The 41,284-nt window shown below is 66.8% G+C and carries 35 protein-coding genes and 1 pseudogene; 18 read left to right on the top strand and 18 right to left on the bottom strand.

What is annotated here, in order from left to right:
• Window positions 1-266: 266 nt before the first annotated feature.
• Window positions 267-863, top strand: coding sequence for a DUF4232 domain-containing protein (locus J9611_RS22570; RefSeq protein ID WP_211881419.1), 597 nt, complete (start codon window positions 267-269; stop codon window positions 861-863).
• Between the two features lie 87 nt (window positions 864-950).
• Here J9611_RS22570 and J9611_RS15600 read toward each other — a convergent pair whose 3' ends face one another.
• On the bottom strand, window positions 951-2,051 hold the full coding sequence (locus J9611_RS15600) for a hypothetical protein (RefSeq protein ID WP_246527888.1): 1,101 nt from the start codon (window positions 2,049-2,051) through the stop codon (window positions 951-953).
• Window positions 2,052-2,172: 121 nt separating this feature from the next.
• Between J9611_RS15600 and J9611_RS15595 the strand changes: the two genes are divergently transcribed.
• The 3 genes from J9611_RS15595 to J9611_RS15585 all read left to right on the top strand — a co-directional run bounded on the left by J9611_RS15595 (window position 2,173) and on the right by J9611_RS15585 (window position 5,443).
• Window positions 2,173-4,047: a Na+/H+ antiporter gene (locus tag J9611_RS15595; RefSeq protein WP_211881418.1), complete on the top strand. Its 1,875-nt coding sequence runs from the start codon at window positions 2,173-2,175 to the stop codon at window positions 4,045-4,047.
• Between the two features lie 103 nt (window positions 4,048-4,150).
• A complete protein-coding gene (locus tag J9611_RS15590; RefSeq protein ID WP_211881417.1) occupies window positions 4,151-4,405 on the top strand; it encodes a DUF2630 family protein in 255 nt (84 codons plus the stop codon).
• Window positions 4,406-4,456: 51 nt separating this feature from the next.
• On the top strand, window positions 4,457-5,443 hold the full coding sequence (locus tag J9611_RS15585) for a CapA family protein (protein WP_211881416.1): 987 nt from the start codon (window positions 4,457-4,459) through the stop codon (window positions 5,441-5,443).
• 440 nt (window positions 5,444-5,883) lie between these two features.
• Here J9611_RS15585 and J9611_RS15580 read toward each other — a convergent pair whose 3' ends face one another.
• Window positions 5,884-6,948, bottom strand: a complete 1,065-nt coding sequence (locus tag J9611_RS15580; protein WP_211881415.1) for an LLM class flavin-dependent oxidoreductase — start codon at window positions 6,946-6,948, stop codon at window positions 5,884-5,886.
• Between the two features lie 123 nt (window positions 6,949-7,071).
• On the opposite strand from J9611_RS15580, the gene J9611_RS15575 reads away from it, so the two are divergent.
• Window positions 7,072-9,240, top strand: a complete 2,169-nt coding sequence (locus J9611_RS15575; protein WP_211881422.1) for a transglycosylase domain-containing protein — start codon at window positions 7,072-7,074, stop codon at window positions 9,238-9,240.
• Window positions 9,241-9,499: 259 nt separating this feature from the next.
• Here J9611_RS15575 and J9611_RS15570 read toward each other — a convergent pair whose 3' ends face one another.
• Window positions 9,500-10,129, bottom strand: a complete 630-nt coding sequence (locus J9611_RS15570; RefSeq protein WP_211881413.1) for a DnaJ family domain-containing protein — start codon at window positions 10,127-10,129, stop codon at window positions 9,500-9,502.
• A gap of 11 nt (window positions 10,130-10,140) precedes the next feature.
• Complete coding sequence (locus J9611_RS15565; RefSeq protein ID WP_211881410.1) at window positions 10,141-10,311, bottom strand: hypothetical protein; 171 nt, start codon at window positions 10,309-10,311, stop codon at window positions 10,141-10,143.
• 92 nt (window positions 10,312-10,403) lie between these two features.
• On the opposite strand from J9611_RS15565, the gene J9611_RS15560 reads away from it, so the two are divergent.
• Window positions 10,404-10,718: a DUF6221 family protein gene (locus tag J9611_RS15560; protein WP_211881408.1), complete on the top strand. Its 315-nt coding sequence runs from the start codon at window positions 10,404-10,406 to the stop codon at window positions 10,716-10,718.
• A gap of 39 nt (window positions 10,719-10,757) precedes the next feature.
• Here J9611_RS15560 and J9611_RS15555 read toward each other — a convergent pair whose 3' ends face one another.
• Window positions 10,758-11,108 (bottom strand): DUF3846 domain-containing protein, encoded by a 351-nt coding sequence (locus tag J9611_RS15555; RefSeq protein WP_211881406.1) that lies wholly within the window; start codon window positions 11,106-11,108, stop codon window positions 10,758-10,760.
• A gap of 151 nt (window positions 11,109-11,259) precedes the next feature.
• On the opposite strand from J9611_RS15555, the gene J9611_RS15550 reads away from it, so the two are divergent.
• The 3 genes from J9611_RS15550 (at window position 11,260) to J9611_RS15540 (ending at window position 14,608) form a co-directional block, all read left to right on the top strand.
• Window positions 11,260-11,901 (top strand): NADPH-dependent F420 reductase, encoded by a 642-nt coding sequence (locus tag J9611_RS15550; protein WP_211881404.1) that lies wholly within the window; start codon window positions 11,260-11,262, stop codon window positions 11,899-11,901.
• Window positions 11,902-11,982: 81 nt separating this feature from the next.
• Window positions 11,983-13,008 carry a matrixin family metalloprotease gene (locus J9611_RS15545; RefSeq protein WP_246527887.1) on the top strand — a complete coding sequence of 342 codons (1,026 nt, stop codon included), beginning with the start codon at window positions 11,983-11,985 and terminating at the stop codon, window positions 13,006-13,008.
• A 127-nt stretch (window positions 13,009-13,135) separates the two neighbouring features.
• Window positions 13,136-14,608: a S8 family peptidase gene (locus J9611_RS15540; RefSeq protein WP_211881402.1), complete on the top strand. Its 1,473-nt coding sequence runs from the start codon at window positions 13,136-13,138 to the stop codon at window positions 14,606-14,608.
• A gap of 210 nt (window positions 14,609-14,818) precedes the next feature.
• On the opposite strand, the gene J9611_RS15535 is transcribed toward J9611_RS15540, so the two are convergent.
• From J9611_RS15535 to J9611_RS15525, 3 genes are all read right to left on the bottom strand, one after another.
• Entirely contained in the window at window positions 14,819-15,034 is a 216-nt protein-coding gene (locus J9611_RS15535) for a hypothetical protein (protein ID WP_211881400.1), read from the bottom strand.
• A gap of 222 nt (window positions 15,035-15,256) precedes the next feature.
• Window positions 15,257-16,450 (bottom strand): aminotransferase class V-fold PLP-dependent enzyme, encoded by a 1,194-nt coding sequence (locus J9611_RS15530; protein WP_211881398.1) that lies wholly within the window; start codon window positions 16,448-16,450, stop codon window positions 15,257-15,259.
• A 159-nt stretch (window positions 16,451-16,609) separates the two neighbouring features.
• On the bottom strand, window positions 16,610-17,077 hold the full coding sequence (locus J9611_RS15525; protein WP_211881396.1) for a MarR family winged helix-turn-helix transcriptional regulator: 468 nt from the start codon (window positions 17,075-17,077) through the stop codon (window positions 16,610-16,612).
• Between the two features lie 91 nt (window positions 17,078-17,168).
• Between J9611_RS15525 and J9611_RS15520 the strand changes: the two genes are divergently transcribed.
• The 3 genes from J9611_RS15520 to J9611_RS15510 all read left to right on the top strand — a co-directional run bounded on the left by J9611_RS15520 (window position 17,169) and on the right by J9611_RS15510 (window position 21,882).
• Entirely contained in the window at window positions 17,169-18,443 is a 1,275-nt protein-coding gene (locus J9611_RS15520; protein ID WP_211881394.1) for a multidrug effflux MFS transporter, read from the top strand.
• A 296-nt stretch (window positions 18,444-18,739) separates the two neighbouring features.
• Window positions 18,740-20,500 (top strand): aa3-type cytochrome oxidase subunit I, encoded by a 1,761-nt coding sequence (ctaD, locus tag J9611_RS15515; RefSeq protein ID WP_246527886.1) that lies wholly within the window; start codon window positions 18,740-18,742, stop codon window positions 20,498-20,500.
• A gap of 257 nt (window positions 20,501-20,757) precedes the next feature.
• Entirely contained in the window at window positions 20,758-21,882 is a 1,125-nt protein-coding gene (locus J9611_RS15510) for an FUSC family protein (RefSeq protein WP_211881392.1), read from the top strand.
• A 39-nt stretch (window positions 21,883-21,921) separates the two neighbouring features.
• Here the strand turns inward: J9611_RS15510 and J9611_RS15505 are convergent, their stop codons facing one another.
• The 5 genes from J9611_RS15505 to J9611_RS15485 all read right to left on the bottom strand — a co-directional run bounded on the left by J9611_RS15505 (window position 21,922) and on the right by J9611_RS15485 (window position 27,994).
• Entirely contained in the window at window positions 21,922-22,824 is a 903-nt protein-coding gene (locus tag J9611_RS15505; RefSeq protein WP_211881390.1) for an aldose 1-epimerase family protein, read from the bottom strand.
• A complete protein-coding gene (araA, locus tag J9611_RS15500) occupies window positions 22,821-24,341 on the bottom strand; it encodes an L-arabinose isomerase (protein ID WP_211881388.1) in 1,521 nt (506 codons plus the stop codon). Before araA ends, J9611_RS15505 begins: the two co-directional genes overlap by 4 nt.
• A 39-nt stretch (window positions 24,342-24,380) precedes the next feature.
• Entirely contained in the window at window positions 24,381-25,091 is a 711-nt protein-coding gene (locus J9611_RS15495; RefSeq protein WP_211881386.1) for an L-ribulose-5-phosphate 4-epimerase, read from the bottom strand.
• Complete coding sequence (gene araB / locus J9611_RS15490; RefSeq protein ID WP_211881384.1) at window positions 25,088-26,845, bottom strand: ribulokinase; 1,758 nt, start codon at window positions 26,843-26,845, stop codon at window positions 25,088-25,090. Before araB ends, J9611_RS15495 begins: the two co-directional genes overlap by 4 nt.
• 135 nt (window positions 26,846-26,980) lie before the next feature.
• The gene (locus tag J9611_RS15485) at window positions 26,981-27,994 is read right to left on the bottom strand and encodes a LacI family DNA-binding transcriptional regulator (RefSeq protein WP_211881382.1); all 1,014 of its coding nucleotides are present in this window, start codon (window positions 27,992-27,994) and stop codon (window positions 26,981-26,983) included.
• 280 nt (window positions 27,995-28,274) lie between these two features.
• Here J9611_RS15485 and chvE point away from each other — a divergent pair, with 280 nt between their 5' ends.
• The 4 genes from chvE (at window position 28,275) to J9611_RS15465 (ending at window position 32,570) form a co-directional block, all read left to right on the top strand.
• Window positions 28,275-29,396 carry a multiple monosaccharide ABC transporter substrate-binding protein gene (chvE, locus tag J9611_RS15480; protein ID WP_211881380.1) on the top strand — a complete coding sequence of 374 codons (1,122 nt, stop codon included), beginning with the start codon at window positions 28,275-28,277 and terminating at the stop codon, window positions 29,394-29,396.
• Window positions 29,397-29,501: 105 nt separating this feature from the next.
• Complete coding sequence (mmsA, locus tag J9611_RS15475) at window positions 29,502-31,031, top strand: multiple monosaccharide ABC transporter ATP-binding protein (RefSeq protein ID WP_211881379.1); 1,530 nt, start codon at window positions 29,502-29,504, stop codon at window positions 31,029-31,031.
• A 5-nt stretch (window positions 31,032-31,036) separates the two neighbouring features.
• Complete coding sequence (gene mmsB, locus J9611_RS15470; protein WP_211881378.1) at window positions 31,037-32,344, top strand: multiple monosaccharide ABC transporter permease; 1,308 nt, start codon at window positions 31,037-31,039, stop codon at window positions 32,342-32,344.
• Between the two features lie 22 nt (window positions 32,345-32,366).
• Window positions 32,367-32,570 (top strand): hypothetical protein, encoded by a 204-nt coding sequence (locus J9611_RS15465; protein ID WP_211881377.1) that lies wholly within the window; start codon window positions 32,367-32,369, stop codon window positions 32,568-32,570.
• Window positions 32,571-32,704: 134 nt separating this feature from the next.
• Here J9611_RS15465 and J9611_RS15460 read toward each other — a convergent pair whose 3' ends face one another.
• From J9611_RS15460 to J9611_RS15445, 4 genes are all read right to left on the bottom strand, one after another.
• On the bottom strand, window positions 32,705-34,933 hold the full coding sequence (locus J9611_RS15460) for an alpha-galactosidase (RefSeq protein WP_211881376.1): 2,229 nt from the start codon (window positions 34,931-34,933) through the stop codon (window positions 32,705-32,707).
• 163 nt (window positions 34,934-35,096) lie between these two features.
• Window positions 35,097-36,437, bottom strand: coding sequence for an ABC transporter substrate-binding protein (locus J9611_RS15455; RefSeq protein ID WP_211881375.1), 1,341 nt, complete (start codon window positions 36,435-36,437; stop codon window positions 35,097-35,099).
• Between the two features lie 62 nt (window positions 36,438-36,499).
• A complete protein-coding gene (locus J9611_RS15450; RefSeq protein ID WP_211881374.1) occupies window positions 36,500-37,447 on the bottom strand; it encodes a carbohydrate ABC transporter permease in 948 nt (315 codons plus the stop codon).
• A gap of 12 nt (window positions 37,448-37,459) precedes the next feature.
• Window positions 37,460-38,425, bottom strand: a complete 966-nt coding sequence (locus tag J9611_RS15445) for a carbohydrate ABC transporter permease (RefSeq protein WP_211881372.1) — start codon at window positions 38,423-38,425, stop codon at window positions 37,460-37,462.
• 215 nt (window positions 38,426-38,640) lie between these two features.
• Between J9611_RS15445 and J9611_RS15440 the strand changes: the two genes are divergently transcribed.
• Window positions 38,641-39,843: a Gfo/Idh/MocA family protein gene (locus J9611_RS15440; protein WP_211881370.1), complete on the top strand. Its 1,203-nt coding sequence runs from the start codon at window positions 38,641-38,643 to the stop codon at window positions 39,841-39,843.
• A 5-nt stretch (window positions 39,844-39,848) separates the two neighbouring features.
• Entirely contained in the window at window positions 39,849-40,916 is a 1,068-nt protein-coding gene (locus tag J9611_RS15435; RefSeq protein ID WP_372447803.1) for a LacI family DNA-binding transcriptional regulator, read from the top strand.
• Window positions 40,917-41,017: 101 nt separating this feature from the next.
• Here J9611_RS15435 and J9611_RS15430 read toward each other — a convergent pair.
• Window positions 41,018-41,284, bottom strand: a pseudogene (locus J9611_RS15430) (UDP-glucose 4-epimerase GalE); the annotation flags it as partial.

The following is a 41,284-nucleotide window of genomic DNA, read 5'->3' as shown; positions in this document are numbered from 1 at the left end:
GGTTTCCGTATCAGGCGACGGGAGGACGGACCCCGCACCCGACAGAGGACGAGTGCGGGCCAGCCCAGTCCCAGGCCCGGTGCGGCACCGCCCGGCATGGCACCCTTCACAGGCCTGGCTCGCCCGACGGTCACGAACCGTCCCGGCCCGCCAGGAACCGGAAGGTGTGCGGCTCCCAGGACCGTTCGGGGAGCAAGTACGGGACCAATCCGTACTGATTAGGAACGGTACTGGGGAATCATCTGGGGCTGGATCCCGGCTTTGGTGTGGACGCTGATGGCCCGCCGCCGGCCCAGCATCCGCCAGCCCCGCGACGCACCGGAACGCACCGCCCGCCCGACGCTGGCGCGCACCCTGCTGCTGGGCGCGACGGCTGCCTGCGGCGTGCTGCTCGTGGCGGCCGCGCCGCCAAGGCCGGCCAGGTCCGCCCGGCCCCCTCACCGGTCCCGTCCCAGCCCCCGGTGGTCTACGGCTCGCCGATGGCGGGCCCCTCCCTGCAGGCTCCGGATCCGGCCTGGTGCCGCGGCGAACACGTCACCGTCTCCCTCGGGGAACCGGACGCCGCCACCGGGCACCGGGGCATGCCCGTCCGGCTCGTGAACACCGGCGGCAGTCCCTGCGTCCTCAACTCTTATCCGGATGTCGCCTTCAATGACACCGCCGGATGGGCCATGGAGGTCCTGCTGGTCCGCGGCGGTTCCTTCATGAACGCCATGGCCGGCGCCGGCGACACCCGGGTGGGCACCGTCCTGGTCGCGCTGTTCCCCGGTGCGGTCCGCAGCAGCCTGGCCATGGACCTGGACATGGTGAACGGCGGTTATGTGGCAGTCACAGCCTGGAGCCTGCCCAAGTCCTCCGGTTAGGCAGTCGCAAGAGGACGACGGCGAAACCTCCCGCCGTCGTCCTCTTGCGCGGCACCGCGGGCCCCGACCCCGGACCCGCGTTCGGCGTCAGGACGCCGGGCGGGTGAACGGAATCCGCTCAAAGCTCAGGGCTTCCCGGGTCCCCTCCGGAGTGCTCGTGACCTTGAGCCAGTCCTGGGCGTTGTTTGAGCCGTCCACCGTGACCCGGGTGAGGTTTTTCGCCGGGGCCTGCTGGGCGTAGAAGGCCAGCCACGGGGATCCGGCCGCCAGCGGGTGGTCCTGGTTGAACACGTGGCTGTCGCCGTTGATCAGGTACACCGGGCCGCCAAAGGCGTTCGACTCCTCGATCAGAGTCTGGACCAGCGGCTTGTAGGCGCCGAAGTCAGCCTGCGAAGGGTTCGGAACAGTCGGGTCAAACATGTCGGCCTGGGTCATCACGACGACGGCCCGGTTGCCGTCCCCGCGGGCCTTCCGGAAGGATTCCTTCAGTTCCTGGATGGCCGCCGCCGTCCGTGCACGGACTTCGCTGAGCTGCTCGGCGGTGGGCGCCGTCTTGCCCAGCCCGGACCAGGGCAGCATCGAGTTGTCGCTGCCCGGAATGTTCACGGCGGTGAAGGCGATGTCCTTCTTCTGGAAGCTGACGTTTTCCGGGAAGCCCTGGCGCGCTTGGGACTTGACCCTCATCGGGGCTCCCAGCGTGATTCCGGGCTGCGGGACGAAGATTTCGCGGACCTTCGCCAGGCGTTCGAGCGGGTTGTAGGCACCGTTGTTCGTCCTGTGGCAGTCCGTCCATTCGTTGTCCCCGGGGGTGTAGACCAGCGGCAGCGTGAACGTGTCGAAGTTCTTGCGGATTCCGGCAAAGTACTCGTCGGCGCACAGCGAGGAGCCGTTCTTGATGTCCCCGACATGCCCGACGAAGGACAGTTCCTTATGGGCGTTGATGTCCTGGATGTAGGACGGGAAGGCCTGGATTTCGGCGGCACCGTAGGGGACATCGCCGATCATGGCGAAGCTGAGCGGGCTCCGCGAGCCGTTGTCGCCGTCGTTGCGGCCCGCGGTGCTGTTGCTTTCCTGGCCCTGCCCGCCTGGCGCATTTCCTTCTGTCGCCTGCGCCGGGGCTGCCAGCAGCGATGCCGACATCATGGCGGCGGCGGCGGTGGCCATCAATACACGGTTCAGGGGGTGCATCTCGTTCTCCTCGTTCAGGGCATCCGATTCCTGGACAAGGCTAGGGCGGCGATCCGAACGGAGGGGGTCAGGGAGATGAACTCAGGGCTCCGGCGGTCCCCGCACCTGAAACAATGGTTCCATGGACGTCGCCCTGGGAGTGCTGGCCCTCGTTGCGGTCGTGTGCGCGGGAAGCGCCCTGGGCCGGAAGCTCAATGTCCCGGTACCGCTGCTGCTGGTGCTGGCCGGCGTCGGGTGTTCGTTCCTGCCGTTCGTCCCCAGGATCGAGCTGACTCCCGAGCTGGTCCTCATCGGGCTGCTGCCGCCGCTGCTCTACGCCGCGGCACTGCGGACCTCGCTGTTCGACTTCGGCTCCAACCGGCGCGCCATCGGGCTGCTGTCCGTCGGCTACGTCATCTTCGGCACGGTCGCCGTCGGCTTCGTTGTCAGCTGGCTGTTCCCCGAGATCCCGCTCGCCGCGGCCATGGCACTCGGGGCCGTCGTCGCACCGCCGGATGCCGTCGCGGCGACAGCCATCGCGCGCAAAGTGGGCATGCCCCGCCGGATCGTCAACATCCTGGAAGGCGAATCGCTGGTCAACGACGCCACCGCGCTGGTCTGCCTGCGCGCCGCCATCGCCGCGATCTCCGGAGCCGTCTCTGCCACGGAGATCGCTGCCGGATTCCTGCTTGCCGCCGGCGGCGGCCTGGCGGTCGGCATCGCCGCAGCCTACGTGCTCACGGAGCTCCGCCAGCGGATCCGCAATGTCGCCATCAACACCTCTATCTCCCTGATCGCGCCCCTCGTCGCCTACCTGCCGGCCGAGGCAATCCATGCCTCCGGCGTGCTGGCCGTGGTGGTGACAGGCCTGGTCATGGGCACCAAGGCTCCGTCGATGCCGAACGGGGCCGCGCGGCTGAGCCAGCGCAGCAACTGGAACACCGTCCAGTTCCTGCTGGAGAATGCCGTGTTCCTCCTGATCGGGCTGCAGGTCCGCACCATCATCGAGGGCGTCCGGGATGACTCGCTGGGCGCGGACCGGATCTGGCTCGGCTGCGCGGGGGTGCTGCTGGCCGTGCTGCTCCTGCGTCCGGTCTGGGTGTTTCCGGCAACCTATCTCCCCCGGCTCATCCCGGCCGTCCGCCGGAATGACCCGGCACCGTCCTGGCAGTTCCCGGCCATCGTGTCGTGGGCGGGCATGCGCGGTGTGGTGACGCTCGCGGCCGTCCTGGTCCTGCCGGCGGAGATCGAACACCGCTCCGTCCTGATCCTTGCCGCCCTCGTCGTGGTGGCCGGCACCCTGGCACTGCAAGGCTTCACGCTGCCTGCCCTGGTCCGGTTGCTGCGGGTGCAGGGCCCAGACCCGCGCGAGGACGCCCTGAACCAGGCCTCCCTCATGCAGCTGGCCACGGCCGCGGGGGTGCGGCGCCTGCACGAGCTGCGCACGGACAGCGACCCGCCGGAAGTCGTGGCGATGCTCAAACGCCGGACCCAGGAACGCGGCCTGGCGGCGTGGGAGCGGCTCGGCCGGCCGTCGGCGGAGGCCGCCACGCCCAGCCAGCGCTACGCGCAGCTGCGCCTGGCGATGCTGGAGGCCGAGCGTGCCAAGGTCCTGGAACTGCGGCGCGGCGGCGAGTATGCCCACGAGGTCCTCAGCGAGGTGCTCGACAGGCTCGACGTCGAGGAATCCATGCTCGACGCCAGCCTGGATGAACTGGACATGTCCCCCGGCGGCCGCGGCGAGGGGCTCGCCAGGCCGGGCGGAGTCTGCGAACATCTTGGGTCGGCTCCCGATCCGGCGGTCCCGTCGGACGCCGCCTGCAGGCAGTGCCTCCGGGAAGGCACGACGACGGTGCACCTGCGGATGTGCGTGGCGTGCGGAAACGTCGCCTGTTGCGACTCGTCCCCGGGGACCCATGCCCTCAGGCACTTCCAGGCCAGCGGCCACCCCGTCATGCGGAGCATCGAACCCGGCGAAGACTGGCGGTGGTGCTACGCGGACGAGCTGCTGGGCTGAGCTGCCGGGCTGAGCGCTGGAACGGCTGGAGCGCCCTCTGGTCAGGGCCGGTCAGCGTCCGTAGGCTGGGAAAGGGACCGCCGCCCGACGAGAAGAGGAAACAGTGGACAACCAAGACATCCTGGAACGCATCAAGGCGCTGGTGGAGGAAGAACGCAGCCTCCGCGAGACGGCGGAAGAGTCCAATGAGGTCCAGGCCGGCCGGATCCCCGATCCCCACCGGCTCCGGCAGCTGGAGGAGCAGCTGGACCAGTACTGGGACCTCCTCCGCCAGCGGCGGGCCATGAAAGACTACGGCGGGAACCCCGACGAGGCCCGGACCCGCCCGGCGAAGCAGGTGGAGGACTACACCAGCTGAGCGGCCGGGCCCTCGGACGGGCCGCCCACACCGCAGACGGGCAGGTGCGCCGTGCAGATTGCACTCCTGGGGGACGTCATGCTGGGCAGGCTGGTGAACCAGCGGCTGCGGACAACCGGCCCGGACTATCCCTGGGGAGACACGGGCCCCGTCCTGCGGCAGGCAGACGCCCGCTTCGCCAACCTCGAATGCGTCCTCGCCGACGGCGGCGCACCCGAGCCCGGCAAGGTCTTCCACTTCCGCTCCGACCTGAAGAACGTGGAGGCCCTCCGGCGCGGCGGGATGGATGTGGTGTCGCTGGCCAACAACCACGTACTGGACTTCGGCGCCGACGCGTTCCGGGAGATGCTGCCGGCGCTGGACGCTGCCGGCATCCTGCATGCGGGGGCCGGCCTGGACAGCGAAGCGGCCCGGCGCCCCACGTTGCGGCGGGTGGCGGGGACCGCCGTCGGCTTCATCGCCTTCACCGACAACCAGCCCGACTGGGAGGCTTCGCAGGCCTCGCCCGGCGTCCACTTTGTTCCCGTGGGCGACGGCGGGCGCCGGGTGGCGGAGCTGCTGGAACTGGTCCGCAGGACCAAGACGCACGTCCAGCTGCTGATAGTTTCCGCGCACTGGGGTCCCAACTGGGGTTCCGAGGCCCCGCCCGGGCACCAGGACCTGTCCCGGGCGCTGATAGATGCGGGGGCCAACGTTGTGTTCGGGCACTCGCCGCACATCTTCCGCGGCGTCGGGCTCTACCGGGACCGGCCGATCATCTACAGCGCCGGCGACTTTGTGGACGACTACGCCGTGGACCCGGTTGAACGCAACGACCAGTCTTTCATCTTCATGCTGGAAACCCGGGGAAACGCGCCCCACACGCTGCGGCTGCATCCGACGCTCATCACCGATTTCCAGTCCCGCCTGGCGCGCGGCAGCTCAGGGGAGATAGCCGGACGCATGCAGCGGCTTTGCCAGGACCTCGGCACCCGGAGCCGCTGGAACGCTGCCGGCGGTTTCCTGGAGATCCCGATCGGCCAGGAGCCCGCGCCCTAAACCTGCGGCGAAAAGCAGCCGGGCAGAAGAAATTTCAGAGCCGGCCCTCTTACGATCCGTGCTGTGAAGCCCGGTCACGTGGCCCATCACAGAATCTGCCCTCCCGCAAGCCTCTTTTCTTTAGGCGGCTGTGTGAGACTTGGGCATCGGGCTCAACAGAGACTGTTTATACTCCTGCTGCAAGGCAGGCACTCCAGGGAGTCATGCAGACGTGAACAGTCCGGAACGAGACGAATCCCGCGATCCCGGGGTGCAGGAACACCATGAAGATCGCCCCGATCTGAGCAGTCTTCACATCCGCGAGGACGTCGCAAAGGCAGGCTGCTGCGGCAATGTCCACCTTCCCACTGGCCGCATCTGCATCCAGCCTGAGCGCCACCGGGGCTCGTGCGCGTTCGTGGAGCCGCACGCCGCAGAGGGCATTGCCGTCCGGTAGCCCTTCAGTTTCCCGTGGACGTACCGGTTTCGGCCAGGCCAGCCGCGCCGATTTCCCGGTTCACGGCGGGCATGATTTCGGTGGCGAGCAGGTCGATGGACCGCGCCGTCTCCGCAAACGGCAGGCCGCCAAGCCCGATCTGGGCCATGTACCGGCTGTTGCCGAGGGTCCCGTGGATTTCCAGCAGCTTCTCGATGACCTGCTGGGGGCTTCCCACCAGCAGCCCGCCGCCGGGCTCGGTCCACTCGTCGAAGGTCGCGCGCGGGAAATGGTCCACCGGGCGGGGCATGTTCTGCTCGAAGTAGGCCCGGTAGTAGGGGTAGAACGTGTCGCGCGCCTGCTGCGAGGTGGGCGCGGCATAGAAGTGGCCGCCTGCCCCGACCTGCAGCCCGGCGGCGTCATGGCCGGCGTCGGCAGCGCTCTGGCGGTAGAGCTCCACGAGGCGGCGGAACCGGGCGGGGCCGGACAGCAGCGCAACGAACAAGGGCAGTCCCAGCCGCCCGGCGCGGGCAAAGCTCGCCGGCGTGCCGCCGACGCCGACCCAGACCGGAAGCTTGTCCTGCACCGGCCGCGGGGCGATGTCCAGCCCGGCGAGGCTCTGGGTCAGCTGTCCCTGCCAGTCCACGACGGCGTGGTCCCGGAGTTCCAGCAGCATGCGCAGCTTCTCGTCGAAGAGCGCGTCGTAGTCTTCCAGCTTGTGGCCGAACAGCGGATAGGACTCCACGAAGGCGCCCCGGCCGGCGATGATCTCGGCCCGCCCGTCGGAGATCAGGTCCAGGGTGGCGAACTGCTCGAAGAGCCGCACCGGGTCCTGGGTGGAGAGCACGGTGACGGCGGTGCTGAGCCGCAGGTTCTTGGTTTCCCGGGCGATCGCGGCCAGCACGATTTCGGGGGCGGAGAGGGCGAAGTCGCGCCGGTGGTGCTCCCCGAGCCCGAGGAAGCCCAGACCGGCCTGGTCGGCCAGCTTGGCCAGTTCGATGATCTCCTTCACGCGCTGCTGTGGGGACAGCGCGCTGCCGGTCCTGATGTTGCGGGAAAGCTCGCCAAAGGTAAAAATGCCAAAGTCCATATTGATTGAACATTCAAGTATTGAATTTCATTCCCCCGGAGAATCGGTTCCCGCGGTCTGGCACTTGAGTGGCCTTCCGGCGTATTCTGAATCCACGTTTCGAGCGTGATGGCTGGACAGAAAATGGCGCCGCAGAACCGAATAGGATCCCGTCTGGCCGCGGCCCTCTGGAGGGTCCTGGGATTCTCAATCATGAGCGCGATCTGCGGCGTGCTGGCCGCCAGCCTGGTGGTCCCCGGTGTCGCTGCTGCCGCCCTTGCCGTGAGAACTTCGATTACATTCTTCAATGACCTCCCCTCTGAGCTGACGGTTGATTCGCCGTCGCAGTCAACCAAGGTGCTGAGCGCGGACGGGAAGCCGATCGCCACCTTCTATGCGGAGAACCGGGTGAAGGTCGGGTTGGACAAGATGTCCCCGTACATCAAGGACGCGATTGTCGCGATCGAGGACAGCCGCTTCTACCAGCACGCCGGTGTGGACCCGCAGGGGATTCTCCGGGCGCTGGCGTCCAACCTGGCCGGCGGCGGCCGGCAGGGCGCATCCACGCTGACCCAGCAGTACGTCACCAATGTGGTCAATGAGTCCCTGCTGTCGGCGAACCGGGGCGATCAGGTCATCCTCAGCGGGCAGAAGAATGTCCTCGACAAGCTGCGCGAGATGAAGCTCGCCCTCGAACTGGAGAAGAAGTACACCAAGGACCAGATCCTCGAGGGCTACCTCAACATCGTGTTCTTCAACCGGGACGCCTACGGCATTGAGGCCGCAGCGCGGCATTTCTTCAGCACCACGGCCAAGGACCTCACCCTGCCTCAGGCCGCCCTTCTGGCCGGGCTGGTTAACAGCCCCACCTTCTATGATCCGTCGGTCCATCCGGAAAACTCCATCAAGCGGCGCAACCAGGTCCTGGAGGCGATGCTCCGCCAGGGCAAAATCACCCAGGCTGACCATGACGCCGCGGTCGCCAGCAGCGTCGAGCTGAAGATCGCTCCCGCGAAGCAGGGCTGCGCCGCCGCGGACATGGCGCCGTACTTCTGCGACTACGTTTCCCACCTCATCCTCAACAACCCGGCGTACGGCGTCGACGCCGCCGACCGCGAGAAAAGGCTGTACCGCGGCGGCCTGACCATCACCACCACACTGGACAGCAGGCTGCAGGCCCCCGCGCAGGCACAGGTCGATGCCACCGCCGGGGCCAACCCGGACAAGTGGGGGGCTTCCCTGGTATCGATCCAGCCCGGCACCGGCAAAATCCTGGCCATGGCGCAGAACACGGTGTTTCTTCCCGATCCCGGGAAATTCGACACGCAGCTGAACTTCAACGTCGATTCCAAGGACGCCAGCGGCAATGACCTGAACGGCGCCGGCGGGTTCCAGCCCGGGTCCACCATGAAACCGTTCACGTTCGCGGAATGGCTCAATGAGGGCAAGTCCCTGGTCGCCGAGGTGGATGCCTCCCGGCGGACCTATCCGCTGGACTTTCCCTGGAGGTCCAGCTGCGGAAAGGTCCTCGGCGCCTACGCTACGGCGCAGAAAGCCCTCGGCGCCGCGGACGACCTCCAGAACAACGATGCGGGCTATTACCGCATGATGCCCGTCAATTACGGGCTCTACAACTCCATCAACACCGCCACCTTCGCCGAGGCCGCCCAACTGGACTTCTGCGGCATCCAGAAAATAGTCGACACCGTAGGGCTCCACAGCGGCGTGGACAACGCCCCGGTGAACATGCTTCAGCTGGGCAACCTGCTGGGTGCCATTGGCGTGGCGCCGCTCCACCTGGCCAACGCGTTCGCCACGTTCGCCAATGACGGCAAGTACTGCACCCCGATCGCCATTGCGGACGTGACCGATGCGGCGGGCCGGAAGCTTCCGGCCGAGACCAGCAGCTGCCGTGACGCCGTCAAGCCCGAGGTTGCCCGCGGCGTGAACTCCGTGCTCCAGGACGTGCTGAAACGGGGGTCCGGCATCTACATCGCACCCAAGGTCCAGGACAAGGTTCCGGTGGCGGCAAAGACCGGCACCTCCAACAACAACGGCGCGACCTGGGTGGCCGGCTACACCACCGGCCTTGCCACCGCTTCCTTCTTCGGCGACACCCTGGAAGGCCAGAAACGGCCCGGCCAGAACATCACCATCAACGGCAAGTTCTACAAGAACATCGACGGTTACATGCTCGCCGGCCCGCAGTGGGCGAACTACATGCTGCAGGTCGCCGGACTCTACCCGGCCGCCGCCTTTCCCCCGCCGCCCGAATCCATGACCAAGCCGCCGACGCCGGCCCCGGCACCATGACGAAGAGGCCCCGTTAACGTTCCCGAAACAAACCTGACACGCCATCTTCACGCAACGGCCGTTCTTGAAACCTGGCGTGGACCGCTCCGAGCACGCCGAGAGCGCCTACTGCTTCGCAGAACTGGGCCTCAGCCGCTTCAGCCCCTTCCATCCTCATGTGCCTGCACCCGCGGAGCCGCAGCAGGTGAAAGAAGATGCGTACGCCTAAGGCGCGTCGCCTCCCGTCCGGGCGGCGCGCAGCCCGGAGCGTCCGGGCGGCCTAGCTCCAGATGCGCCGCCACCAGCGGCGTTCGGGTCCAGGCTCCGGCGGGTCCGGGGTGGCGTCCACGGCGGCCCGGCGCTCGTGCCAGCGTTGCACTTCAACGTCGACGTCGCGGGTTTTCGTGACCACGGGCGGGCCGCCCTGGAGCTGCCGACGGGCATCGATCACGCGTGCGTTGAAGTCCTCGACGATGTCGCGCACCTGCTTTTCCGAATACCGGGCGTCGAGCCGGGCATCCAGTCCTGCGTCCTCGGTGCGGAGGAGGATGGCTTTCGGGCCCAGCCCGCTGATGTTCTCGCGCTGGATCAGGCCCTTGACCCACCAGTCGGGGTCATAACCCTCCCCCAGTCCGGGAATCGGTTTGCCGGCGTATTCCAGGTTGTCGAATTTCCCCCGCGCCATGGCGTCCCGGATCAGGTATTCGGCCCTGGCGGCATCATCGACCTTATTTCGTTTCTGCCGGACTTCTTCCCCGGCGGCCGCCAGCTCCGGGTCCTCCTGCACTGTCCCGCCGGCGGCCGCCAGCTCCGGGTCCTCCTGCACTGTCCCGCCGGCGGCCCGGAAGGCCCGGAACTCCGCGGCACGCTCCACGCGGCGTTTGAACTCGCCCGCTGCCCCGCCCGTCATTGGTCCCACCGTCAGCTTCCCGTTTCCTCGGGTTTCCCGCGGGCGGTTTTTTCCTCGGGCGTTGAGTGATCGGTGTCCGGGATAAAGTCCGGATCCACCTCGGTGGACAGCGGCTCCGCCCGGAATCCGCTGGCACTTTCCGTCTCGTCCGGGACCGGGACCTCATCCGGGTTTTTGCTCATGTGACAACGGTAGGCCTGCCGGGAATAGGTGTCGAGAACGCGCCTGACGTCGGCATCGAGCAGCTGCCCCAGGGACCGCGTACGCTCGGTCTGTGGACATTGTTGAGTTCCTCTCCGCACGGATCAAGGAGGACGAGGCGGCGGCGCGAAGACTCCTGCTCGACAGGTCCGTCTCCGAGTCCGGCCAATGGTACGAGCGCCGCCTGCTGCTGGAGTGCGAGGCCAAGAAGAGGCTGATCCATATCGTGGAATCGGCCCGGCAGTCCGCCCTGGCTTCGATGGTCAGCGACCCGGACGGGGACGGACAGTGGATTCCGCAGTCCATCGGCTGGATGGCCGAGTCCCTCAATGCCCTCGCACTGCCCTACTACGACCATCCGGACTTCGAGCAGGGCTGGCTTCGGTGAGCAGTCCTGCGCCCGGCCGGTCCGGCCGGGCGGCCCACCCTAGGCTGCCAGGGGCGCGCCGAACAACGCGGTAGCCCGGCGGATGAGATAGTCCGGCACGTCGGCCTCGGCGCCGTGCAACGCGTGGCCGAGGAAAACTGCGGTGCCCCGGGCCGCATCGGCGAGGTCCAGGCCGCACTCGTGCATCAGCTGGGCGGCCCGCAGGTTGGGCGGCAGGTTACTGATCCTGCCGACCGAGTTGAAGTAGATATGCCAGTCGCCGCGGGCGACCCAGTCCACGTCTCCCCCGACCAGCCGCCGGAGGTTCGCCAGGCTTGGCTCGAACGACTCCACCCGGAGCGGCTGGTTGAGCTGGTCCGGAACTATCAGTGCAATACAAGTTGTGCTCATCGTACTTTCCTCTATATGGAGTAACCGAGCCGGGGCGGGATTCGTTCCCGGGGATGCTGAAAGCCGCCGCGGACGACGGCGGCACGCCTCCGCCGTCGTCCTCCCGCGTAACCGTGGAAATATCCGGGCCCGGCACGCTGTTGGCGCCGGTATGACAACAATCGGAATCATCGGTGCAGGACACATTGGCAGCCAGATCGCCCGCAAGGCGGTGCAGCTGGGCTATGAAGTCGTGATCAGCAATTCCCGGGGACCGGAAACGCTGGCGGACCTCGTCGCGGAACTGGGACGGCATGCCCGGGCCGCGACGGCCGCCGAAGCGGCGGCGGCCGGCGATTTCGCCGTCGTCACTGTCCCGTTCAAGAGCCTCGCGGACATCCCCGTGGAGCCGCTGGCGGGCAAGATTGTGATCGACACCAACAATTACTACTGGGAACGCGACGGCCACGTCCCCGCCCTCGACAACGGCGAGGCCACCAGCTCGGGGCTGCTGCAGGAACACCTTCCCACCTCCAAGGTAGCCAAGGGATTCAACCACATCATGTCCACCCAGATCACCACCGATGGCACCCCTGCTGACACGCCCAACCGCCGGGCGCTTGCCACGGCGAGCGACTACCCCGAGGCGGGCGAGCTGGTGGCGAGGCTCTACGACGAGTTCGGCTTCGACACGGTCACCATCGGCCCGCTGTCCGAGAGCTGGCGCGTGGAGCGGGACCGCCCGGCGTACGTCGTCCGGCAGAACGCTGTCGAACTCACCGAGAACCTGGCCAAGGCGCCGCGCACCATCTGAATCCAGGCACCTCGTCATCCCTTCCCCTAAGCTGGGGTCATCCATCCGGGGAGATGGGGTGTGCAGCGATGGGGGACACTGTTGCGTTCGAATTCCGGCAACCGGGACGATCCGTCCCCGGCACATTTCGGCGCGGCCGACGACGGCAGGCCAGGGACCGTGCGGCGTTCCGCCAGCGGACGCATCCCGCAGTGGGCGATCGATGAGGCCCTGGAACAGATGGACGTTCCTTCCCCGTGGCGTGGCGCCCCTGTCCCCGGCAAGAACGTGGAGAGGCCGGCTTCCCGCGCCCGCACGAAGCGTTCCGCCGGCGCGCGGCGCCGGGGCAGGAGATCCGGCACGGTCCTCGGCGTTGCCCTCGTCGTGGGCTTGTATTTCAGCCCTGCCCTGTTCGAGCGGTTCGTCCTGCCGGCAGTCCGGCCATACCTGCCGGGTGCCACCATGCCGCCACCAGGGGTCGAGGCCGCGCAGTCCCCGCTCGGCCGCCCGCCCGCGGGCACGGGGTCACGTGCCTACTCGCTTCAACCGTCCCCGGACCCGGGCCAGCCCTTCGTCGCCTACGATCCGTGCCGGCCGGTCCACTACGTCGTCCGGCCCGACAACGCGCCTCCCGGCTCAGACCAGCTGATCCGGCAGGCCATTGCCGAAGTCTCCGCCGCAACCGGATTGCGGTTCCAGGACGACGGAGCCACGTCCGAGGCCCCCAGCGAGCACCGCACAACCTACCAGGACGACCGCTACGGCAAACGCTGGGCACCGGTGCTGATCGCATGGTCCAACCCCGAGGAAACCCCGGGCCTCGCGGGAAGGATTGCCGGGCTGGGCGGCAGCGGCTATGCGCAGGCTCCCGGACATCCGCTGGTGCTGGTGGCGGGCCAGGTGGCACTGGATGCACCGACCCTCGCAGACGCCATGCACCGGCCGGAAGGGCCCGCCCATGTCCGCGCCGTCATCATGCACGAGCTGGGCCACGTCGTCGGGCTCGACCATGTAGCCGACCCCAGCCAGCTGATGAACGCCGAGAACTCCGGTCTCACGGACTTCGCCGCCGGTGACCGCGCCGGCCTGGCCCTGCTGGGAAGCGGAACCTGCGTCCCGCAGCTGTAAGCAGCCGTGCAGCGAGCGCGCGGAACCATTTCCAAGTTTTTCCCAAGGTCCGGGCTTAAAATGCGGGCGGAGGCTTAAGATTGGCCGGGGGGCACTCGCCAGCGAAGACGCTTAATGGGAGGCCACGATGTTCAGCCAATTCCGCCAGCCATCATCATCGCAGCCAGCAACCGTCGCCGCCGGTCTGCGCAGCCACCGGCCCACGGACGTGGCCCGCCCGCCGACGGACAGATCATGGTCCCGCCGGGTCCTGGCCGGCCTGGCGGCAGCGGCCCTGACCATTGGCGGCGGGATCGCGGCCGCCGCTCCCTCAGGCGCCGCGGAGCCGAAGCAGGACTACATCGTTGTCCTCAAGGACAGCGCCGTGGACCCCGCTGCCACCGCCGCGGCCCACCAGAGCACGTACGGGTTCACGACGTCGGGGATCTACCGGGACGCCGTGAGCGGCTACGCCGCCACGATGACGGCGGCCGAAGCCCAGCGCGTCCAGGCTGATCCCGGCGTCGACTTCGTCACCATGGGCCGGAAATTCCACAAACCGCGGGACGCCGAACCGCCCAGCACCCAGGTGACTCCGCTGTGGCGGCAGCGCATCGGGGGCGCCGCGTCCGAGGGCGGCAGCACCAGGGCCGGTGACGGCGGCCATGATTCAGCCGACGTCAACGTGGCGGTCATCGACAGCGGGATCGATGCCACCCACCCGGACCTGAACGTGCGGGGCGGCATCGACTGCACCTCCGGCTCGCCCGTCACGGTGACCCCCGTCGATGTCCTGGGCCACGGCACCGCCGTGGCCGGCGTCATCGGCGCCCGGAACAACCGCACCGGCGTGATCGGGACCGCACCCGGCACCCCGCTGTGGTCCGTCCGTGTGGTCGATGACGCCGGTTTGATCTCCGAGCAGAGCATGATCTGCGCCATCGACTGGGTGACATCCACGCGCCGGGACAAGGACCGGCACAACGATATCCAGGTGGCCAACATCAGCATCGCCGGCCCCGGCACCGACACGGACAACTGTGGCAAGGGCACGGACCCGATGCACTACGCCATCTGCCGCTCGGTCAGCGCCGGAGTTGCCTACACCGTGGCTGCGGGCAATGCCGGTATGGATTTCGCCGGAACGGTGCCGGCCACGTACGACCAGGTGCTGACTGTGACGGCCATGGCGGATTTCGACGGCCGGCCGGATGGGCTGGCGGCACCCGTCTGCGGGACCCAGGCCTGGGGCGCCGCCTATGGGCAGAAGGATGACCAGCCGGCGTTCTTCTCCAACTTCGCCACCCAGCCGAAGGACAAGGCCCACACGGTCGCCGCCCCAGGCGCCTGCATGCTGTCCACGGCGCCGCTGTCCAAAGCGCCGGGCGGCACTGCCGTCATGGACGGGACCAGCTTTGCCAGCCCCGCCGTGGCAGGATCGGTGGCCTTGTGCATCAGCCGCGGGGAATGCGAGGGCTCGGGCCAAGCCGTGATGGAGAAGTTCCTGGACGTGACCAAGGACTACAACAGGGCCCACCGTGACTACGGTTTCGGCGGCGATCCGATCCGCCCGATCGACGCGCACTACTACGGGTACCTGACCCAGGTCGCCAATTTCTGATCAGGACGTCGCCGGCGGAAAACACACCAATGGAGGGTGAAACCGGCGCAGGCGGTGGACGGGCGCCCCGTTCCGGGCCGGCAGCGTTCCTTGAGGGTGGACCAGCCCTTCACCCAAGAGGACGACGGCGGATATTCCCGCCGTCGTCCTCTTGCCTTGCAGCGGGCGAGTTAGTGCCCTGCCGCGGATCTACGCACCTGCGCTACGAATTCACCAGGCCTGGTGTTCGCGGGTCAGGCCGAAGGGGACGGCATCGCTGACGGCGATGGTGAAGGAATCGTGGCCGTGGCGGGTGACCAGGATGCCGCGGTGCTCGTGCATGGCCCTCGCCTGGGCGAGCGTCACTGCATCATTGAGTTGACGGTCCATGCTGGCGCGATCGGTGGCGGTGATCGTCAGGGGCAGTTCAGGGGTGATGGTTGTCATCGGTCTATCCTTGAGTTGGCTCGGTGGAGATCGGGGAAGATCCTTGCGCTCTGCTCGCGAGCTGACCAGACCCCACGCCGGCGCCGCTCGTCTGACATCAACAGTAGCGGCATGGCAATTTTTTGGCAATCGATTGCCGCCCATCTTTTTCCCCCGCATCGACGGGCGGAAGCAGACCCCGCTCAAGCTATCGGCTCCGCTGTCCCGGCGCCGGTCCGTCCTTCATCCGCCACGCACTGATGAGGAGCCAAACGGTCCAGACCAGGCCCCGTTTTGAAGAGCCTCGACCGCCTCGAGGGCCAGCCGGACGTCCGCCATCCCGTTGTAGAGGTGGGGAGAGATTCGCACGCGCTTGTCGCCGGTCCAGGCAAGCACCCCGTGGGCCTCGAGGCCGCGGCGCCACCGGCTCTCGTCGTCGACGTTGAAGGCGACGATGCCCGCGCGTTTGCCGGAGTCCGCAGGGGTGAGCATGCCCATTCCCCGGGCGTCCAGCTCCGTCCACAGGACATCCGTGAGGGCACGCACGTGGCTTTCGATTCTGGCCAGTCCGCTGGCGCGAAGGTAGTCGATGCCGTTTCCCAGGATCTGCACGCACAGGGCCGCAGGATTCCCCAGTTCGAAGCGCCGTCCGTCCCGGACCGGCGTCACCGTGGTGTCCCGGACGTCGGCGTCGACCCACGCGGCGGACGTCCACCCGGACTCCCGCGGCTGCCAGTCCGGCTGCCGTTCCGCATTGCAGTACGCGATTCCGGCGCCGTGCGTGCCCAGGGCCCACTTGTAGCCGCACGAGAACGCGAAGTCGGTCAATGTGATGTCGAAGTCCGCCACGCCGAGGGCCTGGGACACGTCCACAACCAGCATCGCCCCGCACGAGTCCGCAATCGCCCGGTACTCGCTGAGGTCGATCAGTTCGCCGGTGTAGTAGGAGACCAGGCTGGTCACGATGGCCCGGGTATGGCCGTCTACGGTGTCGGCGTAGCGCTGCGGATCCATCAGGTGGTCCGGGCTCGTGACGAGACGGATCTCCAGGTCCGTGCCGGTCCGCCACGGAAACAGGTCGGAGGGGTATTCCCATTGCGGCATCACGATGTTTCCCCCGGCGGCGTCGATGCTGCGGGCCACCATGTTCACGGCCTGCGCGACATTCTGCGGGAACCCCAGCTCCGCGGCCCGGCACCCGAGCAGGGCCGCCAGCGAATCCGCCGCCCGTGACACCTTGGCGTAGATGCGTTCACGCCCTCCCATCCCCCGGGCCTTGTCCTGCATGAATTCGCTGAACACGGCCGCCTGCGAGGCGAGCATGGGCGTCTCCCCCGCGGCCGCCAGATGGCACAGCCCGGGAAGCCCGGCGAAATCACCCGGGCTGACAAGGGGTGGCACCCCCGGGTCCGGGACACCGTTCTGCTGCTGGGACACGCCGCCGCACCTCCTCCGGAGCTTCGGCCTCCCACCGCCAGGTGATCGGCCGACGCTTCAATGCTGGCCTCGGTCCCTGCCGGGCACAAGGGGCAGCGGGAACGACGGCGGGACGTCCCGCCGTCGTCGATCGCGGTGCGCCGGGGGCGCCCATCCGTGTCAGGGCGCGGCCGCCAGTCCGGTCCGAAGTTCCACTTCGAGGGCCGCGAGGGCCTCTGCCGCGTCAAGGATGGCGTTCACCTGATCTGCCGGAAGCCGCATCATGGCCGCGCTGATGGAACCGGACCAGGCTTCCGCCACTAGCCTTTTGTTCTTCAGCGCAGCCTCGGTGGGATACAGCAACGCCAGCCTGCGGTCAGACGGACTGGATTTCCGGCGGACCAGGCCGCGGTCGACCAGTGCCCTGACGGCCGCACTGGCATTGCTTTGACGCAACCCCAACGCAGCGGTGAGCTGCGAAACGGTCATCCCGGGTTCCGCAATGACGCGCTTCAAAACGGCCAGTTCCGAAGCGGGCAGCGGATCGAGACCGGCAGCCGAGGGCAGAACGCGGTGGATCGTCCAGGCGAGGGTATGGAGCTGGGAGCCCAAGTCCTGCAATCGAAGGTCGCCGGTGGTCGTTGTCATGGTCCCAGCTTAACCCATATATTGACATATATATAGATTCATAAGTACAGTGCTCGCGGACCATCACTCCCCTCCTGGTTAGGAACCACCTGTGACCACAACATCCCCGCGGGGCGCCGCCCAGCTGCCGGGCCTGGTGATCGCGGTCCTGGCCCTGCTGACCGCCGTGAGCCCGCTGTCCACCGACATGTACCTGCCCGCCTTCCCGCAGATGGCGACCGATCTCGGAGCCTCGGCCACCGGCATCCAGCTGACGCTCACGACCTTTCTCGTCGGCCTGGCGCTCGGCCAGCTGGTCATCGGCCCCCTGTCCGACGGCACGGGACGGCGCAAGCCGCTGATCATTGGTGCCGCGATCTGCCTCCTGGCCAGCATCGCCACTGCCGTTGCCCCGACCATTGAATTCCTCATCGTGGCACGCTTCATCCAGGGCTTCAGCGGCGCTGCCGGCGTGGTCCTGTCCCGCGCCATCATCGCCGACTCCGCCAAGGGCGTCCGCGGCGCCAAGCTGCTGGGCCTGATGATGATCATCGGCGGCATCGCCCCGGTTCTGGCCCCGGCGCTCGGGGGCGCCATCATCGCCGGGCTGGGTTGGCGCGGCGTCTTCTGGGTTCTCGCGTTCATGGTCGCCCTGATGTTCGTCGCCGTGCTGTGCTTCATCAAGGAATCCCTTCCGGCATCCGGGCGGCAGTCCGGCGGCGTGAAGGCCATGTTCCGCAGCGGCCGGGCCGTGCTCTCGAACCGGAACTATGTGGGCTACCTGGTCACGTTCTGCTTCGCTTTCGCTGCCATGTTCGCCTACATCTCGGCGTCGCCGTTTGTCCTGCAAAACATCCTGGGCCTGTCCCCCGGTACGTACTCGCTGGTCTTCGGCGTCAATTCCCTGGCCATCATGATCTCCGCCATCATCGCCACCCGCCTGGCGGGCCGCGTCGCCTACCGCAAGATGCTCGGCGGCGGCGTCATCGCGCTTCTCCTCGCCTCGGTGGCGCTGCTGGCGGTCGTCATGACCGGTGTGTCCATGTTCCCGACCCTCGTGCTGCTCTTCGTCTTCCAGGGTTCCGTGGGGTTCATCTACGGCAATGCCACAACCCTGGCCCTCGGGGAAGCCAGCCACCACGCCGGCACCGGTTCGGCCTTCCTCGGAGCCTTCCAATTCGTCCTCGGCGCCGTCGTCTCGCCGCTCGTCGGCCTGGCCGGCGACCACGACGCCCGCCCCATGGGCATCGCCATGGCCGTGGCCGCCGCCATCTCCGCCGCGGCGTTCTTCCTGCTGACCCGCGACCGTTCCGCCAGTGCAACAGGAACGGGCAGGCAGCCCGCACAGACTCAAGCTGTAGAAGCGGCGGAAGCGGCTGCACGCTGACATCTGCCGCCACTCCGGATGAGGGAGGAGCCGGCAGGCACCCCGGTGTGAACCGGCCTGTTGCGATCCGGCCTGTTGCGATCCGGCCTGTTGCGATCCGGCCTGTTGCGATCCGGCCTGTTGCGATCCGGCCTGTTGCGATCCGGCCTGTTGCGATCCGGCCTGTTGCGATCCGGCCGGCGAGCCTATCATATGGGGACAGGCCTGCCGGTGAACCGGCGCGGAGGGCCGCCTCAGTGTGAGGGTGCAGAGCGCCAGACCCGCCCGGCCGGTACCCATCCTCAGAGTAAGGGGAGATGAAATTGGCCACATATGAATACTCATCCCCGGCCGCCACGGCCGCGGCAGCCCCGATTGTGGTGCCGGAGCGCAAAGGCAGCATCGTCGTCAAGTGGATCACCTCGACGGACCACAAGACCATCGGATACCTATACCTGATCGCGTCCTTCGTGTTCTTCTGCCTGGGAGGGGTGATGGCGCTGCTGATCCGTGCCGAGCTGTTCGAGCCCGGCATGCAGATCCTGCAGACCAAGGAACAGTACAACCAGCTGTTCACCATGCACGGCACCGTCATGCTGCTCATGTTCGCGACGCCGCTGTTCGCCGGCTTCACCAACGTCATCATGCCCCTGCAGATCGGTGCGCCCGACGTCGCCTTCCCGCGGCTGAACGCGCTGGCCTTCTGGTTCTTCCTCTTCGGCTCCACCATCGCCATGTCCGGGTTCATCACCCCGCAGGGCGCGGCGTCGTTCGGCTGGACCGCCTATGCGCCGCTGAACAACACCACGTTCACCCCCGGGATCGGCGGGGACCTGTGGGTCTTCGGCCTGGCGCTGTCCGGCTTCGGCACCATCCTCGGCGCGGTCAACTTCGTCACCACGATCATCTGCATGCGCGCCCCGGGCATGACGATGTGGCGCATGCCGATCTTCACCTGGAACGCGATGGTCACGTCCATCCTGGTCCTGATGGCGTTCCCGCCGCTGGCCGCGGCACTGTTCGGCATCGGCGCGGACCGCCGCTTCGGCGCGCACATCTACGATCCCGAAAACGGCGGCGCCATCCTCTGGCAGCACCTGTTCTGGTTCTTCGGCCACCCCGAGGTCTACATCATCGCCCTGCCGTTCTTCGGCATCGTGTCCGAGATCTTCCCGGTCTTCAGCCGCAAGCCGATCTTCGGCTACAAGGGCCTGATCTACGCCACGATCGCGATCGCCGCCCTGTCCGTCACCGTGTGGGCCCACCACATGTACGTCACCGGCTCGGTCCTGCTGCCGTTCTTCTCCTTCATGACCATGCTGATCGCCGTGCCCACGGGCGTAAAGTTCTTCAACTGGATCGGCACCTTGTGGGGCGGCTCGATCACGTTCGAGACCCCCATGCTGTGGAGCATCGGCTTCCTGGCCACGTTCCTCTTCGGCGGCCTGACCGGTATCATCCTGGCCTCACCGCCGCTGGACTTCCACGTCTCGGACACCTACTTCGTGGTGGCGCACTTCCACTACGTGGTCTTCGGCACCGTGGTGTTCGCGATGTTCGCCGGCTTCTACTTCTGGTGGCCCAAATGGACCGGCAAGATGCTCAACGAGCGGCTCGGCAAGATCCACTTCTGGATGCTGTTCCTGGGCTTCCACGCCACCTTCCTGATCCAGCACTGGCTGGGCGTCAGCGGCATGCCCCGCCGCTACGCGGACTACCTGCCGCAGGACAACTTCACCTGGATGAACCAGTTCTCCACCTACGGTTCCTACCTCCTGGGCGCCTCGCTGATCCCGTTCCTCTGGAACGTGTACATCACCTGGCGCAGCAACGAACGGGTCGAGGTCGATGACCCGTGGGGCTTCGGCGCCTCGCTCGAGTGGGCCACGTCCTGCCCGCCGCCGCGCCACAACTTCACCTCGCTGCCGCGCATCCGTTCCGAACGCCCGGCCCTGGACCTGCACCACCCCGAACTCCGGGTCCGCTCGCACGAGACAACCCACTCGCCTGCGGCGGAAGTTCTCGGCGCAGCCGATATCGGCGAAAAGGATGTCCGCAGCCCCAACCCGGACGAATAATATCCGGACGTCCGGCGCTGCCGCCCCGCTGCAGGAACGGGCGCTGTCGGCACCACAGCCTGCCGCTCCGCCACAGGGCGGACCAGCCGCCGTCGGGAGCGCCGCCTGATCATCTGCAGGGCGCAAGTTTCGATTTGTGAGTTCTCGATTTTCGGATCCGGGCAAACAACGGTTTGCTTATGTATGCCCGGGCGATCGGTTGCACCCGCGTCCGGCAACCAGTACCAGAATGAGTTTCCGGAAGGGTGGAGGCAGGCATGAGGCAGTCCCTGCTGCGGCATTTCCGTACCCTGCACAGCCTCGCCCCGGCCAACAACGATCATTTGTCGGCGCTGCGCGTGGCCGTCAGTGTAGCCGTTCCGTCACTGGTTCTCCTCGTCGTCGGGCGTCCCGAGCTGATTATCTACGCCGTCTTCGGCGCCCTGACGGGAATGTACGGGCGGTCCGAACCCCACCAGCTTCGTCTCAGGCACCAGGCGCAAGCGGCGCTGGTGCTGTTGACCGGCGTGGGCGTGGGGGTCTTCCTGTCCGTGAATCATCTGCACTCGTGGTGGCTGGTGGGTGTGGAAGCGCTGTTGGCCGGCGTCGGTTCGGTATTCTCCGACAGGGTGAATTTCAAGCCCAACGGCCCGTTCTTCGGCATCCTTGCCCTGGGTGCGTGCGCTTCCGTTCCCACGGCGGTTCCCTGGCCGTTCGCGCTTCTCATCTGCGCCGCAGCTGCCGGGCTTTCGCTCGCAGTGGGTTTTGGCGGCTGGGTCCGCGGCCGGGCGTGGAACCCGGGAGCGCTCCGGGTGGCGGCGCCCCTGCGCGGACCCCGGAGGCAGCTGGCGGTCATCCACGCGGCACGGTACGTCCTGGCGGTCGGCGCCGCGGGGACCATCGGCGTTCTCAGCGGCAGCGGCCATCCGCACTGGGCCATGGCAGCGGCGGCGGTCCCGCTGGCGGGCGCCGATTTGCCCAGCAGCGTGCACCGCGGGCTTCACCGCATCATGGGCACGTTCCTCGGCCTGGTGCTCGTCGCCGTCGTGCTTCTTCCGGGCCCGTGGGCCCTCTTGCAGCTCTTCCCGGGGGCGGAGGCCGCAGTGATGGCGGTGCTGGTCATCATTTTCCAATTCACCACCGAACTTTTCATGACCCGGCATTACGGCGTGGCCATGGTGTCTTTCACTCCGGTGATCCTGCTGATGACACAGCTTGCCGCTCCGGCAGACCCGTACATCCTCATCACGGAACGCGGCGCGGAAACCCTGGTGGGCGCGGTGACCGGCATCCTGGTGATTGTCCTTGTCCGCCGGCACCGGCGGAATACGTCGCGGTCCGCCGCGGCGAACCCAGGTGATCCGGGCGGGCAGCACCCGAAGATTACCGAAACTACCGTGTAGCGCCCGGCGGGGAGTGGGGCTGCCGGCCATTGGGCCCAGTCAGGCGGCGAAGATGCTCCAGGCGGCTTCATGGGTCGCGCCGGGTTCCAGCCGCACCAGGTCCTCGCCGCTGTTGAAGGCATCCGGCGGGCAGGTCATTGGTTCGACGGCGAGTCCCAGCCGGTTGGGCGAGGGCGGCTGCTTGTCCGCGGTGTGGACCTGCAGCCAGGGGCAGCTCCGGTCCCAGGCCATGCCGACGCCGGTTCCGCCCGGGTCCCTGACGGTCAGCTGTGCGCGGCCGCCAGCGTCGAAGGCGACGGCTGTGAAGGCGTGGTCAATTTCCGTGGCGCCGATGGTGCGCGGCGTGCGGAAGTCGAGCGCGTGGCCCACCACGCTCCGGGTGGCAACGGGCAGCAGCCGGTCCGGTGTCACCTCAAGGAAGGAACCCGCCGGGATCTGAAGTGTCCATTCATCCAGTGGCGCCGGCCCAGCCAGCAGGTAGGGGTGCGGGCACACGCCGAAGGGCGCCGCATCCACACCTGTGTTGGCTGCTGTTACGCGACTGAGCAGCCCCTCGGCGGACAGCCGGTAGCGGGCCGTGAGGTGCAGGCGGAACGGGTAGCCGGGTGTCGGCTCCAAGGTGCAGGAGAGCTCCACCGACGACTCGTCGCGGGATTCCAGGGTCCATGCCGTGCCGAAAGCGAAGCCGTGAAGGGCACAGGCACGTTCGGGTTCGTTGACGGGCACCTCGTAGTCCACGCTGTCGAAGGTGTACCTGCCGTCGGGGATCCGGTTGGGCCAGGGCGCGGCGATAATTCCCCGGAAATCGGGAATGGGCCCGCCCGCCGGGAACGGGACGATCAGGTCCCGTCCCCGGTGCCGCAGCTCGCGGAGGGCGCCGGCGCGTGCCGTAACGACGGCGGCGTACTCCCCTGCCTGGATCTTGTATTCGCTTGTCCTCACAGTCCGCCGGCCAGCCTGTAATAGGCGGCGTTCCAGTTCAGTTCCTTCTTGAACCCCTTGATGGTGGTGCCCTCGTCGATCGTCAGGAGCTCGGTGCGGGCGATCTCCGCGAAGTCCTCGAAGACATCCATGCCCACAGCCGTGGTCAGCACGGTGTGGTGTGCCGCCCCGGCGGTCAGCCAGGCAGCGGCGGACGTGGCGAAGTCGGGCTTGGGGGACCAGAGCGCTCGCGCCACCGGCAGGTTGGGCAGCGGCTCGTCCAGGTCGACGACGTCGACGGCGTTCGCGACCAGACGGAAGCGGTCGCGCATGTCGGACAGGGCAACGACCACCCCGGGTCCGGCGTCGGTGTCGAAGACCATGCGGACCGGGTCCTCCTTGCCGCCGATGCCCAGCGGGTGGATTTCGACGCGGGGTTTGGTGGCGGTCAGGGACGGGCAGACCTCCAGCATGTGCGCGCCGAGGATCTTCTCCTGTCCGGGCGTCAGGTGGTACGTGTAGTCCTCCATAAGCGAGGCACCGCCGGGCAGTCCGGCGCCCATGACCTTGGCCGCGCGGACCAGGATGGCGGTTTTCCAGTCGCCCTCGGCGCCGAAGCCATAGCCGTCGGCCATCAGCCGCTGGACGGCCATGCCGGGAAGCTGCCGCAGCGCGCCGAGGTCCTCGAAGGACGTGGTGAAGGCGGCGGAGCCGTTGGCCTCGAGGAAGCTGCGCAGGCCGAGTTCGATGCGGGCGCTGTAGCGCAGCGAGTCGTGCCGCGCTCCGCCGGCGCGGAGCTCGGGAACCACCTCGTAGAGGCGCTCATATTCGGCGACGAGGGCGTCGACGTCGGACTCAGCTGCGCCGTGCACGGCGTCGGCAAGCTCGTTGACGGACCAGGTGTTCACCGAGACGCCGAAGCGCAGCTCGGCTTCGGTCTTGTCACCTTCGGTGACGGCGACATTGCGCATGTTGTCGCCGAAGCGGGTCAGTTTCAGCATGCGGACCGCCGCCCAGCCCGCCGAGGCACGCTGCCACACTCCCACCTGCCGGGTAACCTCGGGATTGGAAACGTGGCCCACTACCGTCTTGCGGGGAATGCCCAGGCGGGACTGGATGTAGCCGAACTCGCGGTCGCCGTGGGCGGCCTGGTTGAGGTTCATGAAGTCGAAGTCGATGTCGGCCCAGGGCAGTTCCACATTGGCCTGGGTGTGCAGGTGCAGGAGAGGCTTCCGCAGCAGGTCCAGGCCCTGGATCCACATCTTGGCGGGCGAGAACGTGTGCATCCAGGCGGTCACGCCGATCACTGCGTCGTCGGAGTTCGCTTCGAGCGCGGTCCGGCGGATGGCTTCGGAATCGGTGAGGACAGGCTTCCAGACGATGTTGACCGGGACGTCGGAGGACTGGTTGAGCTGGTGGGCTATCGCCTGGGACTGCGCGGCCACCTGCTTGAGGACATCTTCGCCGTAGAGGTGCTGGCTTCCGGTGAGGAACCAGACCTCGTACTGCTTGAGGGAAGTGTTGTTCGCGTTCGACATGGGTTTTCTCCTGGGAATTCTGGGAAGGATTCGGGCGGCCTAGCGGCCATAGACGTTCTGATAACGGGCGTAGAGGGATTCGATCTTGGCCGGATCGATCGGCAGCGGCTCGCCCAGCTGCCGTGAAATGTGGACCGTGCGGGCCACTTCCTCGCACATAACGGCGGCCTTGACGGCGGAGCGGGCATCTTTGCCGATGGTGAACGGGCCATGGTTCTGCATCAGGACGGCCGGCGAGTGGGAGGCCTGCAGGGTTTCGACGATGCCGCGGCCGATCGAGTCGTCCCCGATCAGCGCGAACGGGCCAACCGGGATGCTTCCGCCGAATTCGTCGCCCATCATGGTCAGCACGCACGGGATGGCCTCGCCCCGCGCGGCCCAGGCCGTGGCGTAGGTGGAGTGGGTGTGGACCACTCCCCCGACGTCCGGAATGTGGCGGTAGACATAGCCGTGCGCGGCCGTGTCCGAGGACGGCGAGAGCTCCGGGTTGGTCCACTCCGCCGGGGTTCCGCCTGCGTCGGCGGAAATCCCTGTCACCGGGCTGCCGTAAAGGTCCGTGACCACCATGAGCTCGGGGGTCAGTTCGTCGTACGAAACCCCGGACGGCTTGATGACCATCAGGTCATAGCCCGGGACCCGGGCGGAGACGTTGCCGGCGGTCCAGACCACCAGCCCGTAACGGGTGAGCTCGGAGTGCAGGTCACAGACCTCGCGGCGGATCCGGGCGATCGTTTCCAGCAGCGCGCTCATGCCGAGACCTCCTCTACGCGTTCGGCGGCATCGGTTGCGCCGGACACGGGTCCGGCGTCGCCCAGGCCGGGCCTGGCCTTCCGCTGGATGGCCTTGAGCCGGTGCATGACCTCGTTCGTTCCCCGGCCGAAGTAGTCATGCAGGCTCCGGTACTCCCGGAACAGTTCCTCGTAGGCCGCGACGTTGTCCGGGATAGGGGTGTAAACGGCGCCTGGCTCGGATCCCATGGCTTCCGCGGCGGCCCGGATGTCCGGGTACTCGCCGGCAGCGACCGCCGCGTGGATGGCTGATCCGAGGGCAGGTCCTTGGCTCGACCCGATCGTGGAGAGCTGCAGGCCCGTGATGTCGGCGTAGATCTGCATCAGGAGCGGGTTTTTCAGCAGCCCGCCGGCGACGATGAACTCCTTCACGGGGACGCCCGAGTCGCGGAAGGCATCAACGATGGTGCGGGTGCCGAAAGCCGTGGCCTCCAGCAGGGCACGGTAGGTGTCCTCCGGGCGCGTGGCCAGGGTCTGGCCCACCACGACACCGGACAGTTCGTGGTCCACAAGCACCGAACGGTTGCCCGAGTGCCAGTCCAAGGCAATGAGTCCGTGCTCGCCGATCGCCTGGCCGGAAGCGAGTTCCGTGAGGTACTCGTGCACGCCGAGCCCCTGCCGGTCCGCGGCCTGATGGTATTCCGGCGGAACGCCGTACTTGGTGAACCAGCCGAAGATGTCTCCCACGCCGCTCTGGCCGGCCTCGTAGCCCCACAGTCCGTCCACAATGCCGCCGTCGACGACGCCGCACATGCCGGGGACCTCATGCAGCCCGGTGCCGTTCATGACATGGCAGGTGGAGGTGCCCATGATGGCAACCAGCTGGCCCGGCTCGACAGCCTTCGCCGCCGGCGCCGTGACATGGGCGTCCACATTGCCCACCGCGACGGCGATCCCCTCGGGCAGGCCTGTCCAGGCTGCGGCTTCGGCGGTGAGGTAGCCGGCGGCATCCCCCAGCCGGCCGATGGTGTGCTCCAGCTTGGCGCTGACGAAGTCCTTGAACTCCGGGTTCAGGGCAGCGAGGAAGTCCTCGGAAGGGTAACGGCCGTCCTGGTAGATGCCCTTGTAGCCGGCGGTGCAGGCATTCCGGACGTAGTTTCCGCACAGCTGCCAGACAATCCAGTCCGCTGCCTCGACCCACCGGTCCATGGCCGCATACACTTCCGGATCCTCTTCCAGCAGCTGCAGCCCCTTGGCGAACTCCCACTCGGAGGAGATCAGCCCGCCATAGCGCGGCAGCCAGGTTTCGCCCCGTTCCTCAGCAAGGGCATTGATGCGGTCCGCCTGGGGCTGTGCGGCGTGGTGCCTCCACAGCTTCACGTATGCGTGCGGCCGGTTGGCGAATTCCGGCAGCTCGCTCAGCGGAGTGCCGCCTGCCTTGACCGGGACCATGGTGCACGCGGTGAAGTCGGTGGCGATTCCGACGACGGCGGAGGCAGCGATCCCGGCGTCGGCGATCGCGGCGGGGACGGCGTGGCGGAGGACATCCCGGTAGTCGTTTGGGACCTGAAGTGCCCATTCCCCGGGAAGCCGGGCGGCGCCGTCGCCCGCTGTGTCCGCAGGAAGCGCATCAGACAGGACCGCATGCGGATAGTCGAAGACCCCGCTGCCCAGCTCCTTGCCGTCGCTGACGCGCACCACCACGGCACGGCCCGAAAGGGTGCCGTAGTCCACCCCAATTACAAAGTTTTCTCCGCCGTCTGCTGTGACGTCCATGAAAGTCCTCCAATAACATGCCCGCTGCTCCGCGGGCTGCGTTAATTGTGAGCGCTAACAAGAAGCCTGTCAAGGAACCTGCCTACAGCCGTCCGCGAAGCGATGGGTCAGCGATCGGCCGCCGGGAGGCTCCGGCTAGGGAAGAGGCGAGGTGCTGCCCCGGACGACAAGCTCGGGATCAACCACAGTGGTGCTACTTGCCGCACCGTCCTCAATCTGCGTCCGCATCACGTCCATGCAGCGCCTCCCGAGTTCCTCAAAGTCCTGCCGCACGGTCGTGAGCGGCGGGGTGAAATATGCCGCTTCCGGCTGGTCATCGAAGCCAACCAGCGACACGTCCTGGGGCACCCGGACGCCGGCCTCACTGAAGGCTCGCAACAATCCAAGCGCCATCTGGTCATTGCCCACAAAAACCGCCGTGGCCGTGCGCCCTGCGGCAAGCCTCTGGCCCATCCGATAGCCACTGCCGGCGCTCCAGTCGCCTTCCAGCAGAAGGTCGTCAGCCAGGCGCGCCGACGTCAATTCCTCACGCCAGCCTTCGGCCCTGGCTGCGGCATCGATCCAGTCCAGGGGCCCGGAAATGTGGCCGATCCGCCGGTGGCCCTGGCTGATCAGATGGGCCACGGCAAGCCGCGCCCCCCGCTTCTGGTCAACCATGGCACCGCTGAAGCGACCATGGCTCCCGGCTCCCACCACGACCACGGGCACAGCCAGGTTCAGGCCCTCGAGGGTCTGGACCGTTCCGTCATGCGGGACGATCACGATTATCCCGTCGGCACCCTGGTCCGTGAAGTAGCGGACGGCATCCGCAATGGAGTCCGCCCCGGACTCCTTCAGGGCAGCAATGCTGACAAAGTATCCCGCTTCACGGGCGGCCTGTTGCACGCCGAGCAGCGTATTGGCCGGGCCGTACTGGGCGAGCTCGGTCCCGAGGACACCGATGATCTGGGACCGCCGCGTCACGAGGGACCGGGCGGCAGTATTGCGCCGGTACCCGAGTTCGGCGATTGCGGCTTCCACCCGCTCCCGGGTGGCTTTGCTGACGTTGGGGTGGTTGTTGACCACCCGGGAGACAGTCTGGTGCGAGACGCCGGCATGCGAGGCAACGTCCTCCAGGCGCGGTGGACGTGTAGGGCTAGCGTTCCCCATGTGTGGCACCTTTCAACTCGCAGCACTGTATTGTCCAAACATCCTACGGCCGGCCGTTCAGGCCTCACGACTCAGTCAAATCATGTGACTTGACTCACAAGCCCGGCCGGTGCTAGTTTCATTTTGACAAACTTGTTAGCGCTAACACAAGCGGGCGTCGTTTAGGCTCGTCGGGAACTGGCTAACCGGACCTAAATAATACTGAGCCCTCGAATAGCCGCAGATGCTACTCAAGCCAGTACCAGTTCGCGGGCTGTGCTGTCCGCGGAAGGAGAACAACGTGAGAATCAAGAAACTCCTGGGAGCGTTCGCCGTCGTCCTGGCAATCACAGCCGGGGCCACCGGCTGTGGCAGCCGCGGCGGCGCCAGTCCGTCGGCCAGCGCAGACAGCTCCGGCGCCCTCGTGGGCATCTCGATGCCCACCCAGACCTCGGAACGGTGGATCGCGGACGGCAAGAACGTCTCCGAGTCCGTCACAAAGCTGGGCTACAAGACCGACCTTCAGTACGCCAACGATGACATCCCCACCCAGGTGTCGCAGATCGAGAATATGCTCACCAAGGGGGCAAAGGCCCTCATCATCGCGGCCATCGACGGCACCACCCTCACGGATGTCCTCGCCAAGGCGAAGGAACAGAACGTCAAGGTCATCGCGTATGACCGCCTCATCAACGGCACCCCCAATGTGGACTACTACACGACCTTCGACAACTACACGGTGGGTGTCCAACAGGCCACATCGCTGCTGACCGGCCTGGGCCTTCTTGACGCGAGCGGCAAGAAGGTGGACGGCAAGGGTCCGTTCAACGTGGAACTGTTCGCCGGCAGCCCGGATGACAACAACGCCAACTTCTTCTGGACCGGCGCCATGGACACCCTCAAGCCGTACCTGGATGCGGGAACCCTTAAGGTCCCCAGCGGACAGACCAAATTCGAGCAGGCGGCCATCCTCCGCTGGCAGGCTCCCGTAGCCCAGAAGCGCATGGAAGACATTCTCACCGCGGCCTACAGCTCCGGCACCAAGCTGAACGGCGTCCTGTCCCCGTATGACGGCCTGTCCATCGGCATCATCTCAGCACTGACCAGCACCGGCGGCTATGCCAAGGGAAGCCTGCCCATCGTCACGGGCCAGGACGCGGAGAAGGGCTCAGTGAAGTCCATCACCGCCGGCGAGCAGTACTCCACCATCTTCAAGGACACCCGCCAGCTGGGTGCCCAGGCCGTGAAAATGGTCGACGCAGTACTGAAGGGCCAGGAGCCTGCGGTCAACGACTCCAAGACGTACAACAACAAGGTCAAGGTGGTCCCGGCCTACCTGCTCAAGTCCGTGATCATCACCAAGGACAACTACAAGAAGGAACTCATCGACTCGGGGTACTACTCCGACGCCGACGTCAAGTAGCCAAGCCGCGAGGTTGTGGCCGGGCGTCCCGCCCGGCCACAACCTTCAGCGCAAGCCCCTGCAGCCGCAGGCGGCCCAGTTTCGACCAGTCAGTGGGAATTGACGATGAAAACACCCATTCTTCAAATGCGAGGAATCACCAAGACCTTCCCCGGCGTGAAGGCCCTCCAGGACGTCACCCTGGACGTGCACCGCGGCGAGGTACACGCCATCTGCGGCGAAAACGGCGCCGGAAAATCGACCCTCATGAAAGTGCTGTCCGGTGTATACCCGCACAGCTCCTTCGATGGAGAGATCCTCTTCGAAAACGAACCGTGCAACTTTTCGACTATCTCCGACAGCGAGAAGCGCGGCATTGTCATCATCCACCAGGAACTGGCCCTCAGCCCGTACCTGTCCATCGCCGAAAACATCTACCTCGGAAACGAACAGGCCAGGAACGGCTGGGTGGACTGGCGCAAGACCAACCTCGAAGCAGCCAAGCTCCTGGCCCGGGTAGGCCTCAGCGAAAACCCGGTCACCCCCGTCCAGCACATCAGCGTCGGAAAACAGCAGCTGGTCGAAATCGCCAAGGCCCTCTCCAAGGAGGTCAAGCTGCTCATCCTGGATGAGCCCACCGCCGCGCTCAACGACGAGGATTCGGGCCACCTGCTGGACCTGATTCTCCATTTGAAGGGCCAGGGCGTCACCAGCATCATCATCAGCCACAAACTCAACGAGATCCGCAAGGTCGCGGACGCCGTCACGATCATCCGCGACGGCAAGACCATCGAGACCCTCCGGATGGACGAAGGCGAAATTACCCAGGAACGCATTATCCGCGGCATGGTGGGCAGGGACCTGGAGAGCCTGTATCCGGACCGGGATCCCAGGATCGGCGAGGAAGTCCTTCGAATCGAGGACTGGTCCGTGCGGCATCCCCAGGACCACACCCGGATGGTGGTCAGCAACGCCAGCCTCAACGTCCGCAAGGGTGAAGTCGTGGGACTTGCCGGACTGATGGGAGCCGGCAGGACCGAGCTCGCCATGAGCGTTTTCGGACGCAGCTACGGCACCGCCACTTCGGGGAAGGTGTTCAAGCACGGCAAGGAAATCAACACCTCCACCGTGTCGGACGCCATCAAGCACGGCATCGCATACGCCACCGAGGACCGCAAGCTCTACGGCCTGAACCTCATCGAGGACATCAAGCGCAACATCTCCATGGCCGCACTCCGCAAGCTCGTCAAGGGCGGCTGGGTGGACAAGAACCAGGAAACCGTCGTGGCCAACGGCTACCGGAAGAGCATGAACATCAAGGCACCCTCGGTGGCTGCCATCACGGGCAAGCTTTCGGGCGGGAACCAGCAGAAAGTCGTCCTGAGCAAGTGGATGTTCTCCGATCCGGACGTGCTGATCCTCGATGAACCCACCCGCGGGATCGACGTCGGCGCCAAGTACGAGATCTACACGATCATCTCCAAGCTCGCGGCGGAGGGGAAAGCGGTCATCGTAATCTCCTCCGAACTGCCCGAACTCCTCGGCATCTGCGACAGGATCTACACCCTGTCCGCCGGCCACGTCACCGGGGAAGTGCCCATCGCCGACGCATCCCAGGAAACCCTCATGCACTACATGACCAAGGAAAAGGAATAACGAACATGTCGGCCCTACGAGAATCCCTCGGCTTCCTGACTAGCCGCCTGCGCCAGATTGGCATCTTCGTCGCCCTGATCCTGATCGTCCTGCTCTTCCAGGTGCTGACCGGGGGAATCCTGCTGGAACCGCAGAACGTCACCAACCTCGTTGTCCAGAACAGCTACATCCTCATCCTGGCGATCGGCATGGTGATGGTGATCATCGCCGGCCACATCGACCTCTCCGTGGGATCCATCGCCGGCTTCATCGGCGCCGTTGCCGGTGTCATGATCGTCCACTGGGGATGGCCTTGGTGGCTCGCCATCCCGGCCTGCCTGCTGGTCGGCGCGCTGGTGGGCGCCTGGCAGGGGTACTGGATCGCCTACGTCGGCATCCCCGCCTTCATCGTCACCCTGGCCGGCATGCTGATCTTCCGCGGCCTGACCCTGATCACCCTCAAAAACCAGCAGATCACCCCGTTCCCCGCCGAGCTGCGTGCCTTGGGCGGCGGCTTTCTCCCGGACATTTCCGGCGGCACGTCGGCGCTGGAATGGCTGACGGTCCTCCTGGGCGTAGGAGCCACGGCTGCACTGCTGATCCAAGCCGTCAAGGAACGCAGGATCCGCAAGAAGTTCGAACTGGAAAACGAACCGATGGCCTGGTTCGCCACCAAGACCACGTTCATTGCTCTGCTCATGCTGATCATCACCTTCCTGCTCGCCTCCTACCGGGGCACGCCGATCGTCCTGATCGTGCTCGCCGTCCTGGTGATCGTCTACACGGCCCTCATGAACAACAGCGTCTTCGGCCGGCACACCTACGCCATCGGCGGCAACCTCCATGCCGCGGAACTCTCCGGCGTCAAGACGAAGGCTGTCACGTTCCGGCTCTTCGTCAACATGGGCGTCCTCGCCGCACTGGCAGGCCTCGTGTTCACGGCGCGGCTCAACTCGGCCCAGCCGGCGGGCGGCACCGGCTTCGAACTGGACTCCATTGCAGCGGCCTTCATCGGCGGCGCCGCCGTCACGGGCGGCATCGGAACCGTGGCAGGCGCCATGATCGGCGGCCTCATCATGGGCGTCCTCAACAACGGCATGTCCATCCTCGGACTGGGCACGGACTACCAACAGCTCATCAAAGGCCTGGTGCTCCTCCTCGCCGTCGGTTTCGACATCTTCAACAAGAACCGCAGCGGCGGCGGAAGCAGCCTCGGAAAGCGTTTCAAGCTCAAGACCACCCCTCCCGCCACCGAGCCGGCAAAACCGGCCAAGGAGCGCCAGGCCCCCGTGACCGCCGGCGCCCGGCAGGCCAGCACCATCCAGAACCCCTGATCCAGCCAAGAGGGAAAACCCCATGACAACCATTGAACGCATCGACATCCAGATCACCAGCAGGCGCTTGCTTGACGAACGCCTCGAAGCAGCCGTGCGGCACCTGCAGGAAATCGCCGTCCTGACCGGAACCCATGGAATCCTGATCACCCGAAACGGGCCCGGGAATTTCACTGCGGAGCTGTCCGAGCACGTTCCATTCGGAATGACCCGCGAACTCATGTAATGACAGCGCCCCGCCACGGGCGTGCGCCAACTGTGCGGGCAGGGCAAGCTCCTGCCCGCACAGCCCGTTAAACACTCCGCCGCTTTGCGCAGCGCAGGCCTGAACCTTTACGCGGCCACCAGCCGGGACCGAGGCTAGCTGCCGACGGTTGTTACTTTCAGCAGCACGGCGTGCTCCGGGTTGAGAATGGGCATGGGCACGCCCACCTCGGCCAGGAAGCGGCCGCTGGCCTCAGCCCCGGATGCCAGCCATGCCGGGGGCTGGACCTGCGTGAAGGTGTGGGCGTAGTCAGCGTCGCCCGGCGCCGGGAAGACGGCCTCCACCCGGTAATTGGTTTCGGGGGGAAGGCCCGGGATGGCGACCCGTCCGGGCTGCTCCGAGAACGAGGTCCGCGTGCTGACCAGGGCAAACAGCGCCGCCGTCGAGCCCGGCGCCGCACCGTCACCAGCCGCCACGTCGGCTACGACGCCGTGCAGCATCAGGGCGTCGTCGGGAACGTCCGCGCGGACCATCCGGCCGCTGTGGATCAGGCCGCGGTGCTCCTTGTAAAGCCGGATGAAGCGCTTGAGCTCCTCGCGCTCGGCACCCTGCACCTGCCGGATGTCCCACTCCATCCCGAAGTGGCCGAACAGCGCCGTGATGGCGCGGAAGGAGAGGTCGTGGGTGCGGGCGGTCGTGTGCGAGGTCGTGGGGCCGATGTGTCCGCCCACGAGCTCCGGCGGAACCACCAGGCCGGTCCAGTGCTGGATGGTCTGCCGCTCCAGGGCGTCGTTGCAGTCCGAACCCCAGATCCTGTCGGTGCGCTCCAGGATCCCGAGGTCCACCCGGGCACCGCCGGACGAGCAGCTTTCAATCTCGACGCCGGGGTGGGCCTTGCGGAGCTCGTCGAAGAGCCGGTAGGCGGCGAGGGTCTGTGCGTGGACCGAGGCGCGGCCGGCGTGGCCGTGCTCCAGCAGGTCCCGGTTCTGGTCCCACTTGAGGTAGCTGATGTTGTTCTCGCGCAGCAGCGCATCCACCCGGTCGTAGATGTACTGCCAGGCATCGGGATTGACGAGGTCGAGGATGTGCTGGTGCCGCCACTCCAGCGGCAGGCGGCCGCCGTTCTTGTAACTCTGGGCGGAGGGCCCTGCGATCCACTCCGGGTGCGCCCGGACAACATCGGAGTCGAGGTTAACCATCTCCGGTTCCACCCAGAGGCCGAACTCCATGCCGCGGGACGTGACCGCCTCTATGAGCGGCGCGAGTCCGTCCGGCCAGAGGGCCTCGTCCACGTACCAGTCGCCCAGGCCGGCGTGATCGTCGCGGCGTCCGCGGAACCAGCCGTCGTCGAGCACAAAGCGCTCGACGCCGAGTTCCGCGGCGGAGTCCGCGAGTTCGATCAGGGTTGTGAGGTTGTGGTCGAAATACACGGCCTCCCAGGTGTTCAGCACCACCGGGCGAGGCTTTCCGGCCCCGGCGCCGTGTCCCGCGGCGCCCGGCAGCACGTGGTGCGGGCGGTTCCGGAACCAGGCGTAGAAGGCTTCGCTGACGCCGTCGAGTCCGCGGTCCGAGTACGCGGCGAACAGCGCGGGGGTGGCGTAGCTGCCGCCGGGCGCCAGGACGATCTCGGCCGGGCCAAGCAGCTCCGATCCGCCGATCATGGTCCGGCCGTCCGCGACACTGTCCGCGAACTGCTCGTGGTTGCCGCTCCACGCCAGGTGCGTTGCCCAGACCTTGCCGTGGCGGTTGCCGAAGCCGGCGGTGCCCGCGGCGAAGAGCAGCGAGGCATCGTGTCCGGTGCGGCCGTGCCGGCCGGTCCGCACCCAGGTGCCCTGCTGGATCGTCCGTCGCTGCGGGTGGCGTTCCCGGCACCAGCGCCCGGTCAGGTCCAGGAGTTCGACGGCGTCCGGCGCTACCGGGAGCACGGTGGCCAGCTCGTCCAGCTGGAAGGGCGAGTTTCCGGTGTTGGTGACGGTATGGCGGAGCTCCAGCAGCCCGCCGTCGTGCAGCCTGAGGGAGGAGGCAACGCTGATGCCGGCGTCGGCGTCGGCCTGGACAATCACCGCGGAATTCCGGACCGGGCCGGCACCGTCCGCGGACACGTCCGCCACGCGGAGCCGGACGGAGAAGTCATGGCCCGGGACGCCGTCGGCGATCCGGTGGCCGCGCAGGGCCGGACGGCCCTGCCAGCTCGAGGAAGCCTGCGGAAGCAGCCCTGCGGGGATGGCCTCATCGACGGCGGAGTGCGGGACGGGCCCGCCGAGGATGGCCAGGTCGGGAAGGGAGGCGCCCAGGTCGGCACCCCAGTGGATCACCTCGGCCTCCCCGCTGTCGAAGCTGATCACCAGGCTGGTGCTGGCGGAGCGCAGGTACAGGGGATCCATGGCAGGTCTCTTTCGGTGGTTCGGCGCGCGTCCGGGAACGCTGGAGTCTTGGGAGTGCAGGGTGGTGCGGGGAGGGAAGTCCCCGGGTGCCGCCGCCGCGGGGAGGAAGCGGCGGCACCCGGAGCGGGTGACAGCGGACGGCGCCGCAGTCACGGCCTGGGCCCTACTTGAAGAGGGCGTTGACCTGGTCGTTGGCTTCCGTGAGGGAACTGGCCGGCTTCTTGCCCGAGAGGACGGCGTCCATCGCCGGCTTCATGATGCCGTCCACCTTGGCCGCCTTATCGGCGATCGGGAAGAGGAACGTGGTGCTGTCCTTGACGTGGGTGGTGAAGGCGGAAACGTCAGTGCCCTTGTCCGCGAAGGCCTTGGCTGCGATCTCGGAGGAGCTGGTGATGGCCGGGAACACTACGGCCTTCTTGGCCACGACGTCCTGGCAGGCGGTGGAACCGAGGTATTCGACCCACTTGACCGAGGCAGCCGGGTTCTTGGTGCCGGCCCAGACGGAGTCGGCCAGGCCGTTGAACATGCTGGCGCGCTTGCCTTCAGGGCCCTTCGGGGTGGGGGCGAACGCGGTCTCCACACCCTTGTAGCTCTGGTACTGGCCGATCAGCCAATCACCGGTGGTGTTGATGGCGGCCTTGCCGGCACCGAAGTTGTCCGCCAGGCTGGCACCCACGGTGGTCTCGAGCTTGGGCATGTAGCCCTTCTCGGTGAGGCCGGCCCACCAGCTGATGGTGTCCTGGAAACGGGGGTCGTCGTAGTTGAACTTGGTGCCCCACGGGTTCTTGTCCTTAGCGGTCCAGCCGGTGGTACCGGTCAGGAAGCTCCACTCGGTCTGGCCCTGGCCGGAGCCGCCGCCGGCCAGGCCGAGGCCGTAGACCGCCACGTTGGTCTTGTCGAAGCCGGCCTCGTCGCCGCGGACGCCGTTCTTGTCCACTGTCAGGTGGGCGATCGCCTTCTCGTAGCTGCCGCCGTCCTTCGGGTTCCAGTCCAGGTTCGCCATCTGCTCGGCGCCCAGGCCGGCGGAGTCCGTCATGGCCTTGTTGTAGAACAGGCCTACCGTGTCCCAGTCCTTGGGCAGGCCGTAGCGCTTCCCGTCCTGGCCCACCCAGAGCTCGGGGAGGCCCTTGCTGTAGCTGTCCAGCTTGATGCCGTCCTTGGCCACGGCGTCGTCCAGGGAGAGCAGCTGCTTCTTAGCGGCGTACTCGGGGTACTTCGAGAGGTGGTTGGTGAAGACGTCCGGGGCCGTGCCGGCAACGAAGCCGTTGGTCAGCGTGGTCCAGTAGTCGTCCCAGCCGCGCTGGGTGATCTTGACCTTGATGTCCGGGTTGGCCTTGGTGAAATCGTCCGCGCACTGCTGGTAGGCCGGGAGCTGGTTGGCGTCCCAGAGCCAGTAGTTGATTTCGCCCTTGGCTTCGGCGGATGCCGGGCCGGAACCGCCGCAGGCGGAGAGTGCGAGGGCGATGGCTGCGGCGGCAGCGACTGCGCCGAGGGTCTTCTTCATGGTAGGCCTTTCGTGGAAGTGCTTGTGGAGGGAAGTGCTTGTGGAGTGTTTTCGGTGAAGAGTTACTTGATGCCGGAGAAGCCGATGGAGTTGACCACCCGTTTGCCGAAGGCGATGAAGAGCAGGAGTACGGGCAGGGCCGCCACCAGGGTTGCGGCCATCAGGCCGGACCAGTCGGGGGCTCCCTGGGGGGACTGGGACTTGAAGACGCCGAGGCCCACGGTGAGGACGCGGACGCTTTCGTCCTGGCCCACCAGCAGCGGCCAGAAGTACTCGTTCCACTGGCCGATGAAGGTCAGGAGGGCCAGGGTGGCCAGCGGCGCGGCGGCGTTGGGCAGCACGATCTGGAAGAAGATCCGGAGGTGCTTGGCGCCGTCGAGCATGGCTGCTTCCTCCACTTCCCGGGACATGCTCAGGAAGAACTGCCGCAGGAAGAAGATGGCGAACGGGGTCATGAACAGGAACGGCAACGCCATGCCGGCGAAGGTGTTGAGCAGGCCCAGGTTCTTGATCATCAGGAAGTTCGGCAGGGCGGTGAAGATTGGCGGGACCATCATCGTGGCGAGGAACAGGGCGAAGACCACGTTCCGGCCGGGCCAGCGGAGCCTGGAGAAGGCGTACGCGGCCATCGCGCTGAAGAACACCTGGCCGGCGGTGGTGACGGAAGCGAAGATGATGGAGTTGCGCAGGTAGAGCCAGAAGTTGATGGCGGCACCGGAGCCGCCGTCGGCGATGGCCTCTTCGGGGCTCTGCAGGCCGAGGACCCGTTTGAAGGCGCCCAGGCTGAAGTCCGCGGGAAGCAGGTTGCCGGCGTTGGCGGCCAGTGAGTGGTTGCTGGACAGCGCGGTGCGGAGCATCCAGAGGAACGGTGCCACCGTCACGGCGACGGCGACGGCGACGAGGGTCCACGCGCCGACGCGGCGCCAGTTGACGGGCTTCCGGCGGACCGGCTCCCCGGGGACGGGAGCATTGCTGACTGGCTTCTTGCGGGAAAGGGCGGAGGTAGTCATGGCTGGGGTTCCTTAGTCCAGATCCGATTCGTTGCCCTTGAGGAACTTCATCTGGATGAAGGCCACCAGGGCGAGAATGACGAAGAGAATGACGGACAGGGCCGAGGCGTAGCCGAAGTCGGATTCACCGAAGGCCTTCTGGTAGATGTACATCTGGATGACGCGGGAGGCATTGACGGGGCCTCCGCCCGTGGTCACGGCCACGGTGTCGAAGACCTGGAAGGAACCGATCACGGTGACCACCAGGACCAGCACCAGCACCGGGCGCAGGAGCGGCATCGTGATGCTCCAGAAGGTCCGGGTGGGGGACGCACCGTCGAGCGAGGCGACCTCGTAGAGGTGGTTGGGGATGGACTGCAGGCCGGCGAAGATCAGCAGCGCCGTATATCCCATGTGGCGCCAGACGTTGACACCGGCGATGGTGGGGATGGCCCACTGCTCGCTGCCGAAGAAGGCGATGCGGGGCAGGCCGAGCCAGCTGATCAGCTCGTTGACGATGCCCATCTGGTAGTCGAGCATCCAGAACCACAGCAGGGCAACGATGACGTTGGCCACGAGGAACGGCAGCAGCAGTGCACCTCGGATGAACGTGGACTTGGCCACCCGGTGCATCAGGAGGGCCAGCCCCAGGGCGATGATGGTCTGGAAGCCGATGTTGAGTCCGACGTACTGCACGGTCACCCCCATGGCGTTCCAGAACAGCTCGTCGCCGAAGATGGCGGTGTAGTTCTTGGTGCCGATCCAGGTGGGGTCACCCAGGATGCTGTATTCCGTGAAGCTGAGGTAAATGCCGCGCACCGTGGGAACCAGATAGAACGCTACGAAACCGACCATTGCCGGGAGGATGAACAGCAGGGCGATCCGGAGATCGCCGAGGCGACGTCTTCTGCCGGTCTTTCTGGCCCTGCCTGCCTTTCCGCGATACGAGGGCTTGGATCCGCCGGCCACAGGATCCGGAAGCTTGGTGATGGTAGTCATCGTTGACTCTTCCTGGTGGTGTGATGTGGATAACAACTGAGAAGCAAATCTACACGAGTAGATTCAGACCGACAGTAGTTTTCCCATAATTTAACAAGACATTTCCCGGCAGATGTGAAATTGATTGACTCGAGTAGATTCCGGTGGGAAACTGTCCGGAAGCCCCCGGGCGGGCATCCGGCCCGGTTGCCCGGGCGGGTCAGGATAGGTAAACAATGACGTTTTCAATCGGAGTAGTCGGTCTTGGCCAGTTCGGCGGCCATTTCGCCCACCTCTTCAAGCTCCACCCCGGAGTCAGTGAGGTATACGCCGTCGACGAGCGGCCTGAACGGGCCGCGGCCGGCCGGGAGCAGTGGGGGCTGGATGGCACCAAGGGCAGTTTTGAGGAACTGCTGGCGTCCGACGTCGACGCCGTCGCCATCTTCACCCAGCGCTGGACGCACGGTCCGCTGGTGGTGCAGGCCCTGCGGGCTGGCAAGCACGTCTACTCCGCGGTCCCCATGGCGGTCTCCGAGGAGGAGATCGCACTGATCATCGAGGCTGTTCGCGAGACGGGGCTGGTCTACGCCATGGACGAGACCAGCTACTACAACCCGGCCACTGTCTACGCGCGCAGCCAGCACGCGGCCGGAAGGTTCGGCCGGATCTTCTACGCCGAAGGCGACTACGTCCACGACATGGACCTGGGCTTCTATGACGCCTACCAGTACAGCGGCGGGGAGCACTGGAAGGAAACGGCCAGCTACCCGCCCATGCTGTACCCGACCCACGCCATCGGCGGTGTCCTGGGTGCCGTGCCGTCCCACGCCATCAGCGTCAGCTGCATTGGAGTCAAGGACGACCGCGGGGACGGTGTGTTCGACAAGGACATCAGCATGTTCAACAACGACTTCTCCAACGCCACGGCGCTCTTCGAGCTGAACGACGGCGGGGTGATGCGGACCAACGAGATGCGCCGGGTGGGCTACCCCTCACACCTCCGCGAATCGCGCTTCCGGTTCTTTGGCACCGAGGCGAGCTTCGAGCAGCTCGCCAATGTGACCGTGTGGCAGGACAAGAAGGACCTCCAGGACATCTCCGAGCAGATGGAAACCCGGCCCAGCATCCCCCTGGACGATCCGTCCCTGGCCGGTGTCGCCCCGGAACTGCGGGACGCCTTCATTTCCGGACTGGCGCCGGTGCATGACAGCAGCCGCCTGCCGGAGGAGTTCCGCGGTGCGCCCAACGGGCACGAGGGCAGCCACCAGTTCCTGGTGGACGATTTCGTCACCGCGGTCAACACGGGCACCCTGCCTCCCGTCAACGCGTGGGTCGCGGCACGGTTCACCCTGCCCGGCGTCGTGGCGCATGCTTCGGCCCTGCGCAACGGTGAACGCCTGCCGATCCGTGATTTCGGCGATGCACCGTCAGACCTGTAGCTAGCATGTATTCCATGACGACTTCGGCAGTGCACACCCCCCGCAGCCCGGTGACCCGCAAGGATGTCGCCCGCTATGCCGGGGTGAGCACCGCCGTCGTCAGTTATGTGGTCAACGGCGGCCCCAAGAAGGTGGCCCCGGCCACCGAGGCCAAGGTCCAGGATGCCATCCGGGTCCTGGGCTACCGCCCCAACGCCGCCGCCCGGGCGCTGAAGCTGGGTTCCAGCGAAACCATCGGGCTGGTCATCCCGGACAACTCCAACCCGTTCTTCTCCCTGCTGGCCCACGCCGTGGAGGACGCCGCCGCCGAGCTCGGCTACGCCCTGCTGCTGACCAACTCGGACGGCAACCTGGCCAAGGAACGGCGGAACATCCGCAACCTCGCCTCACGCCAGGTGGACGGGGTTGTCCTCGCCAGCGTGCTGTTTGAACCGGACCTGGAGGCGCTCGAATCGGCCGAAATCCCCGCGGTGCTCCTGAACCACGGGGGCAACGCCCCGGGCTTCAACAGCGTCGGCGTAGACCTGGCCGCCGGGGCCAAAATGGCGGTGGACCACCTCATCGGCCACGGGCATACCAATATCGCCCTTGCCATGGGCACCAACGTCGCCAACGACTTTGACCGCCGCGAACATGGCTGGCTGCAGGCGCTCACCGCGGCCGGGCTGCCGGAGGGCCCCATTGTCCGCGGCGACTTCACCCGCTCCGGCGGGTATGCGGCGGGGCAGCGGCTGCTCGCCTCGCCCAACCGGCCGACGGCGATCTTTGCCAGCTCGGACATGCAGGCCATCGGCATCCTGCGGGCCATCCACGAGGCCGGACTCGACGTCCCCGGCGACATCGCCCTGACCTCCTTCGACGGCTCCGCCGAGGCCGAATACAGCTGGCCCGCCCTGACCACGGTGGAACAACCGGTCCGGATCATGGCCGAGGCGGCGGTGAGCGCCCTCGTGGGTACGTCCCGCGGCCAGGAGCCGGAACAGCGGATCTTCCCCACGGAACTGCGGATCCGGCAGTCCTGCGGCTGCGGGGTCCCCGGGGCCTCGGGGCCTAGCCGGGGCTCCACGACTTAGCCGCGGCTGAAACCAACGCGGCCGGCGTCGTCCGTTGTGCATCGGTTGCTCCACAACTGCCGTTTTCAGCGCCCGGAAGGGCAGTTGTGGAGCAACCGATGTCAGGTGTTGTAGCCGTGCGGGTTGTTTTTCTGCCAGCGCCAGTGGTCCTCGCACATCTGGTCCACCGTCCTGGTGGTGGACCAGCCCAGGTCCGCCAGGGCTGAGGAGGCGTCGGCCCAGAACGCGGGCAGGTCCCCGGGCCGGCGGCCGGTGACCTCGTAGGGCAGCGGGCGGCCCACGGCCTTCTCGAAGGAGCGCAGCACCTCCAGCACCGAGGAGCCCTTCCCCGAGCCCAGGTTCCAGCGGAACACCCCGGGCTTCTCCGC

This window comes from Pseudarthrobacter albicanus (assembly GCF_018224015.1).
Taxonomy (GTDB): Bacteria; Actinomycetota; Actinomycetes; order Actinomycetales; family Micrococcaceae; genus Arthrobacter; species Arthrobacter albicanus.
This window is presented reverse-complemented; position numbering and strand designations above follow the sequence as displayed.

What these genes read in the sequence shown, in the direction of transcription:
- J9611_RS15495 (WP_211881386.1), bottom strand. Translation starts at nt 25,091, where the DNA reads ATGAGCGCGCTGCTGGAAACGATCGCCCGGATCCGCCGCGAGGTCTGT.
- J9611_RS15455 (WP_211881375.1), bottom strand. Translation starts at nt 36,437, where the DNA reads ATGAAGAAGACCCTCGGCGCAGTCGCTGCCGCCGCAGCCATCGCCCTC.
- J9611_RS15460 (WP_211881376.1), bottom strand. Translation starts at nt 34,933, where the DNA reads ATGGATCCCCTGTACCTGCGCTCCGCCAGCACCAGCCTGGTGATCAGC.
- mmsA (WP_211881379.1), top strand. Translation starts at nt 29,502, where the DNA reads ATGAAAACACCCATTCTTCAAATGCGAGGAATCACCAAGACCTTCCCC.
- J9611_RS15575 (WP_211881422.1), top strand. Translation starts at nt 7,072, where the DNA reads ATGGCGCCGCAGAACCGAATAGGATCCCGTCTGGCCGCGGCCCTCTGG.
- ctaD (WP_246527886.1), top strand. Translation starts at nt 18,740, where the DNA reads ATGAAATTGGCCACATATGAATACTCATCCCCGGCCGCCACGGCCGCG.
- araA (WP_211881388.1), bottom strand. Translation starts at nt 24,341, where the DNA reads ATGTCGAACGCGAACAACACTTCCCTCAAGCAGTACGAGGTCTGGTTC.
- J9611_RS15535 (WP_211881400.1), bottom strand. Translation starts at nt 15,034, where the DNA reads ATGACAACCATCACCCCTGAACTGCCCCTGACGATCACCGCCACCGAT.
- J9611_RS15510 (WP_211881392.1), top strand. Translation starts at nt 20,758, where the DNA reads ATGAGGCAGTCCCTGCTGCGGCATTTCCGTACCCTGCACAGCCTCGCC.
- J9611_RS15440 (WP_211881370.1), top strand. Translation starts at nt 38,641, where the DNA reads ATGACGTTTTCAATCGGAGTAGTCGGTCTTGGCCAGTTCGGCGGCCAT.
- J9611_RS15595 (WP_211881418.1), top strand. Translation starts at nt 2,173, where the DNA reads ATGGACGTCGCCCTGGGAGTGCTGGCCCTCGTTGCGGTCGTGTGCGCG.
- J9611_RS15570 (WP_211881413.1), bottom strand. Translation starts at nt 10,129, where the DNA reads ATGACGGGCGGGGCAGCGGGCGAGTTCAAACGCCGCGTGGAGCGTGCC.
- J9611_RS15540 (WP_211881402.1), top strand. Translation starts at nt 13,136, where the DNA reads ATGTTCAGCCAATTCCGCCAGCCATCATCATCGCAGCCAGCAACCGTC.
- J9611_RS15565 (WP_211881410.1), bottom strand. Translation starts at nt 10,311, where the DNA reads ATGAGCAAAAACCCGGATGAGGTCCCGGTCCCGGACGAGACGGAAAGT.
- J9611_RS15485 (WP_211881382.1), bottom strand. Translation starts at nt 27,994, where the DNA reads ATGGGGAACGCTAGCCCTACACGTCCACCGCGCCTGGAGGACGTTGCC.
- J9611_RS15600 (WP_246527888.1), bottom strand. Translation starts at nt 2,051, where the DNA reads ATGCACCCCCTGAACCGTGTATTGATGGCCACCGCCGCCGCCGCCATG.
- J9611_RS15550 (WP_211881404.1), top strand. Translation starts at nt 11,260, where the DNA reads ATGACAACAATCGGAATCATCGGTGCAGGACACATTGGCAGCCAGATC.
- J9611_RS15465 (WP_211881377.1), top strand. Translation starts at nt 32,367, where the DNA reads ATGACAACCATTGAACGCATCGACATCCAGATCACCAGCAGGCGCTTG.
- araB (WP_211881384.1), bottom strand. Translation starts at nt 26,845, where the DNA reads ATGGACGTCACAGCAGACGGCGGAGAAAACTTTGTAATTGGGGTGGAC.
- J9611_RS15435 (WP_372447803.1), top strand. Translation starts at nt 39,849, where the DNA reads ATGTATTCCATGACGACTTCGGCAGTGCACACCCCCCGCAGCCCGGTG.
- J9611_RS15445 (WP_211881372.1), bottom strand. Translation starts at nt 38,425, where the DNA reads ATGACTACCATCACCAAGCTTCCGGATCCTGTGGCCGGCGGATCCAAG.
- J9611_RS15525 (WP_211881396.1), bottom strand. Translation starts at nt 17,077, where the DNA reads ATGACAACGACCACCGGCGACCTTCGATTGCAGGACTTGGGCTCCCAG.
- J9611_RS15555 (WP_211881406.1), bottom strand. Translation starts at nt 11,108, where the DNA reads ATGAGCACAACTTGTATTGCACTGATAGTTCCGGACCAGCTCAACCAG.
- J9611_RS15450 (WP_211881374.1), bottom strand. Translation starts at nt 37,447, where the DNA reads ATGACTACCTCCGCCCTTTCCCGCAAGAAGCCAGTCAGCAATGCTCCC.
- mmsB (WP_211881378.1), top strand. Translation starts at nt 31,037, where the DNA reads ATGTCGGCCCTACGAGAATCCCTCGGCTTCCTGACTAGCCGCCTGCGC.
- J9611_RS15580 (WP_211881415.1), bottom strand. Translation starts at nt 6,948, where the DNA reads ATGGACTTTGGCATTTTTACCTTTGGCGAGCTTTCCCGCAACATCAGG.